At 68.2% G+C, this 45,499-nt stretch carries 44 protein-coding genes and 1 riboswitch; of the genes, 22 read left to right on the top strand and 22 right to left on the bottom strand.

Translation table 11 applies throughout. From position 1 onward, the window contains the following. The first annotated feature begins 328 nt into the window (after positions 1 to 328). Both sepH and ABLE94_RS11830 read left to right on the top strand, forming a co-directional pair. Positions 329 to 1,426, top strand: coding sequence for a septation protein SepH (gene sepH / locus ABLE94_RS11835; protein ID WP_348808808.1), 1,098 nt, complete (start codon positions 329 to 331; stop codon positions 1,424 to 1,426). Positions 1,427 to 1,435: 9 nt separating this feature from the next. Then, on the top strand, positions 1,436 to 2,236 hold the full coding sequence (locus ABLE94_RS11830; protein WP_348804871.1) for a DUF6928 family protein: 801 nt from the start codon (positions 1,436 to 1,438) through the stop codon (positions 2,234 to 2,236). 12 nt (positions 2,237 to 2,248) lie between these two features. On the opposite strand, the gene ABLE94_RS11825 is transcribed toward ABLE94_RS11830, so the two are convergent. Beyond that, positions 2,249 to 2,620: a DUF2537 domain-containing protein gene (locus ABLE94_RS11825; protein WP_348804870.1), complete on the bottom strand. Its 372-nt coding sequence runs from the start codon at positions 2,618 to 2,620 to the stop codon at positions 2,249 to 2,251. Next, positions 2,617 to 3,456 carry a TrmH family RNA methyltransferase gene (locus ABLE94_RS11820; RefSeq protein ID WP_348808812.1) on the bottom strand — a complete coding sequence of 280 codons (840 nt, stop codon included), beginning with the start codon at positions 3,454 to 3,456 and terminating at the stop codon, positions 2,617 to 2,619. The genes ABLE94_RS11825 and ABLE94_RS11820 overlap by 4 nt, the downstream gene beginning before the upstream one ends. Positions 3,457 to 3,609: 153 nt before the next feature. Here ABLE94_RS11820 and ABLE94_RS11815 point away from each other — a divergent pair, with 153 nt between their 5' ends. Further along, entirely contained in the window at positions 3,610 to 4,851 is a 1,242-nt protein-coding gene (locus ABLE94_RS11815) for a GNAT family N-acetyltransferase (RefSeq protein ID WP_348808807.1), read from the top strand. A 14-nt stretch (positions 4,852 to 4,865) separates the two neighbouring features. Here ABLE94_RS11815 and ABLE94_RS11810 read toward each other — a convergent pair whose 3' ends face one another. Next, positions 4,866 to 5,243, bottom strand: coding sequence for a MarR family transcriptional regulator (locus ABLE94_RS11810; RefSeq protein WP_348804891.1), 378 nt, complete (start codon positions 5,241 to 5,243; stop codon positions 4,866 to 4,868). 163 nt (positions 5,244 to 5,406) lie between these two features. Next, a complete protein-coding gene (locus ABLE94_RS11805; RefSeq protein WP_425476186.1) occupies positions 5,407 to 6,792 on the bottom strand; it encodes an NCS2 family permease in 1,386 nt (461 codons plus the stop codon). A gap of 196 nt (positions 6,793 to 6,988) precedes the next feature. Between ABLE94_RS11805 and ABLE94_RS11800 the strand changes: the two genes are divergently transcribed. Continuing rightward, positions 6,989 to 7,237: a DUF2530 domain-containing protein gene (locus ABLE94_RS11800; RefSeq protein ID WP_348804867.1), complete on the top strand. Its 249-nt coding sequence runs from the start codon at positions 6,989 to 6,991 to the stop codon at positions 7,235 to 7,237. Positions 7,238 to 7,261: 24 nt separating this feature from the next. Here ABLE94_RS11800 and ABLE94_RS11795 read toward each other — a convergent pair whose 3' ends face one another. From ABLE94_RS11795 to ABLE94_RS11780, 4 genes are all read right to left on the bottom strand, one after another. Next, positions 7,262 to 8,560, bottom strand: coding sequence for an alpha-amylase family protein (locus tag ABLE94_RS11795; RefSeq protein WP_348804866.1), 1,299 nt, complete (start codon positions 8,558 to 8,560; stop codon positions 7,262 to 7,264). A 10-nt stretch (positions 8,561 to 8,570) separates the two neighbouring features. After that, positions 8,571 to 8,840 (bottom strand): LmrA/YxaF family transcription factor, encoded by a 270-nt coding sequence (locus ABLE94_RS11790; RefSeq protein ID WP_425476183.1) that lies wholly within the window; start codon positions 8,838 to 8,840, stop codon positions 8,571 to 8,573. Positions 8,841 to 8,922: 82 nt separating this feature from the next. Further along, positions 8,923 to 9,342, bottom strand: coding sequence for a type II toxin-antitoxin system VapC family toxin (locus tag ABLE94_RS11785; RefSeq protein WP_348804865.1), 420 nt, complete (start codon positions 9,340 to 9,342; stop codon positions 8,923 to 8,925). Then, entirely contained in the window at positions 9,339 to 9,566 is a 228-nt protein-coding gene (locus ABLE94_RS11780; RefSeq protein WP_348804864.1) for a FitA-like ribbon-helix-helix domain-containing protein, read from the bottom strand. Before ABLE94_RS11780 ends, ABLE94_RS11785 begins: the two co-directional genes overlap by 4 nt. A gap of 214 nt (positions 9,567 to 9,780) precedes the next feature. On the opposite strand from ABLE94_RS11780, the gene ABLE94_RS11775 reads away from it, so the two are divergent. The 6 genes from ABLE94_RS11775 (at position 9,781) to ABLE94_RS11750 (ending at position 16,257) form a co-directional block, all read left to right on the top strand. After that, on the top strand, positions 9,781 to 10,572 hold the full coding sequence (locus tag ABLE94_RS11775) for an enoyl-CoA hydratase-related protein (RefSeq protein WP_348804863.1): 792 nt from the start codon (positions 9,781 to 9,783) through the stop codon (positions 10,570 to 10,572). 32 nt (positions 10,573 to 10,604) lie between these two features. Beyond that, complete coding sequence (locus ABLE94_RS11770) at positions 10,605 to 11,354, top strand: SDR family NAD(P)-dependent oxidoreductase (protein ID WP_348808806.1); 750 nt, start codon at positions 10,605 to 10,607, stop codon at positions 11,352 to 11,354. Between the two features lie 36 nt (positions 11,355 to 11,390). After that, positions 11,391 to 13,073 carry a class I adenylate-forming enzyme family protein gene (locus tag ABLE94_RS11765; RefSeq protein ID WP_348808805.1) on the top strand — a complete coding sequence of 561 codons (1,683 nt, stop codon included), beginning with the start codon at positions 11,391 to 11,393 and terminating at the stop codon, positions 13,071 to 13,073. Continuing rightward, positions 13,070 to 14,293, top strand: coding sequence for an acyl-CoA dehydrogenase family protein (locus ABLE94_RS11760; RefSeq protein WP_348808804.1), 1,224 nt, complete (start codon positions 13,070 to 13,072; stop codon positions 14,291 to 14,293). Before ABLE94_RS11765 ends, ABLE94_RS11760 begins: the two co-directional genes overlap by 4 nt. Positions 14,294 to 14,372: 79 nt before the next feature. Continuing rightward, a complete protein-coding gene (locus ABLE94_RS11755) occupies positions 14,373 to 15,518 on the top strand; it encodes an acyl-CoA dehydrogenase family protein (protein ID WP_348808803.1) in 1,146 nt (381 codons plus the stop codon). A gap of 67 nt (positions 15,519 to 15,585) precedes the next feature. Beyond that, complete coding sequence (locus ABLE94_RS11750; protein ID WP_348804858.1) at positions 15,586 to 16,257, top strand: TetR/AcrR family transcriptional regulator; 672 nt, start codon at positions 15,586 to 15,588, stop codon at positions 16,255 to 16,257. A 19-nt stretch (positions 16,258 to 16,276) separates the two neighbouring features. Here ABLE94_RS11750 and ABLE94_RS11745 read toward each other — a convergent pair whose 3' ends face one another. From ABLE94_RS11745 to ABLE94_RS11730, 4 genes are all read right to left on the bottom strand, one after another. Continuing rightward, positions 16,277 to 16,882 carry a hypothetical protein gene (locus tag ABLE94_RS11745; RefSeq protein WP_348804857.1) on the bottom strand — a complete coding sequence of 202 codons (606 nt, stop codon included), beginning with the start codon at positions 16,880 to 16,882 and terminating at the stop codon, positions 16,277 to 16,279. A gap of 121 nt (positions 16,883 to 17,003) precedes the next feature. Next, entirely contained in the window at positions 17,004 to 19,454 is a 2,451-nt protein-coding gene (locus ABLE94_RS11740; protein ID WP_348808802.1) for an outer membrane protein assembly factor BamB family protein, read from the bottom strand. 162 nt (positions 19,455 to 19,616) lie between these two features. Further along, positions 19,617 to 20,195, bottom strand: a complete 579-nt coding sequence (locus ABLE94_RS11735; protein ID WP_348808801.1) for a phosphatase PAP2 family protein — start codon at positions 20,193 to 20,195, stop codon at positions 19,617 to 19,619. Positions 20,196 to 20,213: 18 nt separating this feature from the next. Next, complete coding sequence (locus tag ABLE94_RS11730) at positions 20,214 to 21,356, bottom strand: acyl-CoA dehydrogenase family protein (RefSeq protein WP_348808800.1); 1,143 nt, start codon at positions 21,354 to 21,356, stop codon at positions 20,214 to 20,216. Between the two features lie 97 nt (positions 21,357 to 21,453). On the opposite strand from ABLE94_RS11730, the gene ABLE94_RS11725 reads away from it, so the two are divergent. Next, positions 21,454 to 22,038, top strand: a complete 585-nt coding sequence (locus ABLE94_RS11725) for a TetR/AcrR family transcriptional regulator (protein ID WP_348804853.1) — start codon at positions 21,454 to 21,456, stop codon at positions 22,036 to 22,038. Here ABLE94_RS11725 and ABLE94_RS11720 read toward each other — a convergent pair whose 3' ends face one another. Next, positions 22,039 to 24,750 carry a sacsin N-terminal ATP-binding-like domain-containing protein gene (locus tag ABLE94_RS11720; protein WP_348808799.1) on the bottom strand — a complete coding sequence of 904 codons (2,712 nt, stop codon included), beginning with the start codon at positions 24,748 to 24,750 and terminating at the stop codon, positions 22,039 to 22,041. Between the two features lie 110 nt (positions 24,751 to 24,860). Next, on the bottom strand, positions 24,861 to 25,655 hold the full coding sequence (locus ABLE94_RS11715; protein WP_348808798.1) for a DUF3027 domain-containing protein: 795 nt from the start codon (positions 25,653 to 25,655) through the stop codon (positions 24,861 to 24,863). A 108-nt stretch (positions 25,656 to 25,763) separates the two neighbouring features. On the opposite strand from ABLE94_RS11715, the gene ABLE94_RS11710 reads away from it, so the two are divergent. Next, positions 25,764 to 27,740 carry an MFS transporter gene (locus tag ABLE94_RS11710; RefSeq protein WP_348808797.1) on the top strand — a complete coding sequence of 659 codons (1,977 nt, stop codon included), beginning with the start codon at positions 25,764 to 25,766 and terminating at the stop codon, positions 27,738 to 27,740. 3 nt (positions 27,741 to 27,743) lie between these two features. Then, positions 27,744 to 28,280, top strand: a complete 537-nt coding sequence (locus ABLE94_RS11705; protein WP_348808796.1) for a DUF2771 family protein — start codon at positions 27,744 to 27,746, stop codon at positions 28,278 to 28,280. Between the two features lie 304 nt (positions 28,281 to 28,584). Here the strand turns inward: ABLE94_RS11705 and ABLE94_RS11700 are convergent, their stop codons facing one another. Further along, positions 28,585 to 29,010 carry a cold-shock protein gene (locus ABLE94_RS11700; protein ID WP_348804890.1) on the bottom strand — a complete coding sequence of 142 codons (426 nt, stop codon included), beginning with the start codon at positions 29,008 to 29,010 and terminating at the stop codon, positions 28,585 to 28,587. Between the two features lie 159 nt (positions 29,011 to 29,169). Here ABLE94_RS11700 and ABLE94_RS11695 point away from each other — a divergent pair, with 159 nt between their 5' ends. The 5 genes from ABLE94_RS11695 (at position 29,170) to ABLE94_RS11675 (ending at position 32,339) form a co-directional block, all read left to right on the top strand. Next, the gene (locus ABLE94_RS11695) at positions 29,170 to 29,379 is read left to right on the top strand and encodes a hypothetical protein (protein WP_348804848.1); all 210 of its coding nucleotides are present in this window, start codon (positions 29,170 to 29,172) and stop codon (positions 29,377 to 29,379) included. Between the two features lie 34 nt (positions 29,380 to 29,413). Next, entirely contained in the window at positions 29,414 to 29,950 is a 537-nt protein-coding gene (locus ABLE94_RS11690) for a flavin reductase family protein (RefSeq protein WP_348804889.1), read from the top strand. Next, positions 29,950 to 31,035: a GTP 3',8-cyclase MoaA gene (gene moaA, locus ABLE94_RS11685; RefSeq protein ID WP_348808795.1), complete on the top strand. Its 1,086-nt coding sequence runs from the start codon at positions 29,950 to 29,952 to the stop codon at positions 31,033 to 31,035. The genes ABLE94_RS11690 and moaA overlap by 1 nt, the downstream gene beginning before the upstream one ends. A gap of 3 nt (positions 31,036 to 31,038) precedes the next feature. After that, positions 31,039 to 31,287: a MoaD/ThiS family protein gene (locus ABLE94_RS11680; protein ID WP_348804846.1), complete on the top strand. Its 249-nt coding sequence runs from the start codon at positions 31,039 to 31,041 to the stop codon at positions 31,285 to 31,287. Positions 31,288 to 31,547: 260 nt separating this feature from the next. Further along, positions 31,548 to 31,718: riboswitch (cyclic di-AMP (ydaO/yuaA leader) on the top strand. A 6-nt stretch (positions 31,719 to 31,724) separates the two neighbouring features. Continuing rightward, positions 31,725 to 32,339 carry a transglycosylase family protein gene (locus tag ABLE94_RS11675; RefSeq protein ID WP_348808794.1) on the top strand — a complete coding sequence of 205 codons (615 nt, stop codon included), beginning with the start codon at positions 31,725 to 31,727 and terminating at the stop codon, positions 32,337 to 32,339. A gap of 111 nt (positions 32,340 to 32,450) precedes the next feature. Here the strand turns inward: ABLE94_RS11675 and ABLE94_RS11670 are convergent, their stop codons facing one another. Genes ABLE94_RS11670 through ABLE94_RS11655 form a run of 4 tightly spaced genes read right to left on the bottom strand, consistent with a single transcriptional unit; the run spans position 32,451 to position 34,178 of the window. Then, positions 32,451 to 32,885: a molybdenum cofactor biosynthesis protein MoaE gene (locus ABLE94_RS11670; RefSeq protein WP_348804844.1), complete on the bottom strand. Its 435-nt coding sequence runs from the start codon at positions 32,883 to 32,885 to the stop codon at positions 32,451 to 32,453. Then, the gene (locus tag ABLE94_RS11665; protein WP_348804843.1) at positions 32,886 to 33,365 is read right to left on the bottom strand and encodes a MogA/MoaB family molybdenum cofactor biosynthesis protein; all 480 of its coding nucleotides are present in this window, start codon (positions 33,363 to 33,365) and stop codon (positions 32,886 to 32,888) included. Further along, positions 33,362 to 33,955 (bottom strand): cyclic pyranopterin monophosphate synthase MoaC, encoded by a 594-nt coding sequence (moaC, locus tag ABLE94_RS11660; protein ID WP_348804842.1) that lies wholly within the window; start codon positions 33,953 to 33,955, stop codon positions 33,362 to 33,364. The genes ABLE94_RS11665 and moaC overlap by 4 nt, the downstream gene beginning before the upstream one ends. Before the next feature lie 4 nt (positions 33,956 to 33,959). Continuing rightward, complete coding sequence (locus ABLE94_RS11655) at positions 33,960 to 34,178, bottom strand: hypothetical protein (protein WP_348804841.1); 219 nt, start codon at positions 34,176 to 34,178, stop codon at positions 33,960 to 33,962. Between the two features lie 153 nt (positions 34,179 to 34,331). Here ABLE94_RS11655 and ABLE94_RS11650 point away from each other — a divergent pair, with 153 nt between their 5' ends. From ABLE94_RS11650 to ABLE94_RS11635, 4 genes are all read left to right on the top strand, one after another. Continuing rightward, positions 34,332 to 36,767 carry a protein kinase domain-containing protein gene (locus ABLE94_RS11650; protein WP_348804840.1) on the top strand — a complete coding sequence of 812 codons (2,436 nt, stop codon included), beginning with the start codon at positions 34,332 to 34,334 and terminating at the stop codon, positions 36,765 to 36,767. Positions 36,768 to 36,826: 59 nt separating this feature from the next. Continuing rightward, a complete protein-coding gene (locus ABLE94_RS11645; RefSeq protein WP_348808793.1) occupies positions 36,827 to 39,142 on the top strand; it encodes a helicase-associated domain-containing protein in 2,316 nt (771 codons plus the stop codon). 126 nt (positions 39,143 to 39,268) lie between these two features. Then, complete coding sequence (locus ABLE94_RS11640) at positions 39,269 to 40,465, top strand: RtcB family protein (protein ID WP_348804838.1); 1,197 nt, start codon at positions 39,269 to 39,271, stop codon at positions 40,463 to 40,465. A 144-nt stretch (positions 40,466 to 40,609) separates the two neighbouring features. Continuing rightward, positions 40,610 to 42,277 carry a DNA repair helicase XPB gene (locus ABLE94_RS11635; protein WP_348808792.1) on the top strand — a complete coding sequence of 556 codons (1,668 nt, stop codon included), beginning with the start codon at positions 40,610 to 40,612 and terminating at the stop codon, positions 42,275 to 42,277. A 44-nt stretch (positions 42,278 to 42,321) separates the two neighbouring features. On the opposite strand, the gene ABLE94_RS11630 is transcribed toward ABLE94_RS11635, so the two are convergent. From ABLE94_RS11630 to ABLE94_RS11620, 3 genes are all read right to left on the bottom strand, one after another. Continuing rightward, positions 42,322 to 44,130, bottom strand: coding sequence for a serine/threonine-protein kinase (locus tag ABLE94_RS11630; protein WP_348808791.1), 1,809 nt, complete (start codon positions 44,128 to 44,130; stop codon positions 42,322 to 42,324). Positions 44,131 to 44,199: 69 nt separating this feature from the next. Further along, positions 44,200 to 44,805, bottom strand: coding sequence for a pyridine nucleotide-disulfide oxidoreductase (locus ABLE94_RS11625; RefSeq protein WP_348804835.1), 606 nt, complete (start codon positions 44,803 to 44,805; stop codon positions 44,200 to 44,202). A 94-nt stretch (positions 44,806 to 44,899) separates the two neighbouring features. Further along, positions 44,900 to 45,448 carry an LppU/SCO3897 family protein gene (locus tag ABLE94_RS11620; RefSeq protein WP_348804834.1) on the bottom strand — a complete coding sequence of 183 codons (549 nt, stop codon included), beginning with the start codon at positions 45,446 to 45,448 and terminating at the stop codon, positions 44,900 to 44,902. Between the last annotated feature and the right edge of the window lie 51 nt (positions 45,449 to 45,499).

The following is a 45,499-nucleotide window of genomic DNA, read 5'->3' as shown; positions in this document are numbered from 1 at the left end:
TCCACCAACCACCCACAGTCAAACGACCGCAGCAACGCGTCGCCATCAACCTGCACCACCAACCCACCGCATAACACAACAAAATCGGGAACTGACTCACCACAGCTTGACACTCACCGGTCAGCGTCGGCGGGAGCGCTGTCAACGCTGAGGTGAGCGCTGTCAGCGTCGGCGAGAGCGCCGTCGACGGGCAAGAGCGCTGTCAACGCGCACGTGAGCGCTGTCAAGCTGAACTGCGAATATCCCGCGTGTCCCGCGGTGTGCGCGTGTCGCGGTGGTCTACCCTGGCTCCAATGCCCGCACTCGTGGTCAACCAGAGGAGGAGCAGATGCGCGAGCTCCGAGTGGTCGGCGTCGGCGCCGACGGCTCCCAGGTCATCTGCCAGGATGCCGAGTCGGGTGAGAAGTTCACGATTGCCGCGGATGAACGGCTGCGAGCCGCCGCACGTGGCGACCTCTCCCGGCTCGGTCAGATAGAGATCGAGATGACCAGCACGTTGCGTCCTCGCGAGATCCAATCACGGATCCGCGCCGGCGCAACCGTCGCCGAGGTCGCCGCGATCGCCGGGGTCGGCGTCGACAAGATCGAGCGCTTCGCCCATCCCGTGCTGCTCGAACGTTCCCGTGCCGCCGAACTCGCCGGGCAATCTCACCCGATCCGCCACGACGGTCCGGCCGCGGCCACGCTCGGCGAGGTCGTCGCCGAATCGTTGGTCGCGTTCGCACAGAATCCGCACGAGGTCTCCTGGGACGCCTGGAAGGGTGAGGACGGCTACTGGGCGGTGCAGGTGTCCTGGCATGTCGGGCACTCCGAGCACCGCGCGCACTGGCGCTACCTGCCCGGTTCGCACGGCGGTACCGCCGAACCCCTCGACGACCTCGCCGAGGAACTCACCCATCCCGAACTCATCGAACCGCGTCGCCGACTCACCCCGGTGGCCGCACCGCCGATCGCGCCCACCGTCGACTTCGACGACACCGGGCGTGAGCAGGTCACCTTCGACGCCGACTCCCTCATCGGCGAGCAGACCACCCGGCGTGATCCGCAACGTGCACCGTTCGACCAATTCGGCACCTACGCACTCGACTTCGAGGCGTCGGGTCACGAGGCCAGGACGGGTGACTCCACGCGCCCCGAGGTGTCGCGCGAACCGGAGATCGTCGAGGCCGAGGTCGTCGAGATCGATCACACCGAAATCGACCGCGCCGAGACCGACGAGACGGCCACCGGCACCACCGAACCCGCCGACACCGCGATCAACCACGCCGGGCCCAACCACACCGGCGCCCACGAGGCACCCGAACCGGAACCTGCGCCACCGGCCCCCACCCCGGTGGATGCGCCGCGGCGCCGTAAGTCGCGGAAACCAGCGGTACCCGCCTGGGAGGACGTCCTCCTCGGCGTCCGAAGCCATCCGAACAACTAGAGGGGGACGATGTCGGCGCGCGCTGTCACACTGTGGTTCATCGACACCGACGATCCGGCCGCGATGATCCGCGCCGGCCTCGTCAACGACGTCACCGCGGCGGGGCGCCTGGCAACGGCCCTCTATGGCGATGCGACGCTGCTCCCGGTGATCGACACGGATCTGGCTTCGGCGATGACGGCCGACGACTCACACGTCTACGTCGGCCACTACGGCCCGCTGAGCGTGATCTCCTGCTCACTGTTCGCCACCGAACGGCCGGACGATCTCACCCGCACCATCGTCGGTATCCAGCCGAGCGCGGCCGCGGTCCTGCTCTACACCGACCCGGAAACCGGTACCGGGACGTTCGCGCGGTGGGAGAACGGGACCTTGAAGCGGTCGTTCTCGGCGACCCCGGTCGATCTCTTCGACGATCAGGGCCTGCCGGAGCCGTTCGAGCGACCCTTCTGGGCCGGTGAGCGCCCACTCCGCTACGCCGAGGGCACCGCACCCGATCCCCTCGCGCTGCCGTTCCATCCGCAGCAGATGGCCGAGGACGCCAATCGCGCCTGGCTCGGATTCCGGTTCACCCGTCCGTTGGCGCCGACCGACGCCGATCCGTCCCTGATCCCGGTGACCGGTTTCGCGATCCACCCGGCCGATTACCAACCGACGCCCGACGATCTGGCGCGCTATCACTCGGCATCGGCACGTACCGAGCCGACCACCGAACCCGGACCGGCCGACATCGATCCCGACACCGGGTTGCCGGTGGAGCCGCGTCGTCGTGGTCGACTGGCCCGCTACTTCGGTTTCGGGAAGGACTGACGGCCCGGCTGCTCAGCGTCCCAGCGCGAACAGCGCCACCGCCGAGCCGATCCCGGCCAGCAGACCGGTCAGCGATCCCCAGACGATCCAGCGCCACACCGGGCGGAAGCGGAAGTCCCACAGTGTCCAGCCGATCGCCGGACCGACGATGAACACCGCGACCAATCCTGCCCATCGGGCGAACGATCCGATCAGGGCGTAGAGCCCCAGCATCAGCATCGCCCCGAATGCGACACCGAACGCACTGACGATCAGCCCCAGCACCCACGGCGTCGGCTCGGTGTGCCGCCAGCCCTCCAGATCGGCGCCGGAACTCGACCCGGCCACGACCCGCTCGGGTTCGCGGGCGTAGATGGTCCATGCGGGTGGCTCGGGTTCGCTCACGCGTCCATCGTGCCCGATCGGGCCCGTTCATAGAAGGCGATGGCCGCGGCCGTGGCCACGTTCAGCGAGTCGGTTCCGCGGCTCATCGGGATCCGGGCGGTGCGGGTCGTGGCCTGCATCGTCGCCGCGCTCAGCCCGGGTCCCTCCGCACCGACCAGGAACGCCACCCGCGGTGCGTCGACGGCCTCGGCGAGCGGGACGGCCGCCGCATCGGGGGTCAGGGCGACGGTGGTGAAGCCGCGATCGTGGACGATGTCGAGATCGGCAGGCCAGCCATCCACGTGGGCGAACGGAACCAGCAGGACATGTCCCATCGACACCCGCACGCTGCGCCGGTACAGCGGGTCGGCGCAGCCCGCACCGAACAGCACCGCGTCGACGCCGAGTCCGGCGGCGTTGCGGAAGATGGCACCGATGTTCTCGTGATCGTTGACGCCCTCGAGGATCACCACGGTCCGCGACGAGGCGAGGACCTCGTCGACGCCGAGTGCCGCGGGCCGGCGCGCCACGCCGAGCACACCGCGATTGAGGTGGAAGCCGACGATCTGCGCCATCACCTCCGCGCCGACGCGATAGAACGGGGCAGGTGCGTCCGGGTCGACGCGGATATGGCCGACCAGCTCGTCCAGACGCCTACCCACCCCGAGAAAGGCGTGCGGCGCGAACCGGGACGCGATCATCCGTTGCGCGACGAACACGCCCTCGGCGATCACCAGACCGCGGCCGCGGCCACCCCCGGGCATCGCGGGTAGGTCGGGACGGCGGTCGGCCGAACTGAGGTCGCGGAAATCGTCGACACGCGGATCGTCGGGATCCTCGATGTCGACGACACGCACCGGCAGCGGCCCATCGCCGGGTGCACGTACGGAGGTCACGGGTGCATCGGACACGGCAGTCCAGTCTGCCAAAACGCTTCGTCGGCGGGTTCATCGCCGATCGATGTGGGCCGATGTGCACCGCGGCGACCACGATGTGACACGGTGGATGGCGTGAGCAGCGCAGATACGACCATCGACGGACTGAGCTTGGCCCGGGCGACCGATGACGACTGGGACGACATCATCGACGCCGACGCCCGCGCATTCGCGATGCGCAATCCGCTCCCCGATGACGAGCGAAATGACTTGCGCGGCAAGGTCTCCGACGCCGACATCGTCGTCGTGCGCGACGATGACGCACCCGGGGAGCCACTGGTGGGTGTGTCGATGTTCTATCGGATGACCATGACGCTGCCCGGGGGCGCGCGGTCTGATGCGGCCGGTCTGTCGTGGGTGTCGGTGGCCGCGACGCATCGTCGACGCGGCATCCTGCGCCGGATGATCACCGAGCTGTTCACGCAGTGGCTCGACGAAGGGCAGGTCTTCGCCATCCTGACCGCCTCGGAGGGCACCATCTACGAACGCTACGGATTCGGTCCGGCGACCTTCGCCCACCGGATTCACGTCGGCGGGTCACCCCGGATGCGGGCGGCGGCACCGAAGTGCGCCGGCGTGCGATTCGCCCGCCCCGACGAGGTCGCCGCGGCGGTCGCCGACATCCACGACCGCTGGTGTGCCACCCGGCCGGGTGCCCTGGGCCGCACCGCACAGTGGTGGGCGCCGATCCTCGCCGATCGCGACTCCGAGCGGGCACCGGCGGCCAGCGGCCTGCACTATCTGCTCCACGAGGACGGGTATGCCAGCTACCGCATCCTCAAGGGTGTCGCCGACGGCGAGGTGCGCGCGGAGGTGTCGGAGGTCGTCGCGGTCACCGACGACGCCCACACCGAACTGTGGCGCGTGCTCATCTCCCTCGATCTGGTGCCGTCGCTGACCGCCGCGATCCCCACCGACGATCCGCTCCCGTACAAGCTGCTCGACCTGCGCTCAGCGGAGGTCACCGGGATCGCCGACACCATGTGGCTGCGTATCCTCGATGTCCCGGCGGCGCTGTCGGCACGTCGATATGCCGCCGATCTCGATGTCGTCATCGAGGTGACCGACGCGTTCGTCGACCGCGGCGGGGTGTTTGCCGTCAGTGTACGCAACGGTGCGGCCGCGGTGATCCACACCGACGAGAAACCGACTGTGCGACTGGACATCTCGGTGTTGTCGAGCATCTACCTGGGCGGGATCCCGGCCCGGGAATTCGCGGCCGCCGACCGCCTGTGGACCGATTCGCCGGAGACATTGACGGCCCTCGAGCAGGCCTTCGCCACGGGGCGGGCACCGTTCGCCGGTACCTTCTTCTGACGTCCGCCGGGAGGTCAGATGTCGTTGACGATGATCTTCTCCAGCACCGGGATCGCGGCACACAGGGTGGCGCGTTCGTCGTCGGAGAGTTCGTCGAGACGATCGTTGAGCCAGGCCTTGCGGGCGGCCACCTCGTCGGTGATGACCTTCTCGCCGGCCGGTGCGAGCGTGACGATCGCCTGCCGGCCGTCGGTCGGGTGGGCCTCGCGGCGCACCATCCCCAGGTCGGCAAGGGAGGCGATGACCCGGGTCATCGACGGGGGTTTGACGCGTTCGGCGGCCGCGAGTGCGCCCGGCGACATGGAGCCCTCCTGATAGAGGGTGTTGAGCGCCGACAGCTGGGTCAGCGACACGAGTTCGTGGTCGCGGCGCAGACGCAGCCGACGCGCCATTCGGACGATGGCCAGGGCCAGCGATCCGGCGAGACGTTCATCGCTCGGCAAAGTTGCTTCCACGGGCTGAATATTAGATTTTATTCAGCCTCCTCGCAGCTTCCTCGGCGGTATTGTCCATCGTCCGGACCACGCCGAATAGCGTCTCATACTTTCTGTGTGATCATCCGATCCAGTCGGAGATCGGTTGCCGGGCGAAATAGGCGACGAACACGATCGCGACGAGCCACATCAGCGGATGGATGGTCCGCGCCTTACCGGCCGCCGTGGCCATCACCACCCAGCTGATGAAGCCCACGCCGATGCCGTTGGCGATCGAGTAGGTGAACGGCATCGTCACGATGGTCAGGAAGGTCGGTAGGGCGATCGCGAAGTTGGTGAAGTCGATGCTGCGGACCTGCGCGATCATCAGACCACCGACGATGACGAGCGCCGGTGCGACGGCCTCGCTGGGGATCACCTCGTAGATCGGGGTGAGGAACATCGCGATCAGGAACAGCACGCCGGTGACGATGTTGGCCAGACCGGTGCGGGCGCCTTCGGCGATGCCGGAGGCGGACTCCACGAACACCGTGTTCGACGACGAGGAGGCGACACCGCCGGCGATCGCACCGGTGCCCTCGACGACGAGTGCCTTGCCGATGCCGGGCAGGTTGCCCTTCTCGTCGGCGAGGCCGGCTTCCTTGCCGAGTCCGGTCATGGTGCCCATCGCGTCGAAGAAGTTCGACAGGACCAGCGCGAAGACGAACACGCAGGCGGCGAGGACACCGATGCGGGTGAAGGCTCCGAACAGGTCGACGTCGCCGACGAGACCCAGATTCGGCAGGCCGCCGAAGGAGTCGGGGATGGCCGGTACCGACAGTCCCCAGCCGTCGGGGTTGGTCGCGCTCGAACCGAGGTCGAGGACCGATTCCAGGATGATCGACACGACGGCGGTGACGACGATGCCGATCAGCAGTCCGCCGGGTACGCGCCGCACCACCAGCACTCCCATGAGCAGGACACCGATGACGAAGATCAGGGTCGGCACGGTGGTGATCGAGTTGCCGAAGCCCAATTGGACCGGCACGGTGGTCCCGGCGGCGTCGGGGATGCGTTTGACGAAGCCCGCGTCGACGAATCCGACGAAGGCGATGAAGCAGCCGATGCCGGCGGCGATGGCCGCTTTCAGTTCCGCGGGAACGGCATTGAACACCGCGGTGCGGAATCCGGTGACGGCGAGCGCCACGATGATGATGCCGTCGATGACCACCAGACCCATCGCCTCGGGCCAGGTCATCTCCGGCGCGATGGTGACCGCGAGGAGGCTGTTGATGCCCAGTCCGGTGGCGATGGCGAACGGGTAGTTGGCGACGAGACCGAAGATGATCGACATGACGCCGGCGACGAGGGCGGTGACGGCGGCGACCTGCGCGAGCGGGAGCACGTTGCCGAGGATGTCGGCGTTGTGCGGCTCGCCGGGGATGCCACCGATGATGATCGGGTTGAGGATCACGATGTAGGCCATCGTGAAGAAGGTGACGAGGCCGCCACGCACCTCGCGGGTCATCGTCGACCCGCGTTCGCTGACCTTGAAGAAGCGGTCGATGACGTTGGGCGGCGGGTTCAGCGCGGGCGACCCCGATTCGCCGTGTGGCGTCGCGGGCTCGTTCGGTTCCGGCTCGTTCGGTTCCGACTTGCTCAGCTCCGGCGGATTCGGCTCACTCGACGATTCGGTGGACACACCCGAAAGTTACCCTGAGCACATGTCCGATGCAGCCGACGTTCCCGAACTGCCCCGATCGTTGCGGGCGCCCGAACCGGTGATCGCGGTCGGGATGACCGCGTGGCTGATCGCCGCGATCGTCGTCGGGATCACCGGGTGGGGCGGTGGGCGCACCCTCGCCGTCTGCCTGGTGGGTCTGGGTGTGGGCGTGCTCGGGACGTCGATCTTCCTGATCCAGCGCGCCGCGTCCCGTCGTGGGGATCGCACGGCGCAGCGCGGGCTGGACTGAATTCTCGAGCGGACCCAGCGGCGATCAGCGGCCGCAGATCGCCCATCCGTGCGGTGCGACCGATCCGGGTGTGTCGCGGGTGGCGTCGTCGGAGTCGAGCAGGGCGGCGGAGTCGATGCCGACGGGTTGGTCGCCGAGGTTGAGGGTGAACTCCAGACGCTGCCCGTCGGCGGTCACCGCCCAGGTGGCGTGCTCGTTGGCCAGTGCGATCTGTTCGGTGACGGCCCGGTGTAGCCACGGGTAGCGTCGACGAAACCCGATGAGCCGCTGGTGAAGTCGGTAGATCCGTTCGTTTGGGTACTCGAGTTCGCCGGGGGTCGCCGGGAAGGGCGGCCGGATCGCGTCGTCGCCGCCGACCCGTTCGTCCTTGACGCCGGTGAAACCGTATTCGTCACCCGCGTAGACCGACGGTGTCCCACCGAGGAGCGCGAGCAGAACGATCGCATGGTCGAGGTGGCTTGCATCGGTGATCTGGCTGGCGATGCGGGTGACGTCGTGATTGCCGATGAAGGTGGCCGGGACGAAGGCCTCCAGCATCTCGCTGTGGCGGGTCATGGCCCAGGCGAGTTCGAAGAGGTTGCGGTCGTTGATCGCCGACCAGATCGCCTTCCACAGTTCGTACTGGGTGACGGTGTCGGCGGAGCTGTCGGCGACGAACCCGGCGTAGTCGCCATGGATGACCTCGGCCTCGAACCAGACGTCGGGGTGCGAGGTGCGTACCTCGGGAAGCACCCGTGCCCAGAACCGGGTCGGTACCGCGTAGGCGGCGTCCAGGCGCCAGGCGTCGGCGCCGCGGTCGAGCCAGTGCCGCATGACGTCGACGATGAAGCGGCGGACCTCGTCGTCGTCGTGATTGAGGGTGACGAGGATGTCGTGGCCCTCGAAGGGCACGAATCGCCGGTCGTCGCCGCTACCGGTGGTGCGCAGGTGCCGCGCGGCGTCACTGCCGGGTCCGTCCCGCAGTGCCGCCGCGGCGAGCGGGTGGCTTCGCCCGACGTGGTTGAACACGCCGTCGAGTTGGATCTTCAGTCCACGACCGTGGGCCTCGGCGACGAGGCGGTCGAAGTCGTCGTCGGTGCCCAGCCGCGGGTCGATCCGGAAGTGGTCGACGGTGTCGTACCCGTGTGTCTCTGAGGCGAAGATCGGGCCCAATGCGATTCCGGAACAACCCAATTCGATGGCGTGGTCGAGCCATCCGAGGATCCGCAGCAGTCGGTGCTCGTCGTGATCGTGGGGATCGGGATGGGCGCCGGTGAACCCCAGCGGATAGATCTGCCACCAGATGACGTGCTGCACCCAGTCCGGTTCTGCTCGTTGAGCCATGGTGGTCACGCTATCGCGCAACAGGGGTTTCGCGGGCCGCCGCGCCCATCACACGGCCCGCCGCGATCAGCGGTTCATCGGAACGCAGCGTCCGCGCGAGGACGAAGGCACCCTCGAGCGCCGAGATCACCGCGAAGGCCAGGTCGCGGGCATCGGCGTCGGCGAGACCCCGCAATGCGAACAGCGCCGACGTCCCGTCGACCCAGGAGCCGAAAACCTCGGCCGCGACCTCGCGCAACGCGGGCTCGGAGTCCGCGGTCTCCCCCGCGACCGGGGTCATCGCGATTCGAGAGTTCGCGTACCGCAAGACCTTCCAGGGCGAAGAACCCAGTCCTCCGGGCACCAACACGGATACCGCGCGTTCAGGAATTCGTCTCCCACGGGTTGATACACGCAACGCCCAACGGCTCGAAGTGCCTGGTATTGCGCGTCGCCACGGTCATCCCGGTCGCCTGCGCAACAGCAGCGATGAGCGCGTCGTCAAACGGCGCATGCTCGGGCACCCGGTAAGTGGCCAGCACCCGAGCAGCAGACAGATCGAACGGCAGCACACGGTCGGCGAAGGCGGGCAAGACCCGCTCCTCAAACCAGCGGCGCAGGATCACTCCCTGAACCCGGTCGGTTCGCTCTCTGGCGACCACACCTCGCTCGATCTCGGCAATGGTCATGGCCGTCACGAACTGATCCGCGATGGAAATCGACGCCGCCCAGGTCTCGACCGACCGGTTGCGCCCCCGCACTCGCAGCGCTGACACCACATTGGTGTCCAGGACATACCTCACAACTCAGGGGTCCGGCCGGTCACACCGAGACGTTCGGGCTCGAACTCGATGTCGGCCCCCTCATCGACGCTCAGCAGATCGACGAGCGTGGCCGGCTCCCGCTCGAGTGCCTCGCCGAGGATCTCGCGAGCCTCGGCCTCGACCGACCGGTGATGCCGCTCGGCGCGTGCCCGCAGGGCAGCCTTGGTTCCCGCGGGAAGGTTGCGGATCAGGATCTGTTCCACATTCATCACCTCCGATATCATCGTAACGATATCACGGCAGGTGCACGGATTACGGCGGCGCAGCAGCACTTCTCCTGATTCGGGTTGGTTCTTTTTTCTTCTCCAGGCCCTCGATGTGACCCTTGACACGCCTCACGGAGTGAATGTACGTTCATTCACCATGAAGTACTGATCACCGCCCGGCGATCAGGGACCGAACACAGGGAGCACCGAGATGAACTACGAAGACATCGACTACACCGTCGAGGGACCGACCGCGATCATCACGATGAACCGGCCGCAGCGCTACAACGCCTTCCGCGCCAAGACCGTCGAGGAGATGATCAACGCCTTCCGTCGCGCCTGGGCCGACAAGAACGTCCAAGCGGTGATCCTCACCGGCGCCGGCGAGAAGGCCTTCTGCACCGGCGGCGACGTCAAGCAGCGCGCCGAGACCGGTGACTACGGACCGTCCGAGAGCGGCATGTTCGAGATCGGCAACCTGCACAAGACCATCCGCGACATCCCCAAGCCGGTCATCGCCGCGGTCAACGGCCTGGCCATCGGCGGCGGCCACGTACTGCACGTGCTGTGCGACCTGACCATCGCCGCCGACACCGCCCGCTTCGGCCAGTCCGGTCCCAAGGTCGGCTCCTACGACGCCGGATTCGGCTCGGCCTTCCTCGCCCGCATCGTCGGCGAGAAGCGGGCCCGCGAGATCTGGTACCTGTGCCGCCAGTACGACGCCGAGACCGCCGAGCGTTGGGGCCTGGTCAACTGGGTCGTCCCCGCCGCCGACCTGCTCGACGAGGCCAAGAAGGTCGCCGCCGAGATCGCCGAGAAGAGCCCCACCGCCATCCGCTTCCTCAAGCAGAGCTTCAACGCCGACACCGACCACCAGGCCGGCCTGTCCAACCTCGCGATGAGCTCGCTGGATCTGTTCACCCACTCCCCCGAGGGCCTCGAAGGCGCCGCCGCATTCGCCGAGAAGCGGATGCCCGAATTCAACAAGTACGTCGGCGCCTGAGCCCCGATCTCACCTCACCACACCGGAGAAACATGAGCAGCAACAACATCGCCGTCGTCACCGGAGCCGCATCCGGCATCGGCAAGGCCATCGCCCTCGCGTTCGCCGAACAGGGCACTACGGTCATCGCCGCCGACCTCAACCTGGACGCCGCCAAGCAGACCGCCGCCGAGAACACCAACATCGTCCCGATGAGCGTCGATGTCTCCGACCGCACCCAGGTCGACGCCCTGCGTGACGCCGTCAACGCCGAGGTGGGTGTGCCCAACATCCTGGTCAACGCCGCCGGCTGGGACCGCACCGACCAGTTCCTCAACGCCACACCGGAATTCGCCGAAAAGGTCGTCGCCATCAACTACCTCGGCCCGGTGCACATGGCCAGCGCCTTCCTGCCCGGCATGGTCGAGGCATCCAAGGTCGAGGACTGGCAAGGTGGCCGCGTGATCAACCTGGCCTCCGACGCCGGACGCGTCGGCAGCTCGGGTGAGTCGATCTACGCCGGCGCCAAGGGCGGCGTCATCGCACTGTCGAAGTCCCTCGCGCGTGAGATGGCCCGCTACCAGATCACCGTCAACGCGGTCTGCCCCGGCCCCACCGACACCCCGCTGTTCCAGGCGCAGGACGAGAAGCTCAAGGCCGCTCTCGTCAAGGCGATCCCGTTCCGCCGCCTCGCCCGCCCCGACGAGGTCGCCGCACCCGTTCTGTTCTTCGCCTCCCCCGCAGCGTCGTTCATCACCGGACAGGTGATCAGCGTCAGCGGCGGACTCACCATGGCCGGCTAGGCCAACGGTCAACCGAGAGATCACTGGAGATCCGTCATGAGTTACGTCTACGACGCACACGCCTACCGCTCGTTCTTCGAGAATGAGTTCACCTATCTGAACGGCTTCCGCCGCAACGTCTCCCGCTACGCGAACGCGATCGCGATGATCGACCCGGTGACCGAGACCACCTGGACCTACGCGCAACTCGGCGCCGACGTCGACACGGTGGCGGCGGGACTGGCCGCGGTAGGCGTGAACACCGGTGACGTCGTCGCCTACCAACTGCTCAACGGCCCGGAGTTCGCGCAACTCTACCTCGCCACCCAGGTCGCCGGCGCGGTCGGATCTCCGGTGAACTTCCGGCTCGCCGCCGGCGAGACCGCCGTCATCCTCGACGTCAGCCGCCCCAAGGTGTACATCTACGACACCGACTACACCACCATGGTGACCGAGGCGATCGCACTGGCCGACCACACACCGGAGATCCTGGTGGGCGTCGGCACCGGGTCACTGGTGGACGGACCCGTCTCCATCCGCTTCGATGACCTACCCTCGGATTCGGCTGTGCCGCACTCGGACAGAGGCGTCTTCGACGAGACCACGCGGCTCTACACCTCGGGCACCACCGGCATGCCCAAGGCCGTGCCGATGAACAGCGCCATCGAGATCTTCTCCGCACACGACGTGATCATGGCCTTCCCGCTCTCGCCGGAGGACCGCACCCTCAACATGACCCCGTGGTTCCACCGCGGCGGACTGTATTGCGCCGGACCCAATCCCACCTTCTACCTGGGCTCCTCGCTGGTGCCGATGCGCGCCTTCGACCCCGAGGTGGTGCTCGACTGGGTGGAGAAGTACCAGCTGACCTTCCTTATCGGCGCCCCGACGAACCTCGCCATGCTCGCCACCGCGCAGCAGGCCAAGCCTCGCGACCTGTCGAGCCTGCGGGGTATCGTCACCATGGGCGCACCACTGGAACGTGAAGCCGCACTGCACTATCAGAACATCCTCACCCCGCGGATCTTCAACGGTTACGGTTCCACCGAGGGATTCTGGAACACCTTCCTGCGACCCACCGACCTGCCCGATCACGCCGGCACCGCCGGCCGCGCCTGCATCGACGACGATGTCCGGGTGGTCGTGGTGCACGACGACGGTCACCTCGCCGATCCCGACGAGATGGTCGCCCGCGACGGCTCCGAGGTGGGTGAGGTCATCATCCGCTCACCCAAGTGCGCTGCCGCCTATTACGATTCTCCCCTTCAGGAGAAGGCGAAGTACAACGGCAGCTGGCTGCATATCGGCGATCTGGCCACCTGGGATGCCGACGAATTCGTCACCATCGTCGGCCGCAAGGACGACATGCTGATCTCCGGCGGCGAGAACGTGCACCCGGTGCAGGTCGAGGAAGCCCTCAACGGCCACCCGCAGGTCGCCGATTCCCTCGTCGTCGGCGTCCCCGACGACCGGTGGGGCCGACTCGTCGTCGCCTATGTCGTGCCGGTCGAAGGCGCTCACCCCACACCCGAGGAACTCGACGCCTACTGCCGCACCCATCCGATGCTCTCGCAGTTCAAACGGCCCCGCGCCTACCGGATCATCGAATCCCTCCCCGTCTCGGCCACCGGAAAGAAGCTGCACTACAAGGCAACCGAATCCGCGGCCACCGAGATGGCCGCCGGACACTTCACCTCCCCCGACTCCGCACTCTCATCCTCGACAGGAGCCACCCGATGAGCGCCACCACCTCCGCACCCAAGTTCTCCGCGATCGATCCCCTCAACCTCGACCTCGGCTACTCCGACGACGAACTCGCGGTGCGTGATTCGGTCCGCGGCTTCCTCGCCGAACACGTCACCCCGCACATCGCCGACTGGTTCGAGGCCGGCGGCATCCCCGGCGCCCGTGACCTCTTCAAGGAGTTCGGCCAGCTCGGCGTCCTCGGCATGCACCTCGATGGATATGGTTGCGGCGGAGCATCATCGGTGCACTACGGTCTCGCCAGTCTCGAACTCGAGGCCTGCGACTCCGGTATCCGCTCGATGGTGTCGGTGCAGGGCTCGCTGGCGATGTTCTCCATCTACAACAACGGCAGTGAGGAACAGAAGAACCGGTGGCTGCCGTCGATGGCCGAGGGCACCACGATCGGATGCTTCGGCCTCACCGAACCCGATGCCGGTAGCGATCCCGCGGCGATGAAGACACGTGCGCGCCGCGACGGCGGCGACTGGATTCTCGACGGCCGGAAGATGTGGATCACCAACTCGCCCATCGCCGACGTCGCCGTCGTCTGGGCCAAGACCGATCTCGGCGACGGCGAGGTGGGCGTCCGCGGATTCATCGTGCCGACCGACACGCCGGGGGTCTCGACACCGGAGATCAAGCACAAGTTGTCCCTGCGAGCCTCGACCACCGGCGAAATCGTCCTGGACAATGTGCGCCTGCCCGCCGATGCACTGATGCCCGGCGACGACAACCTGCACAAGGGCAAGGGCATCAAGGCACCCCTGTCCAGCCTCACCGAAGCCCGCTACGGCATCATCTGGGGCTCCATCGGTGCGGCACGCACCGCATGGCAGGCAGCCGTCGACTACGCCGCGCAGCGAACGCAATTCGGCAAGCCCCTCGCCGGGTTCCAACTGACGCAGGCCAAGATCGCCGACATGGCACTGGAACTGCAGAAGGGCCAGTTGCTCGCCCTGCATCTCGGTCGTCTCAAGGATACCGTCGGCCTGCGCCCGGACCAGGTGAGCTTCGGCAAGCTGAACAACACCCGGGAAGCCATCAAGATCTGCCGCACGGCACGAACCATCTTGGGCGGCAACGGCATCTCGCTGGAGTACCCGGTGATCCGGCACATGGTGAACCTGGAATCGGTGCTCACCTACGAGGGCACCCCGGAAATGCATCAACTCGTCCTCGGCCAGGCCTTCACCGGCGAGAACGCCTTCCGCTGAGCCGGCGCCTACCCCCGCCGGTCGAGTAGCCCCGAGGAACAAGGGGCGTATCGAGACCCCCTATCCCAGGAGACCCACCATGACATCCCTCACCCACGACATCGAGCACAAGCACTTCCGCGAGACCGTCGCACGGTTCGTCGCCGAACAGATCACGCCGCACCACGAGGACTGGGAGTCCGCGGGCCTGTGGGATCGCAGCATGTTCACCGAGGCCGGCAAGAACGGCCTGCTCGGATTCCCGGTGGCCGAAGAGTTCGGCGGACCCGGCGTCGACGACTTCCGATACAACGCCATCGTCATCGAGGAAACCGCTAAAACCGGTGCCGCAGCGGAAGCCATCTCCTTCTCGCTGCAGAACGACGTGGTGCTGCCGTACCTGGTGGAGATGACCACCGACGAGCAGAAGGCGCGGTGGCTGCCCGGCGTCGTGTCGGGCGAGACGGTGCTGGGCATCGCGATGACCGAACCCGGCACCGGCAGCGATCTCACCGGCATCCGCACCTCCGCGGTCCGCGACGGTGACGACTACGTCGTCACCGGGTCGAAGACCTTCATCTCCAACGGCCGCAACGGCGATCTGTTCGTGGTGGCCACCCGCACCAGTCCGGACAAGCACAAGGGGCTCACCCTGCTCGTCGTCGAGGCCGACACGCCGGGCTTCGAACGCGGCCGCAACCTCGACAAGATCGGTCTGCACGCGCAGGACACCAGCGAGTTGAGCTTCACCGACATGCGTGTGCCGGTGGCCAATCGGCTCGGCGAGGAGGGGCAGGGCTTTTACCAACTCGTGCACAATCTTCCGCAGGAGCGGTTGAGTCTGGCCATCGGTGCGGTCGCGGCCGCCGAAGGTGTCTTCGCCCGGACGATGGACTATGTCAAGGAGCGCACCGCCTTCGGTTCGCCGATCAGTTCCTTCCAGAACACCCAGTTCGTGCTCGCCGAGATCGCGACCGAACTCGACATCGCCCGAACATTTCTCGACGACTGCATCGCCGAGCACGTGAAGGGTGAGCTGACCGCCGCACGGGCGGCGAAACTGAAGTGGTGGGCCACCGAACTGCAGTTCCGCACCGCCAACCGCTGCCTCCAGTTGCACGGCGGCTACGGCTACATGCGCGAATACGCAGTGTCCCAAGCGTTCATCGACGCCCGCATCCAGACGATCTACGGTGGCACCACCGAGATCATGAAGACGATCATCGCCAAGGACCTCGGCATCTGAGGCGTTCGTCGTCGTCGCATACACTGTGAACGGCGATTCACCGGCCCAACCAGCAGAGGAGACACGGATGGCCAAGACAGCCGCGGCCCGATCGGTGGCCGACACCGCGGTCGAGGATGCGGTGCGGGCGGTCCGGGTGTCCTCACGTCAGCGGCAACTTCTCGACGCCGCGGTGGCGGTCATGGAGCGCACCGGCTTTCACCAGATGTCGATGCAGGCCCTCGCCGAGGAGGCGGGCGTCAGCGTCGGACTGTTCTACAAGTACTTCGGCGGCAAGGAGGACATCCTGCTCGCCGCGATCGTCGACATCCTGGAGAAGTTCCGGGACCGGCTGCAACCGGCGATGGACGTCGCCGGTGACGATCCGGTGCGTCAACTCATCGCGGGCTTCCGGCAGTACCTGCAGATCGTCGATGAGAATCGCGACGCCGTCGTCCTGACCTACCGCGAGAGCCGGACCCTCGATGCCGACGGCCGCGAGGCGATCAAACAACTCGAGGTCGAGACATCGGCTCCGATGCGGGGCGCCATCGAGGCCGGCGTCGCGGCCGGACTCATCCGTGCCGACGTCGACGCCGACCTCGTGGTCTTCGATCTGATGATGCTGGCCCACGGCTGGGCGCTCAAACACTGGCATTTCGCGCCGCACCTGACGATCGATGCGTACACCGAAAGCCAACTGCGCCTGGTGCTTCCGTCGCTCGTCGTCCCCGAGCGGGTGGCCGACTACCAGCCGTAGCCGAGTCGGCCGGGAGTTCTCAGGCCGTCTGGCCGGCAGATTCGAGTTGGAGGACGTGGCGCAGCCCACCCGAGAGCACCGGCTTGGCGAACGGTGCGCCCCAACGCCAGGGCAGGAAGCCGATCCACTTCGGCGAGCCGCCGACCTCCCACCGGACCGTCAGCGTCCCCGCCCGCGGACCGTCGACGATGGTGAACCGCTCGGCCGCGTCACGTACCGCCAGCGGAATCGAGACACCCGAACCCACGAGGGACAGCCGTTCGCCCGCAACGGATTCGACGACGCGCAGCTCGGCCGACACGAAGGTGCCCGACGCGGTGCACCAATCCCCGACCGACACCCCGGCACCGCCGGCGTTCCACACGGGGCCGGTGAACAGCGGCAGCGCCGACAGGTAGGGGCTTTCGGTCAGTCGCTGCCAGACCTCGGGCCGCGACAGCGCGGTGGTCACCTCGACCGAGGTACCGAAGCTCGCCCTCGTGCCGAAGTAGGAATCGAGTTCGGCCACCGGCACATCCCGCAGTTTCGCCCGATCGGGACGCTTCGCCAACGCGCGCGCCACGAGGAGCCCGAGGACTCCGAGGATGCCGATGGCGAGAACCGCCCCGACCACGATTCCCGCCACCGTCACACCATCCACTTCGACCCTCCCGGGAAGTCATCCGTGTATCAAATATGAAATTTGACGGTAGCGGGGTGAGCTCTGTCACGCAACCCTGTGAGGCTGACCGCTCTCCGGGAGATGCTCAGCGGTAGCGCGTGGAACCGTCGGCGGACGCCGTCGTCGACACGAGCTTGGCGAAGCAGTGATCCCCGTCGAAGCCCTGCGCCGAACACCAGGCGTTGGCCTGATCCGGTCCGGGGAACGTCAGCGCGGCCACCGTCACCCACCACCCCGGCTGACTGAACACGCTCCACTCGGTCGAATAGAGCAGACGGACGTCGTTGAATCGGAGCCGCAGACCCAGGAATTCGTCCAGGATCGCCTGGTTGTCCCACGTCTTGCCGTCCGCGTACAGGCCCGGCCGTTTGGAACTGAGTTGCGCGACCCACCGATTGTTGAGGTTGGCGAGGATGAAGGCGCGGTCGGAGTCGGCCTGCGCCCGCAGCGCGTCGCCGGTGGTGGCGACGATGTCGGTGCCCGCGGGTACGGCCGGGCCGGTCGCGGTGATCGGGGGCGCCGTCGACCCCGACTGCGGTGCGGGGAGCTGGTTGGTGGTCTGCGCACCCGGGTCGCAGTCGACGGTGAACTGGCCGCTCGCGGTGCCATTAGCCTGACCGAGGGTGTCCGGCGTCCGATAGAACGACCCCGGCGGATAGGTCAGATCCAACGTGATGCTCGCGTCGTCGTCACTCGACGGGATGGCCGTCGGGGCGCGGGAGAAGTCGAACAACCCCGACGCCACCAGCTTTCCGGCGTCCGAGATCGAAATGCGGGTCGCTGCACCGGACATCACGTCTCCGTCGGGGCACGTCGCCACCACCTTCATCGTCGCCACCAGCCCGGCGGAGGTGGTCCGGAACTTCTCCGGCGTGAACGTCGGAGCCGAACTGCAGTGCGTCACCGAACCTTCCGGGGCCGGTGCCTGGGTTGTCGGCGCTCCGGGGACGGTGGCGTCGCCGCCGGTGGGCGCGAAGCCGGTGATGGTGGTGTCGGTCAGGGTCACCAGATTCTTGCCGACCGCGAACACCTGCGGTGCCGTATTCGACGTCGCGCCGAGCGCCGATGCCGGCAGGCTCCACGCGGACGACCCGTCCGTCAGATTCACTGCCTGGAGTCCGGACGCGGAATCGCCGGCGATGAGCCGGGCGCCGTCGGTGACGCCGGTGTTCTGGTAGCCCGATCCGGTGCCGAGATCGGCGGTCCAGATCTGGCGCCCGGTCGCGGTGTCGCTCGCGACGATCTGCTGCCCCACCCGCGTAAGGATCTCGCGGTTGTCCGCGACGATCACCTCGGCGGCGCTCAGGTCGTAGCTTTCCCCGGAAAGCGATGTGGCCCAGGAGCTCTGGGCCGTGCTCACCGAGGTCCACCTGCCGGCCACCAGCAGGTGATCTCGCTGCCCCGGAGTGGCCACCGTCGCGGCCGCCACCGCCCTTCCGGGGATCTCGACGACGGTGCCGTCGGGGCGCACCACCACGACCGGACCCGCCTGGAACGTCCCACCCGAGCCGGTCCCGGACACCGCCGCAATGGATCCGTCCGGGAGTGTTTCGAGGGTGGAGAATCCGGGTCGATTGAGTATCTCGCGGCCGTCGACGGCCGAGACCACCACCAGGGAGGTCTGCGCACTGGCCACCAGCGCGGGCGTCGCCGTGAACGACGAGGAGTCACCGCCGGGCGCGCCTTCCATCAGCGTGTATGCCTTGGTCCCCTCGGCCTGTCCCTGCCGGGAGATCTTGCTGATCCGCATGCTTCCACTCCCACCGAAGTCCCGGAGGTAGGCGGCGTCGCCGTTGAGGGCGATCTCGTACGCCGTGGAACTGGGACTGGGTGCGGTGGCGGTGACGCGTCCGGTCGCCGCGTCGAAGAAGGTCACCGTGCTCTCGTCGTAGCAGGCGATCTGGCCGTCGACGATCGCATCCGAGCATCCCTTGACGGCGCGGGCCGCGGTCCAGTGCTCGCCGGTGGCCGGGTTGATTCCCACCACCCGCCGGCCCTCGCTCGACGATCTCGACCCGGCCATCGTCACCAGGTGGGTGCCGTCGGTGACCGCGCCGACGGTGCCGTATGCGGACCGGCTCGGATCGACCGACAGGAACTGCTCACCACCCGCGTCGGAGGCATTGACCGTCCACGCCGCACTCGGCGCGCTGGGGTAGGCGCCGGTGAGTTGCCCCGGCAGCAGTGCCTGGCGTTCGGCGTCGTTGTCGTCGCCGGCCACCCAGCGGATGACGCCACCGACCACCAGACCGACCACGCACAGCAGGGCGACGCCGGCGATCGCCCACGGCCAGATTCGGCGACGCTGCGGCTGCTGGGGTGGCATCGGCTGGGATCCCGGCGGCTGTGGCGGGTACCCGTAGAACCCCATGCCGGTCTGCGGGTATTGGCCGGCTGGTGGGTATTGGCCGGGTTGCGGGTACTGATCCTGCGCCGGGAAGCCGCCCGTGGGGATCGGGCGCGCCATGGTCGGTTCGTAGTTGCCGACCGGGGGCGGTGGAGTCATCGGCTCCGGGGTCCCCTGCGACTGTGGCATCGGGGCCATGTTGGTGGGTGGCGCGGGTCGCGGGATGAATTCGGTCGAGTCGTTGCGCCCTGGCTCAGGGTGTCCTGACGGCCATTCCGAATCCGACATCGACCCAGTAAATCGCATCGTCGATGTCCGTGCCCATCGTCCGAGTGGATCAATCTGGGTGGTTCACATCCGGGAGGCCGACGGCCGCAACGTCACCCTGGTGGACAACCACACGCAGAGCAGTACCCACAGCGCGCCGCATGCCCATCCGGCGAGGATGTCGGTGGTCCAGTGGACACCGAGGTACACGCGTGTGATGCCGATGGCGACGGACAGGATCGGCGCCGCGAGCATGGCCCAGGGGTGTTCGCGGACCCACGGAATGGTCCGGTAAGCGACCACCGCGAGCAGGCAGTAGACGATCATCGACATCATCGCGTGGCCGGAGGGAAACGAGTAGCTCTCGATGTGCAGGAGACGGTCGTCGACGGGCGGGCGGGTCCGCGCGAAGAGATGTTTGAGCGCGCCCATCACCACCGATCCCATCAGCGCGCCGACGCTCAGCAGAACGGCCTCGGCGTAGTGACGGCGAAACGCGAGCAACGCCACCACGATGGCGGAGATGACGGTCATGGTGAGTGAGTTGCCGAGGAAGGTGATCGCGTGCGCGATCCCGATCCATGGTTGCGAGCGCCCCTGCACCATCCAGCCCGTCACGGTGTCATCGATCCGGAGTTCGCCGAAGGCCAGGGGTGCGGTCATGCCCTCACCGTAGGCGACTCACGCGGTGGCCAGTGACCGGCTGATCACCAGGCGCTGAATCTGGTTGGTGCCCTCGAAGATCTGGGTGATCTTCGCCTCCCGCATGTAGCGTTCCACCCGGAAGTCACGCGTGTAGCCGTTGCCGCCGAGCACCTGCACGGCGTCGGTGGTCACCTTCATCGCGGCATCGGTGGCGACGAGCTTCGCGGTGGCCGCGGCACGCGAATACGGTTGTCCGGCATCGCGCCGGCGCGCCGCGTCGAGGTAGGTGGCGCGTGCCGCGTCGACTGCGGCGGCCATGTCGGCCAACAGGAATCCCAGGCCCTGATGGTCGATGATCTTGCGGCCGAACGTGGTCCGCTCCTGCGCATACTCGACCGCGGCATCCAGCGCCGACTGCGCCAGCCCTGTCGCGCAGGCGGCGATACCGAGCCGGCCGGAATCGAGGGCGGAGAAGGCGATCGGCAGACCCTGACCTTCGGCCCCGAGCAGCCGGTCGGCGGGCACCAACGCGTCGTCGTAGGTCGCCGACGTCGTCGGCACGGCGTGCAGACCCATCTTCTCCTCGGGCCTGCCGAAGCTCAGCCCGTCGGTGTCGCGGGCGACCAGCAGACACGAGATGCCCTTGGACCCCTCACCGGTGCGGACGAAGACGTTGTACACGTCGGCGATTCCGCCGTGAGTGATCCACGATTTCGTGCCGGTCACCCGATAGCCACCATCGGCGGGTCGGGCCCGGCACACCAGTGCCGCGGCATCGGAGCCGGCCTGCGGCTCGCTGAGGCTGTAGGCACCGATCAGCTTGCCGTTCAACAGATCCGGCAGCCAGCGCTGCTTCTGTTCCTCGGTGCCGAAGGTGAACAGCGGATGCGCGGCGAGGCCGTGCACACTGACCGCCACGGCCACCGCCGCCCACCGGGCCGCGAGTTCCTCGAGCACCTGCAGGTAGACCTCATACGGTTGCCCACCGCCGTCCCACTCCACCGGATACGGCAACCCGAGCAGGCCCGCCTCCCCCAGCTCCGCGAACAGGCCGTCGGGGTAGGCCTCCCGCTTCTCGTGATCGTCGACGATCGGCGCCAGTCGCTTGTCGGCGATGTCGCGGGTCAGGGCGATCAGGTCGCGGGCATCGTCGTCCGGAAGCAGCCGGTCCACCGCCATGTCATCACCTCTCGGGCTCACAAATAGTACTCAGGTACGCCTGACAGTACTATTCTCGGACGAGAGGCATCAACCCCGTCGACGCAGAGGAGGCAGCATGCCCCGCCCCGCCACCGACTTCGCGACCCGGCGTCGCGGCGTCCTGTTCGACGCGCTCCTCGCCCTGGTGCTCGCGGAGGGTTTCGCGCATCTGTCGGTGGCCGATCTCGCCGCCCGTCTGACCTGTTCGAAGTCGACGCTCTACACCCTCGCCGACAGCAAGGAGCAGTTGGTCACCAAGACCGTGACCCATTTCTTCCGCACCGCAACCGATTCCGTCGAGGACAAGGTCGCGCAGGCGTCGTCCGCGCGCGACGCGGTGATCACCTACCTCATCGCGGTCGGCGAGGCGCTCACGCCGGCGTCGCCGAGGTTCATGGCCGATCTGCACGCCTTCGCCCCGACCCGCGAACTCTACGAACGCAACACCGCCGCCGCGGCGTCGCGGGTCCGGGCACTGATCGATGCCGGCGTCACCTCCGGCGAATTCCGGGATGTCAATGCCGCCTTCGCCGCCGACCTGGCGGCGTCGATGATGAGTCGCATCCAGCGCCGCGAGGTCGCGGCCACCACCGGACTCGACGACGCGCAGGCCTACCGGCAGCTGGCGGCCATTCTCACCACCGGCATCGACGCCCGCTGATCAGCGTCCGGCGTCGAGATGGGTGACACCCCGATCGTCGACCCACCAGCGCACCCGAATCGATCGATCGCGCCCGGTACCGTTGCGCGACAGCGTGATCCACAGCTCATCGTGTACCCGGACCTGTCCGAGGAGTGCGCGGCCGGTCTCCGCGGTGAACAGCACCGCCGCCGTCGACGACCCGGTGGCCGGTCGCCCCTCGTCGACGCGGGCGGAGAAGGCCTCCCCGACCGTGGGGAGGTCGAGGATGTCGGCCAGCAGGGAGGCACCGTCGGCGTCGGCCGGTCCGACGACGAGGTCGTCCGGGTCGATTGCCTGCGCCCACCACGGGGCATCGAGGATCGCCGATCCGGTCGCGGCACCTGATGCCGCCCGGACCCCCTCGGATTCGGCGATGTCGCGCCAGTCCACCGCACCGGCGCGGCAGGCGTCCACGACGGCGGCATACACCCCGCGGGCCACGCCGGGGCTGACCTGCCGCCGCGGATCGCCCACCCGGGTGATCAGCAGCGATGCCTCGTCGGAGGACGCGGGCGGCAGCGACGCCACCGCGGCGGCGAATTCGTCGGCGTGCGGGTGATCGAGCACATCCAGGACGCCGTCGAGGGATTCGTCCTCCGGGGCCCGGTACTCGCCGAGGAGCAGCCCGTCGACTTCGGCGAAGTTCCGGAGCCACCAGGCGGTGTAGCCGGCGCGGTTGTCGACGATCGCGGCGATCTCCGGATCGGTGGCGAGCAGCGTGAGGGCCGCCGGCCACCTCTCCGGATCCACGAGATCCAGATCCCGTACTGCACAGAGACTCTCGGGGATGTCGGCCAGAGACTCCCACCACTGTTCCTCATCGGGCAACTCGTGGTCGGGACCGGTCGGCAGGTCGTCGCGCACCACGGCGAACCCCCATCCGACGCCGAGCCGGCGCAGCGTCTCGACGCCGAAACGTCCGGCCACCTCGTCGGCGACGAGGGAGAACGGATGATCGTCGACCAGTACGGCCAACAGTGGGGAGTCGGCGAGCAGCATCTCGTCGGCGCTGCGGAACTCTCCCTCGCTGTCGTGCAACGGAATCCGGGACAACCACTCCGGGGTCGGGGCGTCCGGGTCGGCGGCGAGCAGGGCGAGCACCTCCTCGGCGAGACCGGTGACATCGTCGTCATCCTCGCCGGTGTCGGCGAGGTCGACGGCCGCCTCGACGAGGGCTCGCAGGGCCGGATCGGCGAGCGCCTCCGGGATCGAGAGCGGCTGCGCGCCCAACCGCATCAGGAGGGGGTGGTCGGCCTCGGGTGCGATGGTGTGGATCCAGCGCAGCGGGGTACTCACCGCGCCGACCGAGAACAGGCCCCGCACCCCGTAGTTCATCCGTCCATCGGTTCGCGGAACCGGCAGTGCGGCAAGCTCTTCGACGTCGATCGGGGTGGCCACCAACGGTGCGAGCGCCTCGTAGAGCCGTCCCCACCACCGCGGTTCACGCTCGACGCCGGCCAGTCGCTCCGCCAGACCGGCCAGACCCAGCCGCTGCACGCCGAGGGATTCGAGCAACGCAAGATGGTGCGCCAGAGACAGATCCGGGGATACGAGATCGGCGAATGCGTCACCCAGCAGTTCCGCGAGGGCATCGGTGAGGCCGATCAGCACCACGGCACGCGCAGGCACCAGCGATGACTCGTCGACGCCGGGTAGCCATGACGTCACGCGGAGTTCGTCGAGTACCGCCTCGATCAGTTGCGCGTCGACACGTCCGCGTGCGCGGTGCGCGGATGGCACCAGCGACAACCGTTCCGCGCCGGCGACCGTGCGCATCACATCGGTGTATCCGGCTGCGGCCGAGGATATGTCGGCATCCGGGTGGAGGTGCCGACGGTCCGGCGTGAGCGGCAGGCCGGCGATCAACCGGCACGGCAGCGACAACTCGATCTCGGTGGGTGTGGGTGCCCACAGCACGTCGCGGGAGATCGGCTCGACCGACTCCCCATCGGCGCGATGCGCAATGAGCCACCGCGACGGCGGGTGGGTGACCTCCGTCCAGACCTGGGGTGTCCGGGTCTGGACGCCGTCGGTCCGGGAGATCACCAGTCTGTGCACCGTCGCCCCGACTGCCGCATCGGTCCCCGGCACCACGGCGCGTTCGATCTCGACATCGTTGTCGGCCACCGTGATCCGATCCACACCGGCCAGTGCGAGCAGCAGCCCGGGCGCCTGATCCGCGGCAGAGTCGAGGAGTGCGCAGGTGTCGACGTCGGGTCGCGGATGCAGCACGACCTCGGTGTCGAAGGGTTCTGCCGGCGCGCGATCGGTGGGCCAGGCCAGGCGCAGGACCGGGACGGCGGCGGTCTCAATGCCCGCCGCTGCCGCGGCGCTCGCCGCACGTTCCCGGTCGAAGACGACAGATCCACTCCGCGAACGGATCTCGATCCGATCGGCGACGGTGGCGGTCGCGGTGAACCCGACACCGAACCGCCCGACCACATCGGGATCGTGGGCATCCCCCTTCGCCGACACCCGCAGCGCCAGCAACGACCGCACACCCGAATCCGTCAGCGGCGCACCGGTATTGGCCACGTGCAGGGCCCCGTCATCGTCGGCCCAGATGGCCACCCTGCCGGCCACGGCGCCGGCCCCGGCCGCGTCGGCGGCGTTGGCGATCAGTTCGACGAACAGCCGATCCCGGTATCCGACGGTGGCGAGATCGGCCTCGGCGGCGCGGTCCTCGGCCATCCGGGTCGGTGAATCACGCCACGCGGCGAGGGTCGCCGCACGCAGGGACGCCGTCGCGAAGGGATCATCGGCGGTAGCGCCGCGATCGCCGGCACCGCGCTCGTCCCGGTTCAGGACGACGGGTCCGCCTGGGCGCCGGTTCCCGCACCGACCGCAACGATCTCGAGAACACCGTCATCGAAGGCGTCGTAGGCCGGTGATCCCTCCCCCGAGGGGCCAACGACCGACGAATGTGCCCCACAACCGAATTCGGCGGAGACCACCTGGGCGTCGGCGGCGTATTCGTTGGCGCAGGCGCCGAACGCCACCCGCAACGTCCCGGACAGCGGGATGTAGAAACCGCAGGTGCAGCACGCGTACGGTGCCGCCTGCGCCATCTCGGAATCGGGACCGCTGTCGCCCTCGTACCAACGTGTGGCGGCCTCGTCGCGACCTTCCCGGCTCAGCACGCGTTCGCGGCCGAGGCCGAGTTCACCGGCGACCTCGGCGACCTGATCGGGATCCGCACCGTCGGCGAGGTCCACGTCGTCGGCGGTGTCCACATATCCCGGAACCAGCCGCACATCGTCGGCGTCGGCGGCCAGCAGGTCACCCGCGGACAGGTCACCGGCGGCGACCCGCTCATTCCACGGCACCCACTGCGGCGCCAGCAACGCGCCCTCGCCGGGCAGCAGCACCACTTCGCTGACGGTCACCGTGTCGGCGCCGGGAGCCCCCGCCACCACCACGCACCACTGCCATCCGCGGTATCCGACCAGGTCGGCGTCGAAATAGTGGGCAGCCGCCCACTCCCCTTCCGTCACCGCCGCACGATGCGCCCCCGGCTCGTGTCCATCATCGATGAGCGCGCCCCGGGCGATGTCCACGGCGTCGAGCAACCGCGGCCCGTCCACTACTCCAGTCACCGTTCCAGTGTGCCTCACTCGGCCACGTCGAGGCACACAAGGTCGCCCACGACACCACCGGATGACGGCATGCGGCGGGCCCGGCCACCGATGAGGAACAATTGACGCGTGATCGGACGGACGCCGAAGGACAACGCCACCGCGCCTGGGGGGAACGACACCCCGCAGCCCGCCGCGCGTACCCGACGCAACCTCGTCGACCATCCCGGTGCGGCCAACTACCCCGCCGACGGTCCGCGTCGCCGCGGCGGCAAGGGCACCGGCACCGGCGCCGGCCCGCACGGGAACCCGCCGGGCGGAAACCGTGGTGAGGCGTACCTGCCGCCGCGGACCCACAACCCGCATCTACCGCCGCTGCACGACGCTCCCACCGATCCCCACGAGACCTCGCACCGCCCGTCGGGCTCGACCGCGGCGCTGCCCACCGACCCCGAGCAAGAGCGGATCCCCAAGAAGATCACCGTGGCGCGGGTCGCGGCCATGCGCAGCAGGCAACTGACGGCCAAGGGAATCGGCAAGATCCACCGGGCCGCCACCGCCGACGGTGCCGACCAGTCCGGGCTGACCGCCCTCACCCTGCCGGTGATCGCCAATTTCGCCGTCGACGCCGCCATGGCCGTCGCCCTGGCGAACACGTTGTTCTTCTCGGCCGCGACCGCCGAGTCCAAGGTCAGCGTCGCGCTGTACCTGGCTCTGACCATCGCGCCCTTCGCCTTGATCGCCCCGCTGATCGGGCCGGCCCTCGATCGCCTCCAGCACGGACGGCGGGTCGCGATGGCCGCGACGTTCGCGGCGCGTGTGGTGCTCGCACTGCTGATCATGGCGAATGTGTCGTGGGACGTCGCGGCCCAGCAACTCACCTACGACCCCTGGGTCCTGTATCCGTGTGCGCTCGGGCTGCTGGTGCTGTCGAAATCGTTCGGGGTGCTCAAATCGGCGGTGACGCCCCGCGTGGTGCCACCGACCATCGACCTGCCGAGGGTCAACTCGCGGTTGACCACCTTCGGCCTCATCGGCGGCACGATGATCGGCGGCGCGGTGGCCGCCCTGTTCGAGCTGCTGCTCGCCAAGGTCCTGCCCTTCCACCTGCCAGGCGCGATGCTGTGGCTGGCGATCGTCGCCGCGATCGGCGCCTACCTGTGCATGCGGATTCCGTCGTGGGTGGAGGTCACCGAGGGCGAGATCCCGACGACACTGACCTATCACGCACCCGATTCGCACACCTCGACCCGTGGCAGCGTGCGGGGCGGCGCCAAGGCCATCGCCGCCAAGATGCGCCAGCCATTGGGCCGACGGGTGGTGGCCGCGCTCTGGGGGAACGGCACCATCCGCATCCTGACCGGCTTCCTGACGCTCTACATCGCCTTCTACGCCAAGGCTCAGCAGGGTGTGCACTCCGACTGGCGGCAGCTGGCGATGCTCGGCGCGGTCGGCGCCGCGGCGGGCGTCGGCAACATGATCGGCAACGGTGCCGGTACCCGCCTGGAGTTGAAGAACCCGGCGAAGATCGTCGTCTATGCGACGGCCGCCTGCTTCACGATGGCCGTGCTGGCCGCCATCTTCGGCAACATCCTTCTCGCGGTCCTCACCGCATTCGTCGCCTCCGGGACCAGCGCGATCGGCAAGGTGTGTCTGGATTCCTCGATCCAGGACGACCTTCCGGAGGAGTCGCGGGCGTCGGCGTTCGGCCGGTCGGAGACCGTGTTGCAGTTGTGCTGGGTGCTCGGCGCCGCGCTGGGCGTACTGCTGCCGACGACCCTGTGGATCGGGTTCACAGTGGTGTCGGTGCTGCTCGGTCTCGGGCTCGTCCAGACCGTCATGACCGACCGCGGCCGGTCGCTGGTGCCCGGGCTCGGTGGCGAACGTCCCGAGCAGGCGGCACCGACCATGCCCTTCGGTGCGACCCCGAACCCACAGCACCAGAACCCGCGGCACCAGAACCCCCACGCACCGACGCCACACCAGCCGAACCCGCACCCCAACCCCTCGGCACCAAAACCGGGACAGTCGGGCTCCGAGGCACCCACGACGCGGTACCCCTCCGGACCGGGTGACGCCTCGACCAAGCGGATGGGATATCACTAGAGCGTGCTCAACTCCGGTGACAAGAAGGCCATCGCGATCTTCCTCGCGGTCGTCGTGGTGTTCGTGGCGGTGGTCGGGACGACGGTGGGCATCCTCGCCGCGACCGGCACCTCACACAAGGACGCGGCGTATCTGCAGCTCGCCGTCGGCGACGAACTGCACACCGTCGAACCGGTCAAGTGGTGCGACGTCTACCTCAAGGAATGCGACCCGCCGCTGCTCAGCCCGCAGCGCGAGACCCCGCACATCCCGATCCCGGCGGGCCAGACGATCCTGCTGTCGGTGTCCGACGAGATCGCCAAGGGGCCCTGGAATCTGACGACGCTCTACTGGACCCCCGAGGGTCTGGCCGAGAACGAATCGCCGTTCGCCTCGGGCACCACCTTCACCGTGCCGCTGCGGACCGAACCCCAGCACATCCTGCTGGGTATCACCATCACCGCGGCGTCGGTGGTGGCCTCCGACGACGGGACCACCAGCTTCGCCCGCGGGGTGCTCACCGTCGACACCTCACCGGCCAACGTGCCACAGATCCGCTGACACGGCGTCGGCGGCCACGTCGGGGACGGCGCGGCTGCGGTTCACGCGGGTCGAGCTCGTTCACGCGGCACGCCCACCCTCGCGCGGTCATTGCACCGCGCGCGTGAATGCGCGGATGCCGCGTCGGCATGAACCACCCGCGCGAAACGACGACTCCGGAACGCCTCGCCCCGCGGTTTACGCGGGTCGAGCTCGCCCGCGCGGCACGCCCACCCTCGCGCGGTCATTGCACCGCGCGCGTGAATGCGCGGATGCCGCGTCGGCATGAACCACCCGCGCGAACGACGATCCCGAACGTCGGCGACTAGCGGTCGAGTTCCCGGGCGACCGCCCGCACGACCTCGGAAATGCGTTGCGCGGTCTTGCGATCGGGATACCGACCCTTGCGCAGGTCCGGCTGCACCTTGCCCTCGAGCAGGGTGATCAGGTCGGCGACCATGCCGTGCAGTTCGTCGGGGCTGTGGCGCTTGACCTCTTTGCGCGCGGCCTCGCGATCACGGTCGCGGGTGTTCTTCGCCACCGACGGCGCCGGTTCGAGGACGCTGACGGTCAGTGCCTGCGGGCCGCGGCGTCCGGCGGCCATGCCGAACTCCACGCGCTGACCGGGCTTGAGCGCATCGACACCCTCCGGGAGTGCCGACGAACGGACGTACACGTCCTCGCCGTCCTCCTGCGCGAGAAAACCGAAGCCCTTCTCGGCGTCGTACCACTTCACCTTGCCGCTCGGCACTGTGCTCACCCTCATCTGATGGTCGAAATCCGTCACAAGAAAAGACGCGGAGACACACGACTTGAGCATTTCCGCGCCTGGTATCCACCATTCTAAACACTGGGCCAAGCGGTTTCTGACCACCCGTCGGGCCACCGACGTGCTCTACCGTGGAAGGTTATGGATCAGAATCGTTCCTCGCGCCTGCTGGCGCTGGCCGGCGTGGTCTTCGCGATTGGACTGTTGGCCATCGTCGCGTTATTCGTCACGCCGCTGGTCACCGACGGTGACACCGCACCGACCGCCGTGTATCTGCTGACCATGTGCGCACCGTTGGGTTTCCTCCTCGGCCTGGTCTACGCGCTGCGCTCGGGTCGACGGACCCGGTGACGCGGTGTCGGCATCCTACGACCCGGTCCCGGCGATGATCGATCGTCGGCCCGATCTGTCACCGGCCTCCGACGAAGGCGCGCTCAAACGTGCCTTCAGTTGCTTCCCGTCCGGTGTGGTGGCGGTCTGCAGTCATCGTCACGGCACCGAGCCGGTGGGGATGGCGGCAAGCGCCTTCACCGCAGTCTCCATCGATCCCCCGCTGGTGAGTGTCTGCGTCCAGAACACCTCGACGACGTGGCCGCGGCTACGCGACGCCCACATGCTCGGTGTCAGCGTGTTCGCTCACGATCAATCGCGGCAGTGTCGTCAGCTCGCCGGTCCCGCGGTACATCGATTCGACGACATCGCCCCCCTCGCCGCCGACGACGGCTCCCTGTTCATCCCCGGCGCGGCCGCGCACCTGTCCTGCAGTATCGAGCAGGAGATCCCCGCCGGCGACCACATCCTCGTCCTGCTGCGCATCGAACAGTTGCAGGCCGATCCCAGCGTCGAACCACTCGTTTTCCACGCGAGCACCTTTCGCGCCCTGGCGACCCGGGCCGACGTCATCGAGCCGCGGGATCGCTGATGACCGCCGTCGACCTCGGGCTCCCGCTGCCGTCGCTGATCCCCGCCTCGCGCGCCCCGGCACCGGTCGACGGCCCGCTCCGTGACACCTTCGGCCGGGTGGCCACCGACCTGCGGGTCTCGGTGACCGACCGCTGCAATCTGCGCTGCACCTATTGCATGCCCGCCGACGGCCTCGACTGGCTACCGACCGACGGGGTGCTGAACACCGAGGAGTTCGTCCGTGTTCTGACCGTCGCGGTCCGTGACCTGGGGATCCGCACGATCCGGTTCACCGGCGGCGAGCCACTGCTGCGCCGGGATCTCGAGGAGATCATCACCCGGGTGTCCAGGCTGCCGGAGCGTCCCGGGATCGCGATGACCACCAACGGTCTGGGCCTGGGCCGTCGGGTGCACGGCCTCACCGCAGCCGGACTGACCCGGGTGAACGTGTCGCTGGACACCGTCGACCCGGCTCGATTCGCCGAGATCACCCGGCGTGATCGCCTGGCTGACGTCCTCGACGGACTCGCCGCCGCCCGCGCGGCCGGGCTCGACCCCGTCAAGGTCAACGCCGTCGTCCCGGACCGGAGCGATCTCGATGGACTGGCGGCACTGTTCGGGTTCTGTCTGCGCGAGGGATATCAGTTGCGGGTGATCGAACAGATGCCGCTGGACGCCGATCACCGCTGGGATCGCACGGCGATGGTGACCGCGGCGGAGATCCTCGAGGCATTGCGCCACGTCGCGGATCTGACGCCCGACGACGTCCCGCGTGCCGGCGCGCCCGCGCAGACGTGGCTGGTCGACGGCCACACCGACGCCGCGGGCCGTCGCGCGCGGGTCGGTGTCATCGCCTCGGTCACCCGCCCGTTCTGCGGCGACTGCGACCGCACCCGTCTCACCGCCGACGGCGCACTGCGCAACTGCCTGTTCGCCGAGAACGAGACCTCGCTGCTGCCGGTCCTGCGGGGCGGTGAGGGCGACGTCGACGCCGCGATCGCCCGGCTGTGGCGCGAGAACACCTGGGCCAAACGGGCCGGGCACTCGGTGAACTCCGGCGATTTCCGTCAGCCCGAGCGTCCGATGTCGGCCATCGGGGGCTGATCGGTGCGTCTGACGATCCGCTATTTCGCGGCTGCGCGAGCCGCCGCGGGCCGGGAAACGGCCGCCGTCGAAGTCCCCGACGGGGCCACTCTCGGTGAGCTGGAACACATTCTGGCAGCCGACAATCCGGCCCTGCGACAGGTGCTGGATCGATGCTCCTATCTCTGGGATGAGATCGCGGTGTGCGACCGTGACCGAAGCCTCGGCGCGACGCGCACCGTCGACGTCCTGCCGCCCTTTGCCGGCGGCTGAAACGCCGCCACGCCGATGTGAGCTTAATCACATAACGGATGGATAACGAGATGGACACGAGAAGACCATCATGCCCGTGAACTGCGACGACGATCGAATGGGGGCGAAAGTCCCACTCGCAGACACGAAAACCGTTGTGGAAGAAGGTGTGATTCGTCGGCGTCGAGGCCGTACTGTACGAAGCGTCCTTCCAAGAAGGTCACAGCACAGCAACCAAGACACACAACTTCCACCGGTCGCGCCGAGCCTCGTTCCACCGGTGGAATGACGAGCAACATCTGGGAACGAGGACGGGGGACCCACCCTTCCGCAGGGAAGAACGGACGTCAACGACGTTCTTGGGGTTAAGTCCGACGGCCACAGCCGACGCGACCGAGCACCTCTCGCTCGAACCCGACAGCTGACTTCGCAGGCGCGTGGAGAGAGGTAACACACTCATGTCCGGACGTCATCGCAAGCCGACGACCACCACTGCCACCAAGACCTTCGCGAAGGTCGCACTGACCGGGGCTGTCCTCGGCGGCGGCGCCGCCCTGCTGGGCACCGGTTCCGCACACGCGGCCTCCGACGCCGAATGGGATCAGGTCGCCCAGTGTGAGTCGGGTGGCAACTGGGCCATCAACACCGGCAACGGCTACCAGGGCGGACTGCAGTTCAGCCCGAGTACCTGGGCCGGCCACGGCGGCACCGAATTCGCACCGACCGCCAACCAGGCCAGCCGTGAGCAGCAGATCGTCGTCGCCGAGCGCGTCCTGGCCAGCCAGGGCCCGGGTGCATGGCCGACCTGTGGCACCGGATTGTCCGGCGCCACCCCGCGTACCGCGCCGACCACCACCCCGCGCCTGCCCGCCGCTCCCGCCCCCCAGGCACCGAGCACCGGCAGCAGTGACGCCACGAGCACCGACGATGCCCTCGCCACCCTCCGCGACAAGACCACCGACCCGAGCCTGCTGGCTCTGCTCGATGCCGCCAAGAACAGTGGATACCAGCTCACCCCGGATCAGCTGAACCTGTTCAACGAGCACCAGGGCCAGATCCCGAATCTCCCCTGAGCCTGACGAAGGCCCCCTGAGCAAAGGGCCCCGCACGCTGCTTCGCGCCGTGCGGGGCTCTTTTCATGCTCGGGCCTTCTCGTGATCGGGCCTCTTACGATCCGGCCACCCTCAGGCCGAACCCACCCATTCGTCGCGACCATCGGTGAAGAACTGGTGCTTCCAGACGGGGAGTTGGGCCTTGACCTCGTCGACGAGCCGTGCGCACAGTGCGAATGCCGGACCACGGTGATCGGCGGCGACCGCGACGACGAACGCGACGTCACCCACGGCCAGGTCTCCGATCCGGTGCGAGACAGCCACTGCCCGCACCCCGTCGGCGTCCTCGGCGACCTTCGCGACAATGCCACGCAGCGCCTGCGCGGCGGTCGGGTGCGCCGAATAGGACAGCCGGGTCACGCCGTTGCCACCGTCGTGATCGCGGACCGCGCCGACGAATCCCACCACGGCGCCCGCCGCGCCCTGCGCGGCGTCGGTGACCAGCGCCTCATGGTCGGCAAGACTGATCGGGCCCTCGGAGATCTCCGTGCACACAATCAGCGCCATCTAGTGATCCTCGCCATGGATCTGGTCGAGCGCGTGGTCGAGGACGGTACCCATGACGCGGAGGCCATCCCGGACGCCCCCGGTGGACCCTGGCAGATTGATCACCAGGCTCCGGCCGGCCACTCCCGCGATCCCACGCGAGAGAATCGCCGTGGGCACCTCGGGCAGGCCCGCCGTACGGATGGCATCGGCCAGCCCCGGCAGTTCGATGTCGAGCAATGGCCGGGTCTGTTCGGGAGTGCGGTCGGTGGGTGAGAGCCCGGTACCGCCGGTGGTGACGACGAGATCGACCTCGGCGTAGATGCCGGCCCGGATCGCATCGCCGACCGCCGGCCCGTCGACCACCACGTCGACCTCGTCGACGGTGATGCCACGGTCGGCCAGCCAGGCGGAGATCAGCGGTCCGGTGCGGTCGGGGTAGACACCGTTGGCCGCCCGCGTCGAGGCCACCACGACGCGCGCCACCCGTTGGGCGCTCATCGGTCACTCGCCGGATCGTCGGTGCCGGTGTCCGGAGTGACGGTGTCTGGAGTGACGGTGTCTGGAGTGACGGTGTCTGGACCAACTCCGTCTCGAGTCCAGTCGCCCGAACGGCCACCGAACTTGGCCAGCAGCCGGATCGCGTCCATCTGGGCATGCCGGTCGACGGCCTTGACCATGTCGTGCAAGGTGAGGCCGCTCACCGCGACAGCGGTGAGCGCTTCCATCTCGACGCCGGTCGGTCCGGCGGTGGTCACCGTGGCGGTGACGTCGATGGTGTCCTCACCGATCACGAAGTCCACGTCGACGGACGACAACGAGAGCTGATGACACAGCGGGATGAGGGAGTCGGTGCGTTTGGCGGCCATGATCCCGGCGATCCGTGCGGTGGCCAGGACGTCGCCCTTGGGCAGCGACGAGGACGTGAGGAGGTCGATCACTCGACGGGTCGTGCGGAAGGTCCCACCGGCGACCGCCCGGCGGCGGGTCGGTGGTTTGTCGCCGACGTCGACCATCCGCGCGGCGCCGGAGTCATCGACGTGGGACAGTCGGTCCGTGGGCCGCGATCCATCCGGATCGACGTCGGTCACCGCGTCAGCGGTTGATGACGGTCTTGGGATTGATGTAGTGGACCTCGTCGGCCGGCAACGGGAACTCCACGTCGCCGAACGGGGACAGTGCACCCGCGAGATCGGCCGCGAATTCGGAGACCGCGTGCTCGGGTCCGTCTCCCTCGGCTGCCTTCGGCCAGCCGTTGTCGACGTAATGCTTCTTCGAAGTGCTCTCAGCCACGGATGTATTGTGCCATGCCATCGCCGCCCCCACGTGATCGCGCTCGCACATGGTGGCCGATGACACCGACTTCGACCGATCACCCACCCATCGTTCGAATGATAAGACGACCAATTCGGGGGGCACTTCGGTAAGGTCACACACCATCGTCCGAGACAGTCGAAGGGGTTTGTCGTGCCGCTCAGTCCAGGTTCACAGGTCGCCGGATACAAGGTGATCTCGCTGCTGGGATCGGGCGGGATGGGCGAGGTGTACCTCGTCGAGAATCCGCACCTGCTCCGCAGGGAGGCGCTCAAGGTCATCTCATTGGCCGGCGCCCACGATCCCGACTTCCAGAAGCGATTCACCAACGAGGCACGCACCACCGCGTCACTGGATCACCCCAGCATCATCTCGATCCATCAGTACGGCATCAACGACGAGGGCACGCCGTGGTTCACCATGAGCTACCTCGACGGACGCGATCTCAGCAGTGGCCCCACCTCACCGGCCGACGTCGTCGCGGTGACCGCGCAGGTCGCCGATGCCCTCGACTACGCGCACCGGCACCATGTCATCCATCGAGATGTGAAGCCCGCCAACATCATCGTCAGTCGGGATCCGTCCACCGGCGAGGTCGAGCGAGTCACCGTCCTCGACTTCGGTATCGCCAAGCTGGTCAACTCCACCTCGTTGACGGCCACCAGCGCATTCATCGGAACCCTCGCCTATTGCGCACCCGAGGTCATCGAGGGCCACGACGCGACCGCGATGTCGGATCAGTATTCGTTGGCGTGCACCGTCTTCCAACTCCTCACCGGCCAGGCCCCGTTCACCACGACGACGCCGTCGGCGCTGGTGATGGCGCACCTGACCAAACCGATCCCGCCGATCAGTTCGCTGCGACCGGATCTCGCCGCCTTCGACCCGGTACTACACAAGGGCCTGGCCAAGAATCCGGCCGACCGCTACCCGAACTGCCGCGCCTTCGCCGCCGCGCTGAAGCAGGCGCTCGACACCCGTCCCGGTCCGGGGCCGAGAACCGGGCCGACCGCCGTCACCAACCCACCGTCGTTCGGTTCCGGGCAACAGACCCGACCGCCGTCACAGCCGACGCCGGCCGGATTCTCCCCGGTAGGCGCAACCGTCCCCGGCCACCCCCCGGTGGCACCGACCCCACAGCCGTCGTATCCCGGTGTGGGCCAGCCGAACCCGGGAATCCCCTACACGTCGCAGCCGAACCCATCAGCCCCCTTCGGCGCTCCGCCGGCAGCGACCACCCCGGTGACAGCCGGATTCGCCGGCGGTACCCCACCACCCGGATACAATCCGGCGCAACCGAACTCATTGCTCGGCGGTGGGGGCTACCCGTCGCAACCGGGTACGGTGCCACCGAAGAAGAAGCGCACGGGCCTGATCATCGGGGCGATCGCCGCGGCGCTCGTGGTCGTCGTCGTGGCGGTGGTCGGAATCGGTTTCGCCACCGGACTGTTCGGCGGCAGCGATGAGCCCGCGGCTGTCGTCGCGCAGCCCAATACCGTTGCCACATCCGGTAATACGACATGCGCGGTCACCAACGAGGCCCTGCACTGCTGGGGCAACAACGCCAACGGCCAGCTGGGCAATGGGACCTCGACCGATTCCACCACTCCGGTCGCGGTCAGCCTGACACCGGTCACCTCGGTCAGCATCGGCAACTACGTCAGCACCGACGACAAGTACGTCACCACCGCCTGCGCGATCTCCGACCGGCAGGCCTACTGTTGGGGCGCCAACAACTACGGTCAGATCGGCGACGGCAGCACCGATTCCAGCGAGACACCGAAGAAGGTCTCCACGCTGAGCGACGTCACCGCCATCTCCACCGGATTCGGATCGACCTGCGCGATCTCGGCCGGCGAGGTGTACTGCTGGGGCGACAACGATCAAGGCCAGCTCGGTACCGGCGGCACCACGGACTCCACGACACCCACCAAGGTCACCGGGGTGACCGGAACCGCCACCGACGTGGCCACCGCACGCGGCACCACCTGCGCGATCGCCGATGGCACCGTGTACTGCTGGGGCAACAACGACAGCGGGCAGATCGGCAACGGCTCGACGAGCCGCCAGGCCTCTCCGGTGCAGCTCTCCCTCACCGACGCCACCGACATCGCGATCGGCTCCTACAAGCACAGCGAGACCGAGTCGACCTATCCGCAGACCGCATGTGCGGCGGCGGCGGGCAAGGCGTACTGCTGGGGCGACAACGCGTACGGCCAGATCGGCGACGGAACCACCGCCGCACGACAGACCCCGACCGAGGTGGTCGGACTGACCGACGTCACCGATGTCGCCACCGACTGGGGTACCTCCTGCGCGGTCGCCAGTGCCGAACTGAGGTGCTGGGGTGACAACTCCGACAAGCAGCTCGGCGACGGTTCGACGTCGGATTCGTCGGCCCCCAAGCAGGTCACCCTTGCCGGCGCCGTGGACGCCGTGTCCACCAACTCGGGTACGACGTGCGCGCGGGTCGACACCACCGACGTCTATTGCTGGGGATACAACGTCGCCGGTCAGGTCGGCAACGGAGCGAGTGGGGAGAACAACGTCGTCGCCACTCCGTTCCGGGTCAACATCTCCACCTCATAGAGCGTGCACCGGGCGCGGGCCGATCCCAACGGGCCGACCCGCTCGGTAGAATCGGTCGAATGAGTCCGGACAGTCGCGCGAGTGCACTCGCCGATGACCTGGCGTCGCGTTCGGATGCGGAGTTGGCCGATCTGATCACACTGCGGCCGGATCTCGCCTCACCCCCACCGCAGGGCACACAGGTGCTCGCCCAGCGCGCACTGTCGCCGGCGTCGGCGGCCTTGGCGGGTGAGAGTCTGGATCTGCTCGGCCTGGCGGTCCTGGAGGTGCTGATCGATCTGGGCCCCCCGGAGTCGGACACGGTGTCGCTGCCCGCCGTCCGATCTGCTCTGGCCGACCGCGCCGATGCCGACGAGGTCGAGGTGCGCGTGGATCTGCTGCGACGGCTCGCGCTGATCTGGGGACCCGACGATGCGCTGCACATCGGGGCGCACGCCGCGTCCGCACTGCCGTGGCGCGGATTGCACCTCATCGGCCCGCCGGCCGAGCGCACGGCCGCCGAACTCACCCGACGGCTCGCCGCGCTCGACGAACGGGAGCGGGAATTGCTCGGCGCACTGTCGCGTGGTCCCGCACTCGGACGCAGCCGTGATGCCGCTCCCGACGCCGACCCCGCCGCGCCGGTCGCCCGCCTCATCGCCGACGGCATGCTCGCCCGCATCGATCACCAGACCGTCGAGCTCCCACCTCAACTCGGCCAGTTGCTGCGCGACGAACCGCCGTTGCAGACCGACAACCTGCGTCGCCCCCGGCCCGAGGACGACTCCGGCTCGCGCCGCTTCTCCGCCCGCGACGTCGACGCAGCGGCCGGCGGTGAGGCGCTCGAGGCCATCCGTCACGCGACGGCGTTGCTGCGCGTCCTCGGCGCCACACCCGCGGCGGTGCTGCGGTCGGGCGCGCTCGGCGTGCGGGAGTTGCGCCGCCTCACCAAGGCCACCGGACTCGATCAGCAGCGGGTCGCCTTGCTGATCGAGGTCCTCGCGCATGCACGACTCATCGATGCGGGATTCCCCGATCCGCCCCCCTCCGGCGACACCGGTGAGCACATGTTCGCACCGACCACCACCGTCGACACCTGGCTGCACCAACCGCGAGAACGCCAGTGGTACACGCTCGTCGATGCCTGGCTGACCATGCCGCGACGCGCCTGGCAGGTCGGCGAGCCCGACCGCGACGGCACCGCGATCCCGGCACTGTCGGGTGACAACTACGACTCACACGCACCCGCCCAACGGCGCACCATCCTCTCCGCCATGGCCCTGGGACCGGCGGCGGCACCGGTGTCGGTGGCCGGCCTGGTCTCCCTGTTGGCCTGGCAGCATCCACATCAGATGCGGCGCTTGGGTTCTCATGTCGTCGAACACACACTTCGGGAAGCCCGCGAGATGGGACTCGTCGCCCACCACGCCCTGAGTTCGGTCGGACGCGCAATCCTCGACACCGATGGCGCCGATGACGCACCGATCGTCGCCGCGATGCGCACGGCGTTGCCCGAACCGGTCGATCACTTCCTCACCCAGGCCGACCTCACGATCACCGTCCCCGGCCCGATGACCCCGGAACTCGCCGAGCGGGTCGAGATGGTGGCCGATCTCGAATCCGGCGGCGCCGCATCGGTATACCGGGTCAGCGAGGTCAGTGTGCGGCGCGCCCTCGACGCCGGGCGCTCCAGCAGCGAACTCATCGCGATGTTCACCGCGCACTCCCGGACGCCCGTCCCACAATCACTGACCTACCTGATCGAGGACGTGGCCCGGCGGCACGGACAGTTGCGGGTCGGTATCGCCTCGTCGTTCATCCGCTGCGAGGACGCGGCGACACTGGCCGCGGTGTTGCGCAGCGACGCCGCCGCACACCTGTCGATGCGGGCGCTCGCACCGACGGTTGCGGTGTCCCCCAGCGAGATCCGCGACGTGCTCGACTCCTTGCGGGCCGCCGGATTCGCGCCGAGCGGCGAGGACTCCTCGGGCGAGTTGGTGGACATGCGTGAGCGCGGCAGCCGGGTCCCCGTCGTACGCGCACGTCGGCACGCCATCCCGCCGCGGCGGGCCGCACTCAATGACGACCAGGTGCTGGCGGTGATCGGCCGCCTGCGATCCGGCGATCGGGCCGCAACCGCACGCCCGGCGTCGGCGTCGGCGTCGGTACGGGCCGGCGGAAACGGCGAAACCGCCACGGCCCTCATCCAATTGGCGCTACGCGCCCATCGCAGGCTGCGGGTCGGCTACGTCGACGCACACGGGTCGGCCAGTCAACACGTCGTCACCCCGCAGGCGTTGGGTTCGGGCCAGCTGATCGGCGTCGAGGACGGCACCGATGACGAACAACGGTTCTCCTTGCACCGCATCACCAGTGTCGAACTGCTCGACACGTAGCCCACGTCGGGGTGCCCGGTTCCGGCGTCCCGGTCCGAAAATGGTTCGCCCTCGCCGGGATTCGCGCGTACCGTTGCCACGCCCCGGAAACCGCCGGAGCAACAGACACGAGCAATGGAAGAAGCCATGGAACCGCAGTTCCCCGTATCCCTTTCGGGCACCACCGCATCGACCCTCATGTGGGCCGACGAGGAATCGATCGAGCATCAGGCGCGCAATCAGCTGCGCCGGGTCTCGACGCTGCCCTGGGTGTACGGGGTCCGTGTGATGCCCGACGTGCACGTCGGCAAGGGCGCGACCGTCGGATCGGTGATCGCCATGCGTGATGCGGTGTGCCCGGCCGCGGTCGGCGTCGACATCGGTTGCGGCATGGCCGCCGTGCGCACCGACCTGACCGCATCGGACCTGCCCGACGATCTGTCCGGGCTGCGTTCGGCGATCGAGGCCAAGGTGCCGGTCGGATTCCGGGGTCATGCGGAGCCGGTCAACGTCGTCCGCCATCGCCTCGGCGGCGGCTGGGACAGCTTCTGGGAGCGTTTCGCCGGCCTGCATCGTGGGGTTCGGCAGCTCGACACCCGCGCGCAGCGTCAGATGGGGTCGCTCGGTGGCGGCAACCACTTCATTGAGATCTGTCTCGACGACGAGCAGCAGGTGTGGATCATGCTGCACTCCGGGTCCCGCAACATCGGCAAGGAACTCGCCGAACGGCATATGTCGGTGGCGGCCACCTTGCCGCACAACGCGGAGCTGCCCGACCGTGATCTCGCCGTGTTCCTGACCGGGACCGCGGAGATGGACGCCTACCGTCGTGACCTCGACTGGGCGCAGGAGTACGCGGCACGCAATCGCCGGGTGATGCTGGCGCTGGTGTGCGAGGCGGTCCGGCAGAGCTTCGCCGACCGCGTCGTCCGATTCGACGAGCCGATCAGCTGCCACCACAACTACGTGGCCACCGAGCACATCGACGGTCTGGAGTTGTTGGTGACCCGCAAGGGTGCGATCCGTGCCGGCGCCGGCGACCTCGGTCTCATCCCGGGATCGATGGGTACCGGCTCCTACGTGGTGCGGGGGTTGGGTTCGGAGCAGTCGTTCTACTCCGCGTCGCATGGTGCGGGGCGTCGGATGAGCCGGTCCCAGGCACGCCGGCAGTTCACCGCCGACGACCTCATCGCCCAGACCCGGGGCGTCGAATCCCGCAAGGATTCGGGCGTCGTCGACGAGATCCCGGCCGCCTACAAGGACATCGACGACGTGATCGCCGCCCAGACCGACCTCGTCGAGGTGGTGGCGCACCTGCGTCAGGTGGTCTGCGTCAAGGGGTGAGGGCGCACCCTCACCACGTTGACAGCGCTCTGGTCCACGTTGACAGCGCTCGGCTGAGCGCTGTCAGTGCGATACAGAGCGCTGCCAACGGCCGTGCGGGGTCCTGGGTCGACGGGACTTGCACCGATCTGGACAATGGATCGGGTGACTGATGGACCCCTGATCGTGCAATCCGACAAGACACTGCTGCTCGAGGTCGACCACCCCGACGCCGCGGCGGCTCGTGGTGCGATCGCCCCGTTTGCCGAACTCGAACGTGCACCCGAGCACGTCCACACCTATCGGGTGACCCCCCTCGCGCTGTGGAATGCGCGGGCGGCCGGGCACGACGCCGAGCAGGTCGTCGACGCCCTGGTCACCTACTCCCGGTACGCGGTCCCGCAGCCGCTGCTGATGGACATCGTCGACACGATGGGCCGGTTCGGTCGACTGCAGCTGGTCAAGAGCCCGGTCCACGGCCTGACGTTGGTCAGCCTCGACCGCGCGGTCCTCGAGGAGATCCTGCGCAACAAGAAGGTCGCGCCGATGCTCGGCGCCCGCATCGACGACGACACCGTCGTGGTGCACCCGTCGGAGCGGGGACGCCTCAAGCAGGTGCTGCTGAAGGTCGGCTGGCCGGCCGAGGACCTCGCCGGCTACGTCGACGGCGAGGCCCATCCGATCGCGCTTGATCAGGGTGACTGGCATCTACGCGACTATCAGGAGATGGCCGCCGACTCGTTCTGGGCGGGCGGCTCGGGTGTCGTCGTGCTGCCGTGCGGTGCCGGTAAGACGATGGTCGGCGCGGCGGCGATGGCCAAGGCTGGCGCGACCACCCTGATCCTGGTCACCAACACCGTGGCCGGCCGGCAATGGAAGCGGGAACTCATCGCCCGCACCACGCTGACCGAGGACGAGATCGGTGAGTACTCGGGTGAGCGCAAGGAGATCCGCCCGGTGACGATCGCGACCTACCAGGTGATGACCCGGAAATCCAAGGGCGAGTACAAGAATCTCGATCTCTTCGATTCCCGGGACTGGGGCCTGATCATCTACGACGAGGTGCATCTGCTGCCCGCGCCGGTGTTCCGGATGACCGCCGATCTGCAGTCCCGTCGCCGTCTGGGCCTGACCGCGACGCTGGTCCGCGAGGACGGCCGCGAGGGAGATGTCTTCTCGCTCATCGGCCCCAAGCGGTACGACGCGCCGTGGAAGGACATCGAGGCGCAGGGCTGGATCGCGCCGGCCGAGTGCATCGAGGTGCGGGTGACCCTCACCGACGAGGAACGCCTGCAGTATGCGGTCGCCGAGTCGGAGGAGAAGTACAAGCTCTGTTCGACCGCCCACACCAAGGTCAATGTGGTGCGGTCGATCCTGGCCCGCCACAGCGAATCCCAGACGCTGGTGATCGGCGCCTATATCGATCAGCTCGAGGAACTCGGCCGTGAACTCGACGCCCCGGTGATCCAGGGATCGACCAAGAACAAGGAACGCGAGATCCTGTTCGACCGCTTCCGGTCCGGTGAGATCCAGACGCTCGTGGTCAGCAAGGTCGCGAATTTCTCGATCGATCTCCCCGAGGCGTCGGTGGCGGTTCAGGTGTCGGGCACGTTCGGTTCCCGGCAGGAGGAGGCGCAGCGCCTCGGTCGGCTGCTTCGTCCCAAGGCCGATGGCGGACAGGCGCACTTCTACTCGGTGGTCTCCCGCGACACCCTCGACGCCGACTACGCCGCGCACCGTCAGCGATTCCTGGCCGAACAGGGGTACGCCTACCGCATCACCGATGCCGACGACCTGCTCGGACCCACCATAGGCGAGGAGTCGGCGGGCTGACCCCGCGTCCCCCGAGAACAGTCCGTCGAGGGCGGGACCTCCGATCAGGAACCGGATTCCTGGGTCAGGCAGTAACCCAGGGATTCGGGCTGGGCGAAGATCCACCGCAACTCCCCCGTCGCGCAGGTCACCGCCCTCGTCGACCGGTTGGTGATCCGGAATGCGACCGTTCCCGCCGCCGCGGCCGCACCGCAACTCAACTCGTGGTAGTCGGCGAGTGAACCACCCGAACTGGGGATCTGGTAGCACTGCCCTGGCGTGAAATTGGGTGCCAGACAGAGCTTTTGGGCGGTCCCACCGAAGGACAGACTGGCGTTGTGGTCGTTGGGGCACTCCGCGGAGGCGGCGACGAATTCGGCGGCGTAGAACGTCATCGCCGACGTGGCGCAATCGACGCGACTGGTGTCGACGTTGCCGGCGGAGTCGGGCTGCCGACCGATCTGCACACAATCACCGACCGCGATCTGGCCGGGACCGGAGATCTGCGTCGGTTGCTCGGTCACCGGGGGGCGGGTGAACGGCGTGGAGGTGGGCGTCCCCGCGACCGCCGTGGTGGTGACCGAGTTGCCGGCGGCGGTCGAGGTGCCCGAATCCGACCCGGACAGCAGATTCGCCACCCAGACACCGGCGACGATCACCAGGACCAGCGCCAGCAGGGCGCCGAGGACCGCCAACGCGGTCTTCGACGACGATCCGCGTCGAGGCGTCGGCGGCAGCGGGTAACCGCCGGTGCCGCCCGGCTGACTCGGATACGACCCCACCGGCAGGGGCGCGCTGGGCGGGCCGTACGGCGGAATCGACCCGGGCGCCACGGCGCCGGGATACGACGCTCCGGTGTACGGGCCCGCGGGCACCGGCGGAACCTGCGAGGACGGGATCGGCTGCGCATACGAGGGCGGTACCGACGTCGAGGGCGGTGCCGATGCCCGCGCCGGGATGATCTCCGTGGGACCCGGCGGCGGCCCCGACTGCGGTGGTCCCGACTGGGCGCCGCGCAAGGCCCGATCGAGGTCGGCGGCGAGATCGCTGCACGACGGATACCGCTCGTCGGCGGTCTTGCCGAGTCCACGCCGCAGCACCTCGTCGACGGCGTTCGAGGTTCCCGGCCGCAGCCCGGAGAGCGCCGGCGGATCGGAATTCAGGTGCGCGGCGATCACACTGGTCTGGGTACTGCCCTCGAACGGCGGGACCCCGCAGAGCAACTGGAACAGTGTGGCAGCGAGGCTGTACTGGTCGGCCCGCCCGTCGACCTCGGTACCGAGGAGTTGCTCGGGAGCGACGTAGGCGACCGTCCCGAGGAACATGTTCGCCGAGGTCAGGTTGGTGACGTCGGCGGTCGACTTGGCGATCCCGAAGTCGGCGAGCAGCACCCGCGGCGGCTGCCGGCCGATGCGGGTGGCACCTGCGCCGTCGGCGCCCTGCACCAGGATGTTGGCCGGTTTCACATCCCGGTGCAGCAGCCCGCGGGCGTGCGCCGCGTCCAACGCCGACGCCACCGACATGGCGATCGCCGACACCAGGGCGGGGTCGAGTCCTCGGGGGTGACGACGCAGCAGTTCACTGCCGTCGACGCCGTCGATGAACTCCATCGCCAGCCACAGGTGGCCGTCGTCCTCACCGGAGTTGTAGATCGTGACGATCGCCGGATGCACCATGCTGGAGGCCAACTCGGCCTCCCGGATGAAGCGCTGCCGGAACATCGGGTCGCGGCTGAGATCGGCCGGCAGGATCTTGACTGCCTCCTTGCGGGGCAGTTTGGGGTGGCGGGCCAGATAGACCTCGCCCATGCCACCGCGGCCCACGAGCCGCTCGATCGTGTACCCGGCGAAGGCATCACCCGGTGTGTAGACCACCTCAGCCCTCCTCGACACCGGCGGCACGTCAGGCCCGTAACCTTACCTGCTCCCTGCGCCTTCCCCGGATCAGACGACAGTCCGCAGGCAGTAGCCCACCGATTGCGGCCGGGCGAATGACCACATCGTGTCGTCGGCATCGCAGGTGATGGACCCGTCGCCACGGTCGACGGCCCGCGCCACCACCGTTTGCTCGGCGGCCTGCGCGTCGCAGGTCACCTCGCGGTAGTCGACGAGGTCGCCGCCGATCGGGATCTGATAGCAGCGTCCCTCGGCGAAGTTCGGTGTCAGGCAGAGACTCTCACGATTCTCACCGAAGGTGAGGGTGGAGGTGTTGGCGGCGTCGCAGCCGGATTCGGCGGCCACCGTCGATGCGGCGTAGAACGTCAGACCGTCGGTGCGTTCGCAGTCGACCTTGGAGGCGTTCACCTTCCCCGGCTCGTCGTCGGCGCCGATCGACAGGCATTCGCCGACTTCGATGTCGTTCGGGGATTCGATGGCGTCGGTGCCGAGGCTGACACTGCACGCGGCGACGAGCATGAACCCGAGGCAGCCGAGGATGACGGCACCGTTGTAGGCGAGCCGGAGCAGTGGCCGGGCGGGCCGGCCCTCGAGGTCGGGGTCGTGGTTGGTGTGGGGGTCGTGGTCGGGATGGTGGCGATCGGTGGTGAACATGACGGGTCCTTTTCGGCAGCTGTGGTGTGCTGCCGACACGGTCGTCGTCGTGGCTTGTCGCGCGCTTGACGAACGCTTGGACGGCGTCGGTCGTTCAGCTCACCCGCAGGCAGTAGCCGAGCGGTTGAGGCTCGGTGAACTCCAGGGCGGTCAGACTCGCATCGCAGGTCACCGTGCCGTTGGAACGGGTGACGACCTCGACCACAGCGGTGCCGTCGGCCGTCGTCGCGCCACAATCGACGGCCTTGAAGTCGGTCAACGACCCGGCACCACCCGAGGGCACCTCATAACACTTGCCCTGCGCCATGTTGGGCGTCAGACACAGTTGCTGGTCGCCCTCCTCGAACGTCAGTCTTGATTCCTGACCCGGGCATTGCGATGTGGTCGCGGTCGTCGACGCGACGTAGAAGGCGAAGGCGTCGGTGGTGTCGCAGTCGGTCTTGGTGGCCTCTACCTTCCCGTCGGAACTGTCCGCGACGGACACGCACTCGCCGACGTTGACGTCGTCGGCCGAGTCGACGGTGTCGCTGCCGACGCTGACCGAGGCACTGCAGGCGGTGAGCAGGCCGAAGGCCAGGCAGGCGCATGCGACGCCGAGGCGCCGAGCCCACCGCGATGTGTTCTGACTCACTTGCGTTCCCATGGCGGGGAGGTTACTCCGGACAACCGACGCAATCGTCGCGATTCACCCGAC

This window comes from Gordonia sp. VNK1, assembly GCF_040049135.1.
GTDB lineage: Bacteria > Actinomycetota > Actinomycetes > Mycobacteriales > Mycobacteriaceae > Gordonia > Gordonia oleivorans.
Note: the sequence above shows the minus strand (reverse complement) of the source record. Positions and strands in the feature narration are given on the sequence as shown.

Bases quoted from the DNA above. Each gene is read 5' to 3' on its own strand.
- sepH (WP_348808808.1), top strand. From the start codon at position 329: ATGCGCGAGCTCCGAGTGGTCGGCGTCGGCGCCGACGGCTCCCAGGTC.
- ABLE94_RS11830 (WP_348804871.1), top strand. From the start codon at position 1,436: ATGTCGGCGCGCGCTGTCACACTGTGGTTCATCGACACCGACGATCCG.
- ABLE94_RS11810 (WP_348804891.1), bottom strand. From the start codon at position 5,243: ATGGCGCGTCGGCTGCGTCTGCGCCGCGACCACGAACTCGTGTCGCTG.
- ABLE94_RS11805 (WP_425476186.1), bottom strand. From the start codon at position 6,792: ATGACCCGCGAGGTGCGTGGCGGCCTCGTCACCTTCTTCACGATGGCC.
- ABLE94_RS11800 (WP_348804867.1), top strand. From the start codon at position 6,989: ATGTCCGATGCAGCCGACGTTCCCGAACTGCCCCGATCGTTGCGGGCG.
- ABLE94_RS11795 (WP_348804866.1), bottom strand. From the start codon at position 8,560: ATGGCTCAACGAGCAGAACCGGACTGGGTGCAGCACGTCATCTGGTGG.
- ABLE94_RS11790 (WP_425476183.1), bottom strand. From the start codon at position 8,840: ATGACCCCGGTCGCGGGGGAGACCGCGGACTCCGAGCCCGCGTTGCGC.
- ABLE94_RS11775 (WP_348804863.1), top strand. From the start codon at position 9,781: ATGAACTACGAAGACATCGACTACACCGTCGAGGGACCGACCGCGATC.
- ABLE94_RS11770 (WP_348808806.1), top strand. From the start codon at position 10,605: ATGAGCAGCAACAACATCGCCGTCGTCACCGGAGCCGCATCCGGCATC.
- ABLE94_RS11765 (WP_348808805.1), top strand. From the start codon at position 11,391: ATGAGTTACGTCTACGACGCACACGCCTACCGCTCGTTCTTCGAGAAT.
- ABLE94_RS11760 (WP_348808804.1), top strand. From the start codon at position 13,070: ATGAGCGCCACCACCTCCGCACCCAAGTTCTCCGCGATCGATCCCCTC.
- ABLE94_RS11755 (WP_348808803.1), top strand. From the start codon at position 14,373: ATGACATCCCTCACCCACGACATCGAGCACAAGCACTTCCGCGAGACC.
- ABLE94_RS11750 (WP_348804858.1), top strand. From the start codon at position 15,586: ATGGCCAAGACAGCCGCGGCCCGATCGGTGGCCGACACCGCGGTCGAG.
- ABLE94_RS11740 (WP_348808802.1), bottom strand. From the start codon at position 19,454: ATGCCACAGTCGCAGGGGACCCCGGAGCCGATGACTCCACCGCCCCCG.
- ABLE94_RS11735 (WP_348808801.1), bottom strand. From the start codon at position 20,195: ATGACCGCACCCCTGGCCTTCGGCGAACTCCGGATCGATGACACCGTG.
- ABLE94_RS11730 (WP_348808800.1), bottom strand. From the start codon at position 21,356: ATGGCGGTGGACCGGCTGCTTCCGGACGACGATGCCCGCGACCTGATC.
- ABLE94_RS11725 (WP_348804853.1), top strand. From the start codon at position 21,454: ATGCCCCGCCCCGCCACCGACTTCGCGACCCGGCGTCGCGGCGTCCTG.
- ABLE94_RS11720 (WP_348808799.1), bottom strand. From the start codon at position 24,750: ATGGCCGAGGACCGCGCCGCCGAGGCCGATCTCGCCACCGTCGGATAC.
- ABLE94_RS11695 (WP_348804848.1), top strand. From the start codon at position 29,170: ATGGATCAGAATCGTTCCTCGCGCCTGCTGGCGCTGGCCGGCGTGGTC.
- ABLE94_RS11690 (WP_348804889.1), top strand. From the start codon at position 29,414: ATGATCGATCGTCGGCCCGATCTGTCACCGGCCTCCGACGAAGGCGCG.
- moaA (WP_348808795.1), top strand. From the start codon at position 29,950: ATGACCGCCGTCGACCTCGGGCTCCCGCTGCCGTCGCTGATCCCCGCC.
- ABLE94_RS11675 (WP_348808794.1), top strand. From the start codon at position 31,725: ATGTCCGGACGTCATCGCAAGCCGACGACCACCACTGCCACCAAGACC.
- ABLE94_RS11670 (WP_348804844.1), bottom strand. From the start codon at position 32,885: ATGGCGCTGATTGTGTGCACGGAGATCTCCGAGGGCCCGATCAGTCTT.
- ABLE94_RS11665 (WP_348804843.1), bottom strand. From the start codon at position 33,365: ATGAGCGCCCAACGGGTGGCGCGCGTCGTGGTGGCCTCGACGCGGGCG.
- ABLE94_RS11655 (WP_348804841.1), bottom strand. From the start codon at position 34,178: ATGGCATGGCACAATACATCCGTGGCTGAGAGCACTTCGAAGAAGCAT.
- ABLE94_RS11645 (WP_348808793.1), top strand. From the start codon at position 36,827: ATGAGTCCGGACAGTCGCGCGAGTGCACTCGCCGATGACCTGGCGTCG.
- ABLE94_RS11640 (WP_348804838.1), top strand. From the start codon at position 39,269: ATGGAACCGCAGTTCCCCGTATCCCTTTCGGGCACCACCGCATCGACC.
- ABLE94_RS11625 (WP_348804835.1), bottom strand. From the start codon at position 44,805: ATGTTCACCACCGATCGCCACCATCCCGACCACGACCCCCACACCAAC.
- ABLE94_RS11620 (WP_348804834.1), bottom strand. From the start codon at position 45,448: ATGGGAACGCAAGTGAGTCAGAACACATCGCGGTGGGCTCGGCGCCTC.